The organism is Clostridium chrysemydis (assembly GCF_015234215.1).
Lineage (GTDB): Bacteria > Bacillota > Clostridia > Clostridiales > Clostridiaceae > Clostridium > Clostridium chrysemydis.
Window position 1 is genome coordinate 1 of the sequence record NZ_JADEKP010000010.1, and the last position, 57,671, is coordinate 57,671.

The 57,671-nt window shown below is 29.2% G+C and carries 48 protein-coding genes, 7 tRNA genes, 1 riboswitch and 1 other annotated feature; of the genes, 48 read left to right on the top strand and 7 right to left on the bottom strand.

What is annotated here, in order from left to right; all coding sequences use genetic code 11:
• From INR60_RS15395 to leuS, 3 genes are all read right to left on the bottom strand, one after another.
• The coding region (locus tag INR60_RS15395) for a methyl-accepting chemotaxis protein (RefSeq protein WP_194192391.1) at window positions 1-2,009 on the bottom strand (2,009 nt) is incomplete at its 3' end.
• A 355-nt stretch (window positions 2,010-2,364) separates the two neighbouring features.
• The gene (locus tag INR60_RS15400) at window positions 2,365-4,383 is read right to left on the bottom strand and encodes a methyl-accepting chemotaxis protein (RefSeq protein WP_194192392.1); all 2,019 of its coding nucleotides are present in this window, start codon (window positions 4,381-4,383) and stop codon (window positions 2,365-2,367) included.
• 252 nt (window positions 4,384-4,635) lie between these two features.
• Window positions 4,636-7,083: a leucine--tRNA ligase gene (gene leuS / locus INR60_RS15405; RefSeq protein ID WP_194192393.1), complete on the bottom strand. Its 2,448-nt coding sequence runs from the start codon at window positions 7,081-7,083 to the stop codon at window positions 4,636-4,638.
• Between the two features lie 97 nt (window positions 7,084-7,180).
• Window positions 7,181-7,385 (bottom strand) — a binding site (T-box leader).
• A gap of 305 nt (window positions 7,386-7,690) precedes the next feature.
• On the opposite strand from leuS, the gene INR60_RS15410 reads away from it, so the two are divergent.
• The 7 genes from INR60_RS15410 to INR60_RS15440 all read left to right on the top strand — a co-directional run bounded on the left by INR60_RS15410 (window position 7,691) and on the right by INR60_RS15440 (window position 15,486).
• The gene (locus tag INR60_RS15410) at window positions 7,691-8,347 is read left to right on the top strand and encodes a YitT family protein (protein WP_194192394.1); all 657 of its coding nucleotides are present in this window, start codon (window positions 7,691-7,693) and stop codon (window positions 8,345-8,347) included.
• Between the two features lie 226 nt (window positions 8,348-8,573).
• The gene (locus tag INR60_RS15415; RefSeq protein WP_194192395.1) at window positions 8,574-8,948 is read left to right on the top strand and encodes a hypothetical protein; all 375 of its coding nucleotides are present in this window, start codon (window positions 8,574-8,576) and stop codon (window positions 8,946-8,948) included.
• 172 nt (window positions 8,949-9,120) lie between these two features.
• Window positions 9,121-9,510 carry a hypothetical protein gene (locus tag INR60_RS15420; protein WP_194192452.1) on the top strand — a complete coding sequence of 130 codons (390 nt, stop codon included), beginning with the start codon at window positions 9,121-9,123 and terminating at the stop codon, window positions 9,508-9,510.
• A 182-nt stretch (window positions 9,511-9,692) separates the two neighbouring features.
• Window positions 9,693-11,102, top strand: coding sequence for a MotA/TolQ/ExbB proton channel family protein (locus INR60_RS15425; protein WP_194192396.1), 1,410 nt, complete (start codon window positions 9,693-9,695; stop codon window positions 11,100-11,102).
• 133 nt (window positions 11,103-11,235) lie between these two features.
• Window positions 11,236-11,943 carry an OmpA/MotB family protein gene (locus INR60_RS15430; RefSeq protein ID WP_194192397.1) on the top strand — a complete coding sequence of 236 codons (708 nt, stop codon included), beginning with the start codon at window positions 11,236-11,238 and terminating at the stop codon, window positions 11,941-11,943.
• Window positions 11,944-11,945: 2 nt separating this feature from the next.
• Window positions 11,946-14,930: a hypothetical protein gene (locus tag INR60_RS15435; RefSeq protein WP_194192398.1), complete on the top strand. Its 2,985-nt coding sequence runs from the start codon at window positions 11,946-11,948 to the stop codon at window positions 14,928-14,930.
• Entirely contained in the window at window positions 14,911-15,486 is a 576-nt protein-coding gene (locus INR60_RS15440) for a hypothetical protein (protein WP_194192399.1), read from the top strand. Before INR60_RS15435 ends, INR60_RS15440 begins: the two co-directional genes overlap by 20 nt.
• 33 nt (window positions 15,487-15,519) lie before the next feature.
• Here INR60_RS15440 and INR60_RS15445 read toward each other — a convergent pair whose 3' ends face one another.
• Entirely contained in the window at window positions 15,520-16,014 is a 495-nt protein-coding gene (locus INR60_RS15445) for a deoxycytidylate deaminase (protein WP_194192400.1), read from the bottom strand.
• 376 nt (window positions 16,015-16,390) lie between these two features.
• On the opposite strand from INR60_RS15445, the gene INR60_RS15450 reads away from it, so the two are divergent.
• From INR60_RS15450 to mreB, 16 genes are all read left to right on the top strand, one after another.
• Window positions 16,391-17,569, top strand: coding sequence for an acetyl-CoA C-acetyltransferase (locus INR60_RS15450; RefSeq protein ID WP_194192401.1), 1,179 nt, complete (start codon window positions 16,391-16,393; stop codon window positions 17,567-17,569).
• A 554-nt stretch (window positions 17,570-18,123) separates the two neighbouring features.
• On the top strand, window positions 18,124-18,489 hold the full coding sequence (locus INR60_RS15455) for a hypothetical protein (protein ID WP_194192402.1): 366 nt from the start codon (window positions 18,124-18,126) through the stop codon (window positions 18,487-18,489).
• 16 nt (window positions 18,490-18,505) lie between these two features.
• Window positions 18,506-19,165 (top strand): F0F1 ATP synthase subunit A, encoded by a 660-nt coding sequence (locus INR60_RS15460; protein ID WP_194192403.1) that lies wholly within the window; start codon window positions 18,506-18,508, stop codon window positions 19,163-19,165.
• Between the two features lie 32 nt (window positions 19,166-19,197).
• Window positions 19,198-19,443 (top strand): ATP synthase F0 subunit C, encoded by a 246-nt coding sequence (gene atpE / locus INR60_RS15465; RefSeq protein ID WP_194192404.1) that lies wholly within the window; start codon window positions 19,198-19,200, stop codon window positions 19,441-19,443.
• A gap of 52 nt (window positions 19,444-19,495) precedes the next feature.
• Window positions 19,496-19,987 carry a F0F1 ATP synthase subunit B gene (locus INR60_RS15470; protein WP_194192405.1) on the top strand — a complete coding sequence of 164 codons (492 nt, stop codon included), beginning with the start codon at window positions 19,496-19,498 and terminating at the stop codon, window positions 19,985-19,987.
• A 1-nt stretch (window position 19,988) separates the two neighbouring features.
• Window positions 19,989-20,528 carry a F0F1 ATP synthase subunit delta gene (locus INR60_RS15475; RefSeq protein ID WP_194192406.1) on the top strand — a complete coding sequence of 180 codons (540 nt, stop codon included), beginning with the start codon at window positions 19,989-19,991 and terminating at the stop codon, window positions 20,526-20,528.
• A gap of 10 nt (window positions 20,529-20,538) precedes the next feature.
• Window positions 20,539-22,056 (top strand): F0F1 ATP synthase subunit alpha, encoded by a 1,518-nt coding sequence (atpA, locus tag INR60_RS15480; protein ID WP_194192407.1) that lies wholly within the window; start codon window positions 20,539-20,541, stop codon window positions 22,054-22,056.
• A gap of 30 nt (window positions 22,057-22,086) precedes the next feature.
• Window positions 22,087-22,938, top strand: coding sequence for an ATP synthase F1 subunit gamma (gene atpG / locus INR60_RS15485; protein WP_194192408.1), 852 nt, complete (start codon window positions 22,087-22,089; stop codon window positions 22,936-22,938).
• A gap of 15 nt (window positions 22,939-22,953) precedes the next feature.
• The gene (atpD, locus tag INR60_RS15490; RefSeq protein WP_194192409.1) at window positions 22,954-24,351 is read left to right on the top strand and encodes a F0F1 ATP synthase subunit beta; all 1,398 of its coding nucleotides are present in this window, start codon (window positions 22,954-22,956) and stop codon (window positions 24,349-24,351) included.
• A gap of 14 nt (window positions 24,352-24,365) precedes the next feature.
• On the top strand, window positions 24,366-24,764 hold the full coding sequence (gene atpC, locus INR60_RS15495; protein WP_194192410.1) for an ATP synthase F1 subunit epsilon: 399 nt from the start codon (window positions 24,366-24,368) through the stop codon (window positions 24,762-24,764).
• A 148-nt stretch (window positions 24,765-24,912) separates the two neighbouring features.
• Window positions 24,913-25,533 carry a hypothetical protein gene (locus INR60_RS15500; protein ID WP_194192411.1) on the top strand — a complete coding sequence of 207 codons (621 nt, stop codon included), beginning with the start codon at window positions 24,913-24,915 and terminating at the stop codon, window positions 25,531-25,533.
• 20 nt (window positions 25,534-25,553) lie between these two features.
• Entirely contained in the window at window positions 25,554-26,813 is a 1,260-nt protein-coding gene (gene murA, locus INR60_RS15505; RefSeq protein WP_194192412.1) for a UDP-N-acetylglucosamine 1-carboxyvinyltransferase, read from the top strand.
• Between the two features lie 140 nt (window positions 26,814-26,953).
• Complete coding sequence (gene spoIID, locus INR60_RS15510; RefSeq protein WP_194192413.1) at window positions 26,954-27,991, top strand: stage II sporulation protein D; 1,038 nt, start codon at window positions 26,954-26,956, stop codon at window positions 27,989-27,991.
• A 121-nt stretch (window positions 27,992-28,112) separates the two neighbouring features.
• Window positions 28,113-28,868, top strand: a complete 756-nt coding sequence (locus INR60_RS15515) for a M23 family metallopeptidase (protein ID WP_194192414.1) — start codon at window positions 28,113-28,115, stop codon at window positions 28,866-28,868.
• A gap of 51 nt (window positions 28,869-28,919) precedes the next feature.
• On the top strand, window positions 28,920-29,171 hold the full coding sequence (spoIIID, locus tag INR60_RS15520) for a sporulation transcriptional regulator SpoIIID (RefSeq protein WP_194192415.1): 252 nt from the start codon (window positions 28,920-28,922) through the stop codon (window positions 29,169-29,171).
• Window positions 29,172-29,287: 116 nt separating this feature from the next.
• Window positions 29,288-30,322, top strand: coding sequence for a rod shape-determining protein MreB (mreB, locus tag INR60_RS15525; RefSeq protein WP_194192416.1), 1,035 nt, complete (start codon window positions 29,288-29,290; stop codon window positions 30,320-30,322).
• A gap of 38 nt (window positions 30,323-30,360) precedes the next feature.
• Here mreB and yyaC read toward each other — a convergent pair whose 3' ends face one another.
• On the bottom strand, window positions 30,361-30,897 hold the full coding sequence (yyaC, locus tag INR60_RS15530; RefSeq protein ID WP_194192417.1) for a spore protease YyaC: 537 nt from the start codon (window positions 30,895-30,897) through the stop codon (window positions 30,361-30,363).
• Window positions 30,898-30,989: 92 nt separating this feature from the next.
• Between yyaC and INR60_RS15535 the strand changes: the two genes are divergently transcribed.
• From INR60_RS15535 to INR60_RS15590, 12 genes are all read left to right on the top strand, one after another.
• The gene (locus INR60_RS15535; protein ID WP_194192418.1) at window positions 30,990-31,385 is read left to right on the top strand and encodes a hypothetical protein; all 396 of its coding nucleotides are present in this window, start codon (window positions 30,990-30,992) and stop codon (window positions 31,383-31,385) included.
• A gap of 178 nt (window positions 31,386-31,563) precedes the next feature.
• Window positions 31,564-31,648 (top strand) — tRNA-Tyr (locus tag INR60_RS15540).
• A gap of 8 nt (window positions 31,649-31,656) precedes the next feature.
• A tRNA-Val gene (locus INR60_RS15545) sits at window positions 31,657-31,732 on the top strand.
• A 30-nt stretch (window positions 31,733-31,762) separates the two neighbouring features.
• Window positions 31,763-31,838: transfer RNA gene (locus tag INR60_RS15550), tRNA-Thr, on the top strand.
• Between the two features lie 3 nt (window positions 31,839-31,841).
• A tRNA-Tyr gene (locus tag INR60_RS15555) sits at window positions 31,842-31,926 on the top strand.
• A 9-nt stretch (window positions 31,927-31,935) separates the two neighbouring features.
• Window positions 31,936-32,011 (top strand) — tRNA-Val (locus INR60_RS15560).
• A gap of 31 nt (window positions 32,012-32,042) precedes the next feature.
• A tRNA-Thr gene (locus INR60_RS15565) sits at window positions 32,043-32,118 on the top strand.
• Between the two features lie 3 nt (window positions 32,119-32,121).
• Window positions 32,122-32,206 (top strand) — tRNA-Tyr (locus tag INR60_RS15570).
• A 181-nt stretch (window positions 32,207-32,387) separates the two neighbouring features.
• Window positions 32,388-32,498, top strand: a riboswitch (SAM riboswitch).
• Between the two features lie 144 nt (window positions 32,499-32,642).
• Window positions 32,643-33,818 (top strand): methionine adenosyltransferase, encoded by a 1,176-nt coding sequence (gene metK / locus INR60_RS15575; protein WP_194192419.1) that lies wholly within the window; start codon window positions 32,643-32,645, stop codon window positions 33,816-33,818.
• 282 nt (window positions 33,819-34,100) lie between these two features.
• Window positions 34,101-35,606 (top strand): YfcC family protein, encoded by a 1,506-nt coding sequence (locus INR60_RS15580; RefSeq protein ID WP_194192420.1) that lies wholly within the window; start codon window positions 34,101-34,103, stop codon window positions 35,604-35,606.
• A gap of 118 nt (window positions 35,607-35,724) precedes the next feature.
• Complete coding sequence (locus INR60_RS15585; protein ID WP_194192421.1) at window positions 35,725-36,195, top strand: methylated-DNA--[protein]-cysteine S-methyltransferase; 471 nt, start codon at window positions 35,725-35,727, stop codon at window positions 36,193-36,195.
• Window positions 36,188-37,207 (top strand): PTS sugar transporter subunit IIC, encoded by a 1,020-nt coding sequence (locus tag INR60_RS15590; protein ID WP_194192422.1) that lies wholly within the window; start codon window positions 36,188-36,190, stop codon window positions 37,205-37,207. Before INR60_RS15585 ends, INR60_RS15590 begins: the two co-directional genes overlap by 8 nt.
• Before the next feature lie 38 nt (window positions 37,208-37,245).
• Here the strand turns inward: INR60_RS15590 and INR60_RS15595 are convergent, their stop codons facing one another.
• Window positions 37,246-37,656: a VOC family protein gene (locus INR60_RS15595; RefSeq protein WP_194192423.1), complete on the bottom strand. Its 411-nt coding sequence runs from the start codon at window positions 37,654-37,656 to the stop codon at window positions 37,246-37,248.
• Window positions 37,657-37,789: 133 nt separating this feature from the next.
• On the opposite strand from INR60_RS15595, the gene INR60_RS15600 reads away from it, so the two are divergent.
• Together INR60_RS15600 and INR60_RS15605 are read left to right on the top strand one after the other, a co-directional pair.
• Entirely contained in the window at window positions 37,790-38,503 is a 714-nt protein-coding gene (locus INR60_RS15600; RefSeq protein WP_194192424.1) for an ATP-binding cassette domain-containing protein, read from the top strand.
• The gene (locus INR60_RS15605; RefSeq protein ID WP_194192425.1) at window positions 38,496-40,085 is read left to right on the top strand and encodes a permease-like membrane multi-spanning protein; all 1,590 of its coding nucleotides are present in this window, start codon (window positions 38,496-38,498) and stop codon (window positions 40,083-40,085) included. The genes INR60_RS15600 and INR60_RS15605 overlap by 8 nt, the downstream gene beginning before the upstream one ends.
• Before the next feature lie 49 nt (window positions 40,086-40,134).
• On the opposite strand, the gene nagA is transcribed toward INR60_RS15605, so the two are convergent.
• Window positions 40,135-41,271: an N-acetylglucosamine-6-phosphate deacetylase gene (gene nagA, locus INR60_RS15610; protein WP_194192426.1), complete on the bottom strand. Its 1,137-nt coding sequence runs from the start codon at window positions 41,269-41,271 to the stop codon at window positions 40,135-40,137.
• 125 nt (window positions 41,272-41,396) lie between these two features.
• Between nagA and recD2 the strand changes: the two genes are divergently transcribed.
• The 11 genes from recD2 (at window position 41,397) to INR60_RS15665 (ending at window position 57,652) form a co-directional block, all read left to right on the top strand.
• Window positions 41,397-43,631, top strand: coding sequence for an SF1B family DNA helicase RecD2 (gene recD2, locus INR60_RS15615; RefSeq protein WP_194192427.1), 2,235 nt, complete (start codon window positions 41,397-41,399; stop codon window positions 43,629-43,631).
• Window positions 43,632-43,646: 15 nt separating this feature from the next.
• Window positions 43,647-44,612, top strand: coding sequence for a hypothetical protein (locus INR60_RS15620; RefSeq protein ID WP_194192428.1), 966 nt, complete (start codon window positions 43,647-43,649; stop codon window positions 44,610-44,612).
• Window positions 44,613-45,212: 600 nt separating this feature from the next.
• The gene (locus INR60_RS15625; protein ID WP_194192429.1) at window positions 45,213-45,929 is read left to right on the top strand and encodes a LytR/AlgR family response regulator transcription factor; all 717 of its coding nucleotides are present in this window, start codon (window positions 45,213-45,215) and stop codon (window positions 45,927-45,929) included.
• A complete protein-coding gene (locus tag INR60_RS15630) occupies window positions 45,929-47,227 on the top strand; it encodes a sensor histidine kinase (RefSeq protein WP_194192430.1) in 1,299 nt (432 codons plus the stop codon). The genes INR60_RS15625 and INR60_RS15630 overlap by 1 nt, the downstream gene beginning before the upstream one ends.
• 233 nt (window positions 47,228-47,460) lie before the next feature.
• Window positions 47,461-50,400, top strand: coding sequence for a type 2 lanthipeptide synthetase LanM (gene lanM / locus INR60_RS15635; RefSeq protein ID WP_194192431.1), 2,940 nt, complete (start codon window positions 47,461-47,463; stop codon window positions 50,398-50,400).
• Window positions 50,394-51,209: an ABC transporter ATP-binding protein gene (locus INR60_RS15640; protein WP_194192432.1), complete on the top strand. Its 816-nt coding sequence runs from the start codon at window positions 50,394-50,396 to the stop codon at window positions 51,207-51,209. The genes lanM and INR60_RS15640 overlap by 7 nt, the downstream gene beginning before the upstream one ends.
• Window positions 51,202-51,915: a hypothetical protein gene (locus INR60_RS15645; RefSeq protein WP_194192433.1), complete on the top strand. Its 714-nt coding sequence runs from the start codon at window positions 51,202-51,204 to the stop codon at window positions 51,913-51,915. The genes INR60_RS15640 and INR60_RS15645 overlap by 8 nt, the downstream gene beginning before the upstream one ends.
• Window positions 51,915-54,551, top strand: a complete 2,637-nt coding sequence (locus tag INR60_RS15650; RefSeq protein WP_194192434.1) for a DUF4135 domain-containing protein — start codon at window positions 51,915-51,917, stop codon at window positions 54,549-54,551. The genes INR60_RS15645 and INR60_RS15650 overlap by 1 nt, the downstream gene beginning before the upstream one ends.
• 20 nt (window positions 54,552-54,571) lie before the next feature.
• Window positions 54,572-56,731, top strand: a complete 2,160-nt coding sequence (locus INR60_RS15655) for a peptidase domain-containing ABC transporter (RefSeq protein WP_194192435.1) — start codon at window positions 54,572-54,574, stop codon at window positions 56,729-56,731.
• On the top strand, window positions 56,703-57,407 hold the full coding sequence (locus INR60_RS15660; protein WP_194192436.1) for a flavodoxin family protein: 705 nt from the start codon (window positions 56,703-56,705) through the stop codon (window positions 57,405-57,407). Before INR60_RS15655 ends, INR60_RS15660 begins: the two co-directional genes overlap by 29 nt.
• A gap of 68 nt (window positions 57,408-57,475) precedes the next feature.
• Window positions 57,476-57,652 (top strand): hypothetical protein, encoded by a 177-nt coding sequence (locus INR60_RS15665; protein ID WP_194192437.1) that lies wholly within the window; start codon window positions 57,476-57,478, stop codon window positions 57,650-57,652.
• Window positions 57,653-57,671: the final 19 nt, after the last annotated feature.

Genomic DNA, 57,671 nt, shown 5'->3' on the forward strand with positions numbered 1-57,671 from the left:
TTATCTAAGTTATCTTTCATTTCAGAAGTTAAAGTATTAAGCGTTTCAGATGAACCGTAAACTTTATCTGAGGCACTATTTAATTCTTCAGCTGATGCTGAAATTTCTTCTGTTGTAGCTGAAATTTCTTCTGATATAGCTGAGATACTATCTATATCTTCAACTATTTCATTTTTACTTGAGTTTATCGAATTAAATTCTTTAGTAATCTTCTCAATTAGAGGTATAACATCATCTACAGAATTTAAAATATTTTCAAAAGCACTTATAGCTTCATCTACAACATGACTTTGACTATTTAAATCTTCAGTCATTGATTTAGAACCTTTAACTAAGTTGTTTGTGTTAGAAACTATTTCAGAAACTGTTCCAAATATCTCTTCAGCTGAATTTTTACTCATTTCAGCAAGCTTTCTTATTTCTTCTGCAACTACAGCAAAGCCTTTTCCAGCTTCACCAGCTCTTGCAGCTTCTATTGCAGCATTTAAAGCTAAAAGGTTAGTTTGCTCTGAGATGCTTGTAATTAAGTTTGTCATATCATTTACTTTTTGAATCATTTTTGTTGTATGAGTTAATGAATCGTTAAATGTTATGAAGTTCGTATTAAATGTTTCTATGTTTTTAGTTAGTTTTTCTATTTCAGTGTTACCAGCTTGAGCCTTTGTTTTTATATCTTCACTTTTTCCATTTATATGGACGAAGTCAGTAGACATGTTATCAATATCATCACCAAAGTCAGCCATTTTTGAAGCTATATTAGTTAAAGTTTCAGCTTGGTTACTAGTACCTTCTGCAACATCATTAATAGCTTGAGATATACCACTTGTAATATTAGCTAAATCTCTTGATACATTTTCAAGATCGTAAGATTTATCTCCTATAACAGAAGCGTTATCTTGAATATTATTTATTATATCTGATATATCTTCAGATGTTTTAACTAAAGCTTTTCCCATAGCACCAACTTCTGTAGAATCTTTTAAAGTTTTTTCACTTACAGAAACTTTAAATATTCCTTTTGAGAAGCTAATTAATCCGTTATTTATTTCTTTAATTGATTTAGAAATTTTGTTTGAATTAATTAATATTAATATTATAAGTACAATTAAAGTTATTAAAGTAACTAGGACTGTTCCGATAATCATTAGATCTAGCTCTGAAAGTACATCCTCTGTATCTGCATAAACACAAAGAGTCCAATCAGTCCCTTTAATTGGCGTGAATGCTACAGTTCTGTTTTGTCCATCTAGAGTATAATCTAATATTCCTTCCTTTTTAGAAACAATTTCTTTATGGGCTTCAACTGCTGATTCAGAATTATCAGGAAGGTTTTTACCCTGAATAAAGTTAACATCATTTTTGACAAGTGTTTCATCTTTATGTGCAATTAGTGTATCATTTGAATTTATTATAAATACACCACCATTATTTAATACCGTAGTTTTAGAAGCCATATTAGAAAAATCATCAACTGTATCAGAAGCAATTAGGACTCCTTTGATAGAGCCATTATCTGATTTTATTGGAACAGATGTATATAAAACTCTCTTATCACCGATTTTACTTATTACAGGAGTTGAGGACATGTAACTTTTTCCATTTAGAGATTCCTTAAAAGCCTCTAAGTCTCCTAATGACACATCTACGTTATTCATATCAAAACTATTACCAGATGTATCTGCAATAGCGATATTGTTAAGACCATTAACTTCTGCATAAGCTTTTATTGTTTTAACTTGCTCGTTTCTATCATTACCTTTGAGCGTTGGTATTGCAGCAAGTGAAGCAAGCGATTCTTTGAAATCTGCTACTACAGTATTTGCATCAGAGGCTGCAACTTTTGCGATTTCTTTGAGCAATCCACTAGTTGTATTTCTAAGACCTTTGTTTGCAAAATATGAAGTACAAAGACCGCCTAGAATTGAAATTATAGTTAAAAGAGGTATAAAGTCTTTCAACAGTTTTACTTTTATAGATTTTGATTTAAAAATATTTTTCTTTTGTTTCATTTTATCCCACCTTAAATTAATAGATATTTGATTAATAAAATTATTATCGGATAGTAAATATATAACTTAAATCAAAAAATCAAAAAAAAGGCTAAAATTTTATAAAATAAATAAAATTTTAGCTAAAAACAGTTAATTTAATATGGATTTAACAATTGTGTTAATGAATATACAATTATTATTTTCATTTATTTAAAAATAACTACAATAATTTTAGGTCAGGTATACTTAAAGTTGGTTATAAAATTAAAAAAATTGATAAATAAGAGAGATATATATTAAAAAAATGACTTTTCTAAACTAGAAAAGTCATTTTAATATAGATTGTGATATACACAAATATTATATAGTTTTCTTATATTTCAAATTTATCTAAGTTATCTTTCATTTCAGAAGTTAAAGTATTAAGCGTTTCAGATGAACCGTAAACTTTATCTGAGGCACTATTTAATTCTTCAGCTGATGCTGAAATTTCTTCTGTTGTAGCTGAAATTTCTTCTGATATAGCTGAGATACTATCTATATCTTCAACTATTTCATTTTTACTTGAGTTTATCGAATTAAATTCTTTAGTAATCTTCTCAATTAGAGGCATAACATCATCTACAGAATTTAAAATATTTTCAAAAGCACTTATAGCTTCATCTACAACATGACTTTGACTATTTAAATCTTCAGTCATTGATTTAGAACCTTTAACTAAGTTGTTTGTATTAGAAACTATTTCAGAAACTGTTCCAAATATCTCTTCAGCTGAATTTTTACTCATTTCAGCAAGCTTTCTTATTTCTTCTGCAACTACAGCAAAGCCTTTTCCAGCTTCACCAGCTCTTGCAGCTTCTATTGCAGCATTTAAAGCTAAAAGGTTAGTTTGCTCTGAGATGCTTGTAATTAAGTTTGTCATATCATTTACTTTTTGAATCATTTTTGTTGTATGAGTTAATGAATCGTTAAATGTTATGAAGTTCGTATTAAATGTTTCTATGTTTTTAGTTAGTTTTTCTATTTCAGTGTTACCAGCTTGAGCCTTTGTTTTTATATCTTCACTTTTTCCATTTATATGGATGAAGTCAGTAGACATGTTATCAATATCATCACCGAAGTCAGCCATTTTTGAAGCTATATTAGTTAAAGTTTCAGCTTGGTTACTAGTTCCTTCTGCAACATCAGTGATAGCTTGAGATATACCACCTGTAATATTAGCTAAATCTCTTGATACATTTTCAAGATCGTAAGATTTATCTCCTATAACAGAAGCATTATCTTGAATATTATTTATTATATCTGATATATCTTCAGATGTTTTAACTAAAGCTTTTCCCATAGCACCAACTTCAGTAGAATCTTTTAAAGTTTTTTCACTTACAGAAACTTTAAATATTCCTTTTGAAAAATTCATTAATCCATTATTTATTTCTTTAATTGATTCAGATAGTTTGTTTGAATTAATAAATATTAATACTGCTAATATAACTAAAGTTAATAAACTTATTAAAATAGTTGCAATTTGCATTGAGTTTAATTGAGATAACACTTCGTCTGTATCTGCATAAACACAAGTTATCCAAGTAGTTCCAGCAACTGGAGTAAAGGCTAAAGTTCTGTTTTGGCCTTTGTATGTATAATTTAAAATACCTTGTTTTTTGGAAACAATTTCTTTATGGGCCTCAACTGCTGTTCCAGAGTTATCAGGAACATTTTTACCTTGCACGAAGTTAGCTTCACTTTCAACTAATTGAGTATCTTTATGTGCAATTAATGTATCATCTGAATTTATTATAAATATACCACCATCATTTAAAATCTTAGTTTTAGTAGCTAAATTAGAAAAATCAGTAGCCGTGTAAGATGCTGTTAATACACCTTTTATTGAACCGTTAGCTGATTTTATTGGAACTGATGTAAATACGACCATACTACCATCTAATTTGCTTTTTGTAGGAACTGAAATGTAATTTTTTCCAGAAATTCCTTCAGTAAAATATTCACGGTCTTTTACTGATACACTTTCGTTATTCATATCAAAGGCATTACCTTCTGTATCTGAAATAGTTATACGTTTAAGTCCATTAACTTCAGCATAAGCTTTTAAAGCTGCAACTTGGGCTTTCCTATCGTTACCTTGTATTGTTGGGTTTGCAGCTAGTGATGCAAGAGATTGTTTAGTATCTTCTACTATACTTGATACATCACTTGATGCAACATTTGCTAATTGTTCTAGCAATGTGTTTGTAGTGTTTCTAAGTCCTTTGCTTGCAAAATGTGAAGTAGCAAGCCCCCCTATAATTAAAATCACCGTTAAAAGAGGTAAAAAATCTCTTAACATTTTACCTTTTAAAGATTTTGCTTTAAAAAGATCTTTCTTTTTTTTCATTTTATCCCACCTTAAATTTAATATATATCTTTAATCAATAAAATTATTATCGTACAGTAAATATAGAACTTAAATTTAAAATGAATATATTTTGTAAAAATACATAAAAATTTGTCGAATGAGCACAGTGAATCATCTATCCTAGAGGGCTTAGCGTATTTATAAACTTTATATTTCTAAATTTTGAATAGTAGTTTTTATTTATAAAAAAATACAAAAAAGGAATCTCTTTAGAGATTCCTTTAAATAAACTTACTTTACAACTATATTAACAAGTCTTCCTTTAATTACGATTACTTTTACTATAGTTTTTCCTTCAGTAGTTTTAATTACGTTTTCATTTTCTAATGCAGTTTCTTTAATAACCTCATCAGATGAGTTTGACGGAACTGTTATTTTTGCTTTAACTTTACCGTTTATTTGAATAGCTATTTCGATTTCATCTTTAACTAAAGCAGAAGGATCGAATTCAGGCCATTTTTGGTTAAATACTGAACCTTCCATTCCCATAAGGCTCCATTGTTCTTCAGCGAAGTGAGGTGCAAATGGTGCAAGGATTTTTATGAAATCTAATAAAGTTTCTTTTAAGAATTCAGTATTTTTAACTTCTTCTTTATCATATTTAGAAAGAGCGTTAACAAATTCCATCATTCTTGCAATAGCAGTATTAAATTGCATTTTTTCAGTATCGTCTGTTGTACCTTTTATAGCAGTGTGAAGCCAAAGTCTAAGTTCTTTTTCTTCTTTGTCTATAGTAGTTTTTGAATTTCCAGATTTTATAGCTTCTCTTGAAGAATCTAGGTATCTTTCGATTCTATCTACGAATTTACCTATAGATTTTATTCCGTCATCGCTCCAAGCGCCACCTTCAATATAAGCAAATCCAAACATTAAATACATTCTAAATACGTCAGAACCATATTCTTCTATATAATCGTTTGGTGAGATTGTATTACCTTTTGATTTACTCATTTTTAAACCGTCTGGTCCTAGGATTAATCCTTGGTGAACTAGTGATTTGAAAGGTTCATCAAAGTTTAAGTATCCCATATCTCTTAAAGCTTTAGTGATAAATCTAGCATAAAGTAAGTGCATACAAGCGTGCTCAGGACCACCTACGTATTTATCTACTGGAAGCATTTTATCTATTATATCTTTATTGAAAGCTTCTTTTTCGTCTTTACTATCTGGATATCTTAAGTAGTACCAAGATGAGCAAACGAAAGTATCTAAAGTATCAACTTCTCTTTTTGCAGGTTTTCCGCAGCAAGGACAAGTTGTATTAACGAATTCTTCGCATTTTGCAAGAGGTGACTTTCCATCTGGAGTAAACTCTACGTTGTATGGAAGTTTTACTGGAAGATCTTTTTCAGGTACAGGAACTGTTCCGCACTCTTCGCAATAAATCATAGGGATTGGAGCTCCCCAGTATCTTTGTCTTGAAACTAACCAGTCTCTAAGTCTGTAGTTTACTTTTTGCTCACCTAAGCTTAAAGAATCTAATTTTTCTACTATCTTAACTTTAGCTTCTTTTGTAGTTAATCCGTCAAATTCACCTGAATTAACTAGTATACCGTGCTCACAGTAAGGAAGAGTAGTCTCTTTAGAATCCTTAGCTTCTATAACTCTTTCTATAGGTAAGTTATATTTAGTTGCGAAAGCAAAATCTCTTTCGTCGTGAGCTGGAACAGCCATAACAGCACCAGTTCCGTAAGTTGCAAGAACATAATCTGAAACCCAAATTGGAACTACTTTTCCGTTTATAGGGTTAACAGCATATGAACCTGTGAATACACCAGTTTTTTCTTTAGTGTTTGATTGTCTTTCTATTTCAGATTGCTTTAGAGCTTCTTCTTTGTAAGATTCAATAGCCTTTTTATTTTCTTCTGTAACAAGACTATCTACTAATTTGTTTTCAGGTGCTAAAACTACGTATGAAACACCGTTTAAAGTATCAACTCTTGTAGTAAATACATCAAATGATAAATCAGAATCTTTAACTTTAAATGTTACTTCTGCACCAGTAGATTTTCCAATCCAGTGCTTTTGCATAGCAACAGTTTTTTCAGGCCAATCTAAAGTATCTAATTTTTCTAGTAATTCATCTGCGTAATCTGTTATTTTTAAGAACCATTGAGTTAAGTCTTTTTTAGTAACTTCTGTTGAACATCTTTCACAAACTCCATCTACAACTTGCTCGTTAGCTAAAACTGTATTACATGAAGGGCACCAGTTAACAGGAGCATTTTTTCTGTATGCTAAGCCTTTTTCATATAATTTTAAGAATAGCCACTGAGTCCATTTGTAATAATCAGGTCTACAAGTAACAACTTCGTTTTCCCAGTTAAACATAGCCCCCATAGCTTTTAATTGAGCTTCCATAGTTTCTATATTTTTATCAGTTGAGTCTTGAGGGTGAACCCCTGTTTTTATAGCGTAGTTTTCAGCTGGAAGACCAAATGCATCAAACCCCATTGGTTGGAATACATTAAATCCATTCATTCTCTTAAATCTAGCCCAAGTATCTACAGGTCCGTAGTTAAACCAGTGACCAGCGTGTAATTGGCTACCTGATGGGTAAGAGAACATTTCTAAAACATAAAGTTTTTTATCTAGTTTAGTAGGGTCAAATTTATATAAATTTTCTTTTTCCCATTTTTCTTGCCATTTTTTATCTATGACAGTTCCGTAGTTTCCCATTTTTGTTCCTCCTCTAAATATATGATGAAATTTATTTTTTACAAAATAAAGGATATTAAATAAAAAGAAAATCCTTTCGTCTTTTATGCATTTTAGCATAAGAGACGAAAGGATTCCGTGGTACCACTCTTAATTAGGAAAATTTAATTTCCTCACTCTTTTACTTTAACGGGGTTAACCGTATCTGCTTCTAAACAGATAAACTCATAGACAAGTTCCTGAAGTTCAAACTCTGTTTTTCACCAAACAACAGCTCTCTTAACTTTGAAATATGCAGTACTACTTCTAATCATTGCTTTAATTTATTTAGTTTAAATCATTTGAATTTATTATATATATAAGGAAGTTTTTAGTCAAGTAATATTATAAAAAGTTATAGAGTTAGTTTAGTATAAGTAAGATTTTTATGAAAAATGGAGAAGGCTTTAGGAGATTGAAGGAGATAGGAGGACTAGAGAGGCTATATATAATGGGGTAGGTTAAAACGCAATAGAAGTAATAGAAGGTAGTTAATTAGGTTTGCTTTAGATATTTAGGAAAGGTAGAATAGAATGTAAGAAATATAACTAAATGGTAGTTGTATTTATAAATTTAGGAGAGTGATATTTTGTATTCGACGAAAGAGAATGCGAAAAGTATAGCTTTAGTAATACTAGGGGCATGTATTTTAGCATTCGGAACTTACAATTTTAATTTTCAAAACGAAATTACTGAAGGAGGAGTATTAGGATTAATATTATTAATAAAAAATATTATGAATATATCTCCATCAATAACTAGTTTGTTAGTAGATTTATCATTATTTGCTATAGGAGCTAGATTCTTTGGTAAAAGATTTATGGCACTTTCAGTTTTAGCAAGTTTATCTTTTTCAGCTTCATATAAAGTTTTTGAAAGTATTGGATTTATTATTCCAGATTTTAAAGATAATATGATAATTGCAAGTATTCTTGCAGGTATTGGAGTAGGTATTGGTGTTGGGCTAGTAATTAGAGGCGGTGGAGCTGCTGGAGGAGACGATGTTATAGCTCTTTTAGGTAACAAATTTACAAAGCTTAAGATAAATCACATATACCTTTTAACAGATGCTGTTATATTAATAGCATCAATAGTATATTTAGAACCAAAACAAATATTTTTCTCAATAATAGCTGTTACTATTAGTGGGAAGTTAATTGACATTTTATATAATGGACAAGAAGAAAAAGATGCCAAAGATGATAGCGTTGAAGACGTTAAAGATGGCATAACAATTAATGCATAAATAAGGTTAAAATAGCTTAGTTTTTACTAAGCTATTTTTTACTTTATTATCGAATAAAAGTTCCTTTTCTTATTAAAATTAAATAAATTAAACTTTATTATAAAATTATTAAATCTAATATAAATATAAAAAATGATTACTTTTATAGGTATAAGTAAATATATGTAAATGGTATAATTTTATAGAAAATAATTAATTAAATAGTAGGTTAGAGGAGGAAAGTAGGATGTTTAATTTTAGTACTGGGAGATTCTTTATAGGGGATGGGAATATCTTATATCCATCTATGAGAAAAGGAGAATTTTTTGAGACTAACTTTTTTAGAAAATTATTAGGTGAAGACGAGGCTAATAATAGAGACCTTGAGATATTTCACGTAAAGGAACATAATTTAGATAATTTAAAATTAGATTTAGATATATGTTTTGATACATTAAATGATTTTATAGAAAAGATAGTACTCCGTTCAGATGACACGGAGATTTTACTTAGCGAAGTAGGAATAGAGAAGGACAGTAGTATAGAGTATAGCTGGGGTAAAGTCGAAGAAATCGATGGCGAGGTATTTATAATATTTAATAATAGTAAATATATCAGATAGTTTTAAAACTACAATTTAAAGCAAAAGGAATATTAACTTTAGTTAATATTCCTTTTATTTTTATCTTGCACTAAAAGGCAAGGCTGCGGAATTTATATAATTTTCATCAAGAGTGTTACAAAGAATTATGCCTCATGATACAATTACTATAATATGGTAATTGGGAGGGTTTATGAGTAAAAAAAATAAAATCATAATAGGTGTATTAATATTGTTTCTATTAGGAGTTGTTGGTATTTTAAAATTTAGTTTTAGTAATGGATATAAAATATCTATTACTAATAATACTAATAAAACTATTAAAAAATTAGAACTAAAATATAAAGTTGATAGCATGATACAAAATATTTCGCAAATAGAATCTAAAACATCGTGGAAATATACTATTGATACTAATAGTATTCAAGGAGAAAATGCAATAATTTTAACATACAAAGATAACAAAGGTAATTCCTATGAAGAATATGTAGTAGGATACTTAGAAAAAGGTTATAGTGGGAAAGCTAATGTAGTTATTAATAACGTTGATGAAAATGGAAAATTGGAGATAACTATAAAATAAAATTGAATGAGAATTAGTAAAAAGTATGGATATGACATTCCATACTTTTTTTAAAGTTCTAAATCAACAATTTAATCTAATAGAGCTTTATTTTTATATAAAGAAAAAAATAAGAATATTATGTAGGGGTACTTAAGTATTATATATAAAAGGAATTTATTTAGAGGGGAGTTTAATTAAAAATGCTTAAGGATCTTTTTAGTTCATTTTTAGGACAAGGAATAATAGGATTTGGCGTTATAGCAATAATAATAGCCTTATCTATATATGGGATAGTTATTAGTTTAAGGATAAGAAATTCATATAAAGAACTTAACTATGGATTTGAAAGGGGTAGTATCTTAAATTATGAATCAAGAGAAAAAACTTTTGAAAGTAATGTTTTAAACGAAATAGTAAAGGATTTTAAAAGTAGTGCACAAAAAGGAACAGATAATATAAATACGGAGGTATTAATATTAAAACATTTAAGAAACAATTTTAATTTAAATGATAAGTTTATGAATATGATACCAGCAATATCAATTGCACTTGGGTTACTTGGAACATTTTTAGGGTTAACAGTTGCAATACATTCAACAAAAGGGGTACTAGTTTCTGGGGTTAGTTCAATGGAGCTTTTCTTAAGTGAAATGGGGCTTCCACTTCAAGGTATAGCAAGTGCATTTTGGACTAGTATCTTTGGTGTTTTTGTATCTATTATATTAAACTTTATTATTTCATTAGTTAAAAGAGAAAAGGATATGTTCTTTGATACTTTTGAGGATTATTTAGATAATTTAATATATGGAGAAAACTTTTATGGTTTCGCTAAGCAATTTGAAAAGTTTAATAATACTTTAGAAAATACTATGAAAGATTTAACTAAAGAAATGCGAGCTTTATTTAGAGAAGGTGTAGAAGAACTTGTTGAAAAGATAAATAAAAATACTATAGATATGACAGAGACAGCAAAAGAGATGAGTAATTATACAGTCGAACTTAGCCGAGTTATTAAAAGTTTAGATAATACTGTGGATAGTTTTAGCATGCCTGTTGAAATATTTAAAAAATCTATAGATAATTTTGAAATTAATACAGATAAATTTAAAAATATAATGGATGATGCAACTAGTAATTTATCATTAAAGATAGATTCACTAGGAGATAAAATAATAATTTTAGAAAAGAGTATAGGTGATGAAAATGTAATAATGACAAAATCACTTCAAACTCTTTCAGAAATTAAAGGAGATTTAGAAATTTCATATAACAGACTTGTAGAGAGCACGGAGTATATTAAAGACTCTATAGATATAAGTTCTAACAAGTTAGAAGTTCAATTATCTAATCTTCAAGAAGGTTACGATGGATTTGAAAGAGGTCTTTTCGAATTTTTAGAAACTGTAGATTCACTAAAGTCTGGAATAACAGAAAGTGTAACTAGTATTTTAAAACTTGAAATGGAGGATCTATCTAAAGACATAATAAGAGGATTAGATGAGTCTATAACAGGAATAACAGAAGCTACTCAAAGTTTAAGTAAAAATACAAATACTATAGCAAAACTTGTTAAGGCAACAAACGATTGGGCTTTTGCATCTAGAGGATAAAAATGATTTTAAAGTCACTTCTAAAATTTAAGAAGTGGCTTTTAATTTACATTAGAATATTTAAAGTTTAGTGATAATAAATTTAATTAAGAGAAAAGATTTATTTAGTTAGGGAAGAATGGAGGTTTTAAAGATGAAATTTAGAAGCAGAAGATATAAAAGAGAAAAAGAAGAGATGTCTTACTGGCCATCTTTTGTAGATATTATGACTACAGTCACTTTAGTTTTCTTTTTTATTATGCTTATATCAATGGCGTTATCAAGTTTATTTGTAGATAATATATCTAAGAAAAGAGATGCTATTTATAAAGAGATTCAAAGCAAATTAGATAGTAATAATGTTAACCCTGATGTTATGTATTTTAATAAAGAAGAAGGGAAGATAGAGATTAAAACAGAGACTTTATTTGATACTGGGAAGTGGGATTTAAAAAAAGACGGTAAAAATTTAGCTAAAGAATTAAATGAAGTTTTTTATAAGATACTCAAAGATGAAAAACTTAATAAAGAGATAGATTATATTGAAGTTGTAGGACACACTGATTATGCAGGAACAACTATAGATAATAGGAAATTATCAACAGAAAGAGCTATGAGTTTTTTAAATTCTATGGTTCCGATTAATAGTGATTTAGAAAATGGGTTTGGAGGTAAGTTTAAAGCCTCCGGTATGTCAGAGTTTGAGACAAACCCTAAAAAGGAAGATAGAGATAGAGAAGAATATTCAAAAAAAGATATGAAAGAAGTTAAAGATCAAAGAAAAATAGAAATAAAGATGGTATTTTCAAATAGGGATTTAGAAGAGGCTATAAAAAGTAGAAATTTAAAGAGGGAAAAATAGTTATGGGTAAGACGTTAGAGAAATATTTTAAACTTTATAAAGTACGAGATGATTTAAGGCTAAACTGTGTAATAGAATATGAAAAATTAGAAAGTGAAATTGAAAAATTTAGTCTTAACTTAAAAGGTTTAAAAGAAAACTATATAAAAAAACTTGTATTACCTTGGATAGTATCAGATAAAGGATTTAATTATTCTAGCAAAATAATAGAGAGAGAATTAGAAAGTAATGATTCAAAAAAATATATAAAGATAGCAAATGTTTTAGAAGATATAGGTCTAATTGATAAACCTAAAATTACAGAGATAAACCCCTTAAGTGATAAAAAAGAATTAATTTTTGTAAAAGAAAATGGTTTTTTTGAGGAATTTTCTATAACTTATAGCTCAGATTCGGTTCCTTTAAATTTAGAGATAATATCAAATAGGTTAAAAAAGTATATTAAATTGGAAGTTATAAATGGTTTAAAAGAAAGTAAGTTAAAAATAGTTTTTAAAATACCAAGGTATGAGGACATAAACAACTTAGAAGATATTATTATATTTACTGGAATAGACCTTAGACATATTAGTTTTATAGTAAAAAGTGAGAGCAATTATTTATTAGAAGGAAAATCTTTAGATGGAAACTATATTAAAGAAAGCATAGTAGAAAAGATTAAAAATTTAAATAATGCAAGTTCTATCTTAGAAGTAATAAAGGTTATGGAAAATGAAATAAAAAGAGAATTACCTGTAGATATATATATTGAAGCTTTTAATAGGGCTTTAGATTTAAAAGAATTTGATATAGGATTTTCTATGTTTTTAGAAGAGTACTTTTTAAAAAATCCTATAGTTTTAAAAAGTAATATAGATTATTTAAAAGAGATGTATAAAAGAAAAATCATAACAAGCAAATCTAAAGAATTAATAAGCTATTTAAATTTAGTTTTAGAAGAGGATTTAGAAGGTAGGAAGGCTTTAATAAATTTAAAAGAATATAGTAGAGAGTTTGACTATAATTTTATAAAAGAAGTCAAGGATATTTATAAAAATTCTTCAAATAAAGAGGGGTTAAATAATGTAATAAACAAAATAATAAATTCTAAAGATATAAAGTTAGATAATGATATGGTTGATATTATTTATTCCTTTTATAAAAAAACATTAGATATAAAGGCCTTAGAAAAACTTATTCAAAATGAGGCTATTGTAAAAAAGTTAGACTTCAAATCAAAAGATAGGATTTTAATTTTGGATTTCTATAGAAAAACAGGAGTGGGAAACCTAAAAGATATATTAAGATTTTGCTGCACTAGCATAGATGAAAGTGATTATATAAAAAAGACTATGATAAAAGTAACAGAAGAAATAATAGAGGAAAATGACACTAAGAAGAAAGAGCAATTATTTAGAGATAACTATAAAATTATATTTAAACTGAGTAAATTCAGTAAAAAGCTATATGAAGAATTTATAGTTTATAAGCTTTATACTGAAAAAGATGGTCTAGATATATTTATATATGAAGAAGCTTTATTAAAAATAAAAGGTAGAGATTTAAAGAAAAGATTATTAGAGCGGGTTATTGATTACTTTATTTTAGAAAGTGATGAATCAAAGTATGTGTCATATTTAAATACCTATTTAGAAGAATATCCTCTAGAAGAAGATTATGCGTATGATTTAATAAATAAATTTAGTTTTGATTTTATATTTTTAGGTGTGTTTATAAATAGGATAAGATTTAAAGATAGAGAGTTGAAAAGAAGGGCTATAAATAAAGTAACTAACGCTTTTATAACTTCTAAAAGGTATGAGCTTTTACCTTTAGTTATAAAAGAATATAAAAATATAAAAGCTTATGATAAAGGAAAGGAAGTTCTTATAAAATTTATTAAAAACTCTAGTTTTATAACTGAAAATATTTATGTAAGCACGATAAAAGGAATGATTGAGGTTTTAGATGAAGATAGAAAAAAAGAAGTTTATAGTGAACTTATTAAAAGATGCGATTTGCCTTTAGATATAAGAGTTAGATATTCTAATTTGATTAAAGATGAATCTAACGAAAAAATTATAATTGATGGGTTTGAAAAGGGAAATACGGTTAGTAAAAAAGCTAAGCTTTTAGCTCTTAAAAATTATTATGAAGATGATTTGAAATTTTTAAGTTTAGTGAGATTTGGAGAAAATAGCGAAGAAATTAGAAGGCTTGTCTTAAAAAAAGCAGAAGATAAATTTAAAGATAATAAAGCATATGTAAAAGAAATTATAGTTAATTTAGATGAAAAATCTAAAGAATCTTTAATTTTAAATAGATCTTTAGAAGATTATTATAAATATAAAGATAACTTAAATTTAGCATATATATTTGGAAATTATAAAGTGGTTTCAAGATATAGAGGGGATTTAAGTGATAGAGTAAAGGTTAAATCTTTATTTTGTGATGAAACTAATTCTGGAATAATATTTAGAAAAGGTGATTTTAAAGAAACGGTATTAAAAATTTTAAGGGAAAACTTTATAAAATACGAAACCTTTGATAAAGAATTATATATATTAGAAGAAAGTATAAAAGATAATTCGCTTAAAGGTATTATAAGGAAAGGATTAGATATCATAAAATTACAAAAGGAATTAATTAATTCTAATTTTACCCTAACAGATTTTAGAGAAGATGCATTTATAAAAACTTCTAAATTTATCTTTCCAAGGAGAATAGAAGGGGTAATAAAATATAAAGAAAATTTATCCTTAAAGGTAGGGGAAAGGTTTAAAGATAGAATATTATTAAATGAACCAAATATAACAAATTTAATCAAAGGATATATATATAATGATATTTTAAACCTTCAAAATAAAGTAGAGATAGAAAAGTTAGGTTATTTAAAGAGTATTATTAAAAGAGAAGATTTAAATAGCTACGATAGATTATATGAAGAATTAGACTTAGTATTTAAAAATAATTTCAAAGAGGGAAGGTATGAAACAGAAGAATCGTGATGAAAAAATTAAAGACATATCAAAATTATATAATAATATAACCTCAGAAGATGAGATAACTTATAATAGATTCTACAATATATACAATTGCTTTTTTAAAAATATAAAAAAGCTTCTTGCAGTTATAATAATAATTGTAATATTTTTTATAGGTTATGGAGCATATAAAGATTTTAAAATAAACTTAAAAGATCCTAAAAATGTTATAGAAAAGTTTTATGAGTATTCTATTAATGGGGATATAGAAAAAGCATTAGATTATGCATATGTGGATGTGAGGTTAAAAAAGAGTGAAGAAGAAGACTTTTTTAAATTAGTAAAATCATATGTATCATCAGATATATATTTTGATGTTTCTGTTTTAGATTTAAAAGAGATAGAGAATTCAAATAACTATATAACATACGAAGTAACTTATAACTTCATAGTAGATAATAAAAAATCTAAAGAACTAAAAGATAAAATAACATTAATAAAAGAAGAAGAACTTTATAGAGTGTCGCTTTTAGATTCTTTAAAAGATAAAGGGATAGATTTAAATAGTATAGTTAAATAAAAAAATGCCTTATTTTTAAGGCATTTTTTTTATTTAAACTTCAAAAGCATTAAATGATAATTCTATTTTATCAACAGATGGTGTAAGTTTAGTTAACTTTACATTAGAAGCTAAGAACATTCTTTTTGATGCTTTAACTTCATCAGACTCTGCATATTTATCACTAAGATAAATAACTTCCTTAATTCCACTTTGTATAATAGCCTTTGCACATTCGTTGCAAGGAAAAAGAGCAACGTAAAGTTTTGCATTTTCTAAAGAAACACCTCTATTATTTAAAATAGCATTAAGTTCTGCATGAACTACATAAGGATACTTTGTTTCTAAAAATTCGCCATCTCTACTCCACGAAAATTCATCATCTGAACAACCAAATGCGAATCCATTATAACCAACAGATAGAACTCTATTAGTTGGACTTACAATGCAGGCCCCAACTTGTGTACTAGGATCTTTGCTTCTCTTTGCAGATAATAAAGCAAGTCCCATAAAATATTCATCCCAAGATATAAAATCTTTTCTTTTCATATTTAGACCTCCTAAATCAAGGTATAATAATTAATTACATAATTATTATACTATTATATATAACCCAAAAACAAATTAAAATGAGATTAAGCTCTGTATAAGAAAATGAAGGGATTTAAAGATAAAAATGTATGTAGAAAAATAGTCAAACAAGTTAACTTTAAAAGGATTAAATGTTTTTTATTATATAAAATACTAGGTGTTAAATAAGGAAAATTAAGAAAAAAACAGTGAAAAGGTATAAAAGTTTGTTTAAAAATTAACAAAAAAGTATTGAATAATAAAATAAAGGTGGTATAATAAGAGTGTGTTAAGAGTTTAACAATAATAAAATGTTAATAAAAATGTTAATTATATATTTGGGAGGTTTTACAATATGAGAGAAGTTGTAATAGTAAGTGCTGTAAGAACAGCATTAGGAACATACGGTGGAGCACTTAAAGATGTTCCAGCAGTAGACTTAGGAGCTACAGTAATAAAAGAAGCAGTTAAAAAAGCAGGAATCAAACCAGAAATGGTTGACGAAGTTTTAATGGGTAACGTAATTCAAGCAGGTCTTGGACAAAACGTTGCTAGACAAGCAACTTTAAAAGCTGGATTACCAAACGAAGTATCAGCAATGACTTTAAACAAAGTTTGTGGTTCAGGATTAAGAGCTGTAAGTTTAGCTGCTCAAATGATTAAAGCTGGAGATTGCGATGTAGTAGTTGCAGGTGGTATGGAAAACATGTCAAGAGCACCTTATGCTTTACCAACAGCTAGATGGGGACAAAGAATGGGAGACGGAAAAATGGTTGATACTATGATCAACGACGCTCTTTGGGATGCATTTAATAACTACCACATGGGAATCACTGCAGAAAACATAGCAGAGCAATGGAACCTAACTAGAGAAATGCAAGATACTTTCTCAGCAGAATCACAACAAAAGGCAGAAGCTGCAATAAAAGCTGGAAAATTCAAAGATGAAATAGTACCAGTTGTTATTCCTCAAAGAAAAGGAGATCCAAAAGTATTTGATACTGACGAATTCCCAAGATTCGGAACAACTGCTGAAAGCTTAGGAAAATTAAGACCAGCATTTAAAAAAGATGGTACAGTTACAGCAGGTAACGCTTCAGGAATCAACGACGGAGCTGCAGCTTTAGTAGTAATGAGCGCTGAAAAGGCTGAAGAATTAGGAATTAAACCAATGGCTAAAATCCTTTCATACGGATCAAAAGGATTAGATCCATCAATAATGGGATACGGACCATTCTATGCAACTAAGAGAGCATTAGAAGGAACTGGATTAGAAGTTAAGGATATCGATTTAGTAGAAGCTAACGAAGCATTCGCTGCGCAAAGTTTAGCTGTAGCTAAAGATTTAGGATTCGATATGTCAAAAGTTAACGTTAATGGTGGTGCAATAGCTTTAGGACACCCAGTAGGGGCTTCAGGAGCTAGAATCCTAGTTACTTTACTTCACGAAATGGAAAAAAGAGATGCTAAAACTGGTTTAGCAACACTTTGTATCGGTGGAGGAATGGGAACTGCATTAATCGTAGAGAGATAGTAGAACCTTTCAAATAAAATAATATAAATAGAGACCACATAGCATATCATGCTATGTGGTTTTTTTTAGCTTTTTTAGTAGGTATTAATAATTATATTAAATGGTATATTTTCTAAATCGTAAAAGGAATAGACGTTTACTTTTAAAATTATTAAAAAAAATAGGAATAAAATAATAAAAGAATAATAAAACTACATATATGATGACAATAAACAAATGATAATAAAAACGAAATTATATGAATAAATTATTAACAAAAGGTTATAAAATCGATTTTTGTGCAACTTGTCTATAATGTTAATTCAATTGTGTCTCACAAAAAACGGAAAATATACCTTTTTTTATTGATAACATGACTGAATTTTCTGACAATTGAAATTTAATTTAAAAATAGTTGTAAGGTGAAGAGAAAAAGAGTAAAGTGGTTAAAAAGGGTTAAAACATAGTAAAAACACTTCAAAAAGGAATTTTATTGCCTAAAATAGACAAAAATTGAATTTCAATTAGGAAATTATCTACACTATAATGATTTAGAAAGACATAAGGAGGCGAATATGGTTATAGATTTAAAAAGCTTACTTAGGAACACAGCAAAGTCTAGTTTACTTGTAGTCGGCCTTGGAGTTATCGCATTACTTATAATAAATCCAAAATACGTAGAACCTTTTGTGATAGGATTTTTAATAAGTCTTGCAAATTTCATAATAGGCGGATTGCTATCAGAAAAAAGTATCAATTCAAAAGCTGATCTTAAGGGATTATTATTGATGGTTAGTTTTGGAATAAGAATAATCCTTGTTGCCGGTATCGGTATCTTGTTATTATTGCAAAACCAATACAACATAATTCTTTACGTTATAGGCTATATGTCTAATTTCATTTCCCTTTTTATGGCTATTAAATATGAAGAAAGGAAGTGATTGAGTGAACAGTCTAATGGATAAGGTTAGTAGCTTTATAAATAGTCTAGGAAGTGTAATAATCCAACAATGGGTTATCATAGTTTTAATCGCTATAGTTTTATGGCTACTTACTAGAAATTTAAAAGTTATTCCAGAAAGCAAAAAGCAAAACATTGTTGAGATGGGTATAGAAGGATTTAGCAACTGGGTAAAATCAACTATGGGTGACAGTTATATAGGCTATGCACCATTTGTAGGTTCTCTTGCGATTTTCGTATTTGTTATGAACGTAACAGACCTTTTAGGGTTCAAGCCACCAACATCAGATTTCAGTGTTGCTTTAGCTTTATCATTACTTACATTCCTTATAGTTCAAATTAATTCAATAAGAGAAAATGGATTTTTTGGTTACTTAAAAGGATATGGACATCCAACTGCAGCTCTTTTACCTATAAACATACTTGAAAGAGTAATGTTACCTGTAACATTAAGTTTCAGACTTTTCGGTAACATAACAGTTGCGGTAGTAATAATGGAATTAGTTTATCAAGCATTAGGAAATGTAGCATGGATTGCTCAATTAGCTATCCCAGTACCACTTATGGGTTACTTTGACCTATTTGATGGAGTGCTTCAAAGTTTTATATTTACAATATTAACTATGATAAATATAAAAATGATAGCAGAAGAATAAAAAAAACAATTTATTTTTAGGAGGAAATATTTATGTCAGGACAAGAATTTATCATTGGAATGCGTGCAATCGGAGCAGGATTAGCAATTATATCAGCATTAGGAGCAGGAGTAGGTATCGGTAACGCGACAGCGAGTCTTCTAAAAAGTATAGCAAGACAACCAGAAGCTAAAGGTAGCTTAATGTCAACTTACTTCATAGGTTGTGCTTTAGCAGAAACTACAGCAATATATGGATTACTAGTATCATTCATACTATTATTCGTTGGAATAAAATAATTAAATTTGCTATAAAAAAATAGGTTTTTAAGCCTGGAAGGGAGGCTTTGATTTGGATATTAATATGTCTATAGATATTCCAAAGATTATTGTCACTTTAGTAAACTTAGGGATATTAATTTGGTTAGTTAAGAAAATAGCATTTGATAAAGTTAATGCTATCATTAAACAAAGAAAAGATCGTATAGAAGATACAATATCTAAAGCTGATGGAGATTTAGAAAAAGCAAGGATATTAAAAATACAAAACGAAAGAGAAATAACTACTTCAAAGAAAAAAGGTAAAGAAATAGTTGATGAATATAAGGTTAAAGCTGATGATCTTAAAAAAGAAATAATCAACGACGCTAAAGTTGAAGCTGAGAGATTATTAGAAAGATCTAGAGATGAAATCACAAGAGAAAAAGAAAAAGCAGAACATGAAATGAGAAATAATATATTAAACATTTCAATGCTAATTTCAGAAAAGGCTCTAGGTGAGAGTATAAGTGAAGAAAAGCATAAAGAACTTATAGATGACTATATTAGCAAGGTAGGTATGTAATATGTACGAATACCTAGATAGGAGATATGCTAAAGCCTTATATGAAGTAGCGGAAGAAAAAGGTAAGGTAGATGAATATTTAAGAGATCTTAGAGAAATTTGTGACCTTATAGATAGCAATGAGGAACTAAAAAAATTAGTTGATTATCCTCAAGTTAGTACAAAAAAGAAAAAGAAAATAATGATAAAGCTTCTTAAAGGACAAATAGATGAAGAGTTATTATCTTTTATACTTATCCTTATAGAAAAAGGAAGAATTCATTACATTAGAGAAAAGCTTAATCAAATGGAATTAATACATTTAGAAAAGCAAAACGTAGTTACAGCTTTAGTAAAGAGTGTTATTCCTTTAAGTGAAGAGCAATCATCTAAATTAAAAACTAATTTAGAAAAGAAGTTTAACAAGAATGTTATATTAGAATATGAAATTGATAAGAGTATTTTAGGTGGATTATACGTAAGAGTCGGTAATGAAGTAATTGATGGATCAGTTAAATCAAAACTTGAAGAAATGAAATCCCTAATACTTAAAAGCGAATAGAGGTGAAGCTATGAATATCAAACCAGAAGAAATTACTTCTATAATCAAAAGTGAAATAGAAAGATACGACAAAGAAATTAAAACTATAAACTCAGGTACAATAATCCAAATCGGAGACGGAGTTGCTAGGGTATTTGGATTAGATGATTGTATGGAAGGTGAGCTTTTAGAGTTCCCTAATGGTGTTTATGGAATGGCTTTAAACCTTGAGCAAGATAACGTAGGTTGCGTTCTTTTAGGACCAGAAGAAGGTATAAAAGAAGGAGACGTTGTTAAAAGAACTGAGAAAATAGTTGAAGTTGGAGTTGGAGAAAACTTAATAGGTAGAGTTGTTAACGCACTTGCAGAACCTATTGATGGAAAAGGTCCAATAAAAGCAGAAACTACAAGACCAATTGAAGTTCAAGCTCCAGGAATACTTGAAAGAAGTTCGGTTAATGAACCATTACAAACAGGTATAAAAGCGATAGACTCAATGATTCCAATTGGTAAAGGACAAAGAGAACTTATCATAGGAGATAGACAAATAGGTAAGACTGCTATAGGAATAGATACAATAATCAACCAAAGAGGCAAAGATGTTATATGTATTTATGTAGCAATCGGACAAAAGCAATCTACAGTGGCTTATATAGTTAATACTTTACAAGAAATGGGAGCTATGGATTATACAACAGTAGTAGCTGCAACTGCATCAGAAACAGCACCACTACAATACTTAGCACCATACGTAGGATGTACTATAGGTGAGCACTTCATGCATCAAGGTAAAGATGTATTAGTAATTTATGATGACTTATCTAAGCACGCTGTTGCTTACAGAACAATGTCACTATTACTTAAAAGACCACCAGGAAGAGAAGCTTATCCAGGGGATGTTTTCTACATCCACTCAAGATTACTTGAAAGAGCAGCTAAACTTTCAGAAGAGTTAGGAAGCGGTTCTTTAACAGCACTTCCAATAATCGAAACATTAGCAGGAGACGTTACTGCATATATTCCAACTAACGTTATTTCAATTACAGATGGTCAAATATTCCTTGAAGGAGATTTATTCTACTCAGGACAAAGACCAGCTGTTAATGCAGGTATTTCTGTATCAAGGGTTGGAGGTAACGCTCAAATTAAAGCTATGAAACAAGTTTCAAGTACTTTAAGATTAGAGCTTGCTCAATACAGAGAATTAGCAGCGTTTGCTCAATTCGGTTCAGACCTTGATAGAGATACAACAATGAGACTTGAAAAAGGTAAGAGATTAGTAGAAATCTTAAAACAAGATCAGTACAGCCCAATGAACGTAGAAGATCAAATAATGATCCTTTATGCAGCTGTTAATAATTTCTTATCAGATATAGAAGTAACAAGTATCAAAAAATTTGAAAAAGAATTCTTAGAATACATGAACGTACATCACAGAGAAGTAGGAAAAGCAATTGTTGAAGGTAAAGTTTTAACTGATGAAGTTAAAGGAATGCTTGAAAGCGGAATAGTAGAATTTAAGAAAAAATTCTTAAATGATGGCGTTTAATATTTGGTAGAAAATTAAGGAGTTGACGATATGGCAGGAGCAGGACTTATTGAAATAAAGAGAAGAATTAAGTCAGTTCAAAGTACTAGAAAAATCACAAAAGCCATGGGACTTGTTTCTACCTCAAAGTTAAGAAGAGCTAGAGCAAACTTAAACCTAAATGAAACTTTCTTTGATACTACTTTAGATATAACTAAAGATGTATTCAATGAAATAGATGGATTTATGGATTCAGTTTACTTAAAAGGTAATGGCTCTAAAAGAAAACTATATATAGTTCTTGCATCTGATACAGGATTATGCGGAGGATACAATGTCAGCTTAGCTCTTAGATTAAGAGAACAAGTTAAAACAAACGGAGAAGAAGCTGAAGTAATCTGTGTAGGTAAAAAAGGTGTTTCATACGTTAAAAGATATGGATTTAATTGTGTAGGAGAATATTTAGATATACAAGATCATCCTAATTTTAAAGAGATGCTTCCTATATATAATCACGCATTAAGATTATATAAAGATAGTGAATATGGTGAAGTAAATGTAGTTTATACTAAATTTAATTCGCCTGTATCACAGGAAGTTAAAATTGAAAGATTATTGCCTGTTAAATTAGAAAAGGAAAATGTAGGAGACTATACAATAGAACCGAGAGACGAGAGTGCGGTAGAAGAAGTTTTTGACTTTTATATAGTATCTAAATTATTAAATTCAATGCTTCACGCAAGAACTAGTGAGCAATCTTTAAGAATGACAGCAATGGACGGGGCAACTAAGAATGCAAATGATCTATTAGATAGACTTGAAAGTAAATATAATAGAATCAGACAAAGTGCAATTACTCAAGAAATTGCTGAAATAGTTGGTGGAGCAGAAGCACAAAAATAGTGAGGAGGTATCTAGATGCCTAAAAATGTAGGAAAAGTGGTTCAAGTAGTAGGACCAGTTGTAGATATAAAATTTGATACTGAGTCACTTCCAAACATATATAACGCTATTGAAATCGACATGGGTGATCACATGCTTATCACTGAGGTTGAGCAACATATCGGAGACGATATAGTAAGAACAATAGCTATGGAAGCGACTGAAGGATTAAAAAGAGGAATTAAAGCAGTTGACACAGGACATCCAATATCAGTACCAGTTGGAAAATGTGTTTTAGGAAGATTATTTAATGTACTTGGTAAAGAAATAGATGGTGAAATTGCAGGGGATGTAGATGCTACAGAATTCTACCCTATACACAGATCAGCACCATCATTTGAAGATCAATCAGTTCAACCAGAAATGTTTGAAACTGGTATTAAAGTAGTTGACCTTTTAGCACCATACCAAAAGGGTGGTAAGATAGGTCTATTTGGAGGAGCTGGAGTTGGTAAAACAGTTCTAATCCAAGAGCTTATAAATAACATTTCTAAAGAACATAGTGGATTATCAGTATTCACAGGTGTTGGAGAAAGATCAAGAGAAGGTAATGACCTTTACTATGAAATGAAAGAATCAGGAGTTCTTAAAAATACTGCATTAGTATTTGGACAAATGAATGAGCCACCTGGAGCTAGAATGAGAGTTGCACTTACAGGGTTAACTATGGCTGAATATTTCAGAGATAAAGGCCAAGACGTGTTACTTTTCATAGATAATATATTCAGATTCTCACAAGCAGGTTCTGAAGTTTCAGCCTTACTAGGAAGAATACCATCAGCAGTTGGTTACCAACCAACACTAGCTACTGAGATGGGTGCATTACAAGAAAGAATCACATCAACTAAGAGTGGTTCAATCACATCAGTTCAAGCGGTATACGTACCTGCTGATGACTTAACAGACCCAGCACCAGCTACAACATTCTCTCACCTTGATGCAACAACAGTTTTATCAAGAGGAATAGCTGAAAAAGGTATTTATCCTGCAGTTGACCCAATAGAGTCAACTTCAAGAATTCTTGACCCTAGAATAGTTGGTGAAGATCACTACAAAGTATCTTCACAAGTTAAACATATGCTTGAAAGATATAAAGAACTTCAAGATATCATAGCTATCTTAGGTGTTGATGAATTATCAGATGAAGATAAAGTAACTGTTGCAAGAGCAAGAAGAGTTCAAAACTTCTTATCACAACCATTCTCAGTTGCAGAACAATTCATCGGAATTCCAGGTAAATACGTACCGATAGAAGAGACTATAAGAGGGTTCAAAGAAATAATAGAAGGTAAGCATGATGATGTTCCAGAATCAGCATTCTTATTTGTAGGAACTATAGAAGAAGTTTTAGAAAAAGCTAAAATAAAAGCATAAGAAGGTGTTATCGTATGAGTAGTACTTTTAAAATGCAAATAATAACTCCAGAAAAGACTGCATTTGATGGAGATATACAAAGCATAACAGTACAAACTGGAGAAGGATATATTGAACTTATGGCTCGCCATGAGTCTATCCTACTAAAAACTCTACCTACTATAGCGAAAGTTGTTTTAGGAGATGGTACTAAAGCTGAGTATTTTATATCTAGCGGAATTGCAAAATTTGAGGGAAATGAGCTTAAACTTTGCGTAGGTGCTTTAGAAACTAAAGAAGATATTGATTTAGGAAGAGCAAAAGAAGCTAAAGATAGAGCAGAAAAAAGATTAAAAGAATCTAATTGGAATGAAAAAAGAGCGCAAGCTGCGCTCCAAAGATCAATCCTTAGAATTAGATTAAAAGAGCAATAGTAAAAAGACCATACTTTTTAAAGTATGGTCTTTTTTTTGAGTGTTTTTTATTAGCACAAAAAATTAATAACAATAATAATATATATAGAGGAAAACTGTATAAACTTTTAAAATGTGGACAATACTTAAAACGAAAGGTAGGGGTATTATGGGAATAAAGAGAGTTATTATTTTTATTTGTACTATTTTTGTTTTAGGGATTTCGAATTCTGAAAGTTTAAATACAAAAAATTATTATTATTTTGAAGAAGATGTTATTAAAAAAACAGAGTTTGCTAATAATGCTGTAAAAATTCAATACGAAACTAATTTAAGTATAGAGGATGAATATAAGAGAGTTTGCGATATTTTAAAAAAAGATTATGAAATAAAGACTTCAGATAAATTAAAATTAGAGGGGAAATATTCCCTAGAATTTAGTGCTTGGAGAGAAGGAAATAGAACTTTTGTTGAAGGTATTATTTCAAATAAGGATACAAAAACAAATTCAAGAAATCTTAAGAAAGAATTGAAAAAAATACAAGATGATAAAATCCAAAATATAAATTATTTTAACTATTATAAGGGTAAAATAAAAGTGAAAAACAACAACATAGACAAACTTGATATAAATTCTCTTAACTTAAATGGAGAATTTGTTAAAATTCAAAATGGATACACAGGAAAACTTACATTAGGAGATGGAAGCAGATTAAATTATTCCGTTATGAGTTATGATACTGGAATTTATTTAATTATAGGAACTCCTATTATTTTCAAAACGTATTAACAATTTTTTTGGAGGAAAATATGGAAAAAATCATAGTAAAGGGAGTTAAGGAACTAAAGGGAGAAGTTAATATAAGTTCAGCTAAAAATGCAATATTACCTATAATAGCTGCAACTATATTGTGTGATGAAAAAGTTATAATAAAAAATACTCCAATGCTTGAAGATGTAAGTGTTCTTATAGAATTGCTTAGAGAATTAGGGGCAGAGATTAAATATTCAAATATAACAGATGAACTAATTATAGATAATTCTAATTTAAAGTTAGTAGATACTATAGATAGCTTAGTTAAGAAAATGAGAGCATCATTTTTAATAATGGGGCCAATTCTTTCAAGATTTGGTTACTGTAAGCTTTCGCTTCCAGGTGGATGTAATATAGGAAGTAGACCTATAGATCTACATTTAAAAGGCTTTAAATTATTAGGAGCTGATATAAATAAACAATATGGTTATGTTGAAACAATGGCTACTAAATTAAAAGGTAACAGAATATATTTGGATTTTCCATCAGTTGGAGCAACAGAAAATATAATTATGGCTTCAGTCCTTGCTAAAGGAGAAACTATAATTGAAAATGCAGCAGAAGAACCAGAAATTTATGATTTAGCTAATTTTTTAAATAAAATGGGCGCAAAAATTTATGGCGCAGGTAGAGGTAAAATAACTATTATAGGTGTAGATAAGCTTAAAGGAACAACACACACTCCAATTTACGATAGGATAGAAGCTGGTACATTTATGGTAGCTGCTGCTATTTCAAAAAGTGTTATTGATATTAAAGGCATTGATGATGATAATTTAAGACCTATAATAGAAAAGTTAAAAGAATGTGGAGTGAAATTTATAAATTATAAAGATGGAATTATTGTAGATGGTAGAGGAAACAAATACCCTATAGATATAAAAACATTGCCACACCCTGGTTTTCCAACAGATATGCAACCTCAAATGATGGCATTACTTTCAACTATTGAAGGAGGAAGCGTTATAACTGAAACTGTTTTTGAAAATAGATTTATGCATGTAGCAGAACTTACAAGAATGGGTGCAGATATAAAAATAGACGGGAAAACAGCATTAGTTAACGGTGTATCAAAACTTACAGGATGCGAAGTTAAATCAACAGATTTAAGAGCAGGTGCAGCTATGATTTTAGCAGGACTTGTAGCAGAAGGCGAAACTATAGTAGGTGATGTTTATCATATAGATAGAGGATATTTAAATATAGAAGAAAAGTTTAAAAAATTAGGTGCAAATATTTATAGAGAAGATAGGTGAAAAACCAGTAGTATTAGCTACTGGTTTTTTATTGTTTGAATAATGTGATTTAGTAACATAAAGAAAAATCTGTAAGTAATATTTCTTTTTAGTAGTTAATATAAATAGAAGAGGTGCAAAGGGTGAAAAGGAGGTTTTTTATGAGAAGAGACGAGCTTTTTGAAAATATAAAAAGTTTACTTAGTTTAACTCTTATAATAGTAATATTTATAGGTGTTATACCACATATACTTTTAGGGAATGGAATTGATAACTTTTTAAAAGAGAATTTTAGTGAGAAAACCACTGATTATAAATCAAAAAATGTAATTCAAATTAGCGGAAGTGATAAAGCTAAAGTTTATAGAACTAAAAGTAAAAAGGTTGAAGAGATGCCTGTTGAAGAATATATTATGGGCGTTTTATGGAGTGAGATGCCTGTTGATTTTAATGAGGAGGCGCTAAAGGCTCAAGCTATAGCAGCTAGGACATATTATTATAGTAAAAGAGCTGAGAAATGTAATGAAGGAAATGGAGCTGAAATTTGTGATAGTGTCCATTGCCAAGCATATATAGATAAGAATGCAAGGTTAGAAAATTGGGATGAAAAAGCTCGAGATAAAAATTATAAAAAGATAAAAGAAGTTATAGATGATACTAAAGGGATGGTTTTAACTTATAATGGAGAACTTGCATTATATCCACAGTACTTTTCAACTAGTAGTGGAAAAACAGAAAACGCAGAGGATGTATTTTCATCAAAAGTTCCATATTTAGAATCGGTTGATAGTCCAGGAGAAGAGGTTTCTCCAAAATTTGAAAGTGAAAAGAAACTAAAAAATAAAGAGTTTGTTGAAATATTTAAAAAAGAATATAAAGACACTGATATAAAAGAAAAGAATCTAAAAAAATATATAGAAATTAAATCAAGAACAGATGGTGGTTCGGTAAAGAGTATCAAAATAGGAAATAAAACAATTGAAGGAACTAAATTTAGAAAGCTATTTGATTTAAAATCAGCAAATTTCGAATTAGAGTTTTCTAAAGATGCAGTAACTATAAAAACTAAAGGATATGGGCATGGTGTTGGAATGAGTCAATGGGGTGCAAATGTTATGGGGAAAGCAGGCAAGACATTTGATTATATTTTGAAGCATTATTATAAAGGAACTGAGATTTCAAAAATTTTTTATAAGTAGAAGAATAAAAGGGTGATATTTGGACATAATCCAAATATCACCCTTTAAATTTAAGAAAATTAATCCAAAATTGTATTAATTTATTAAAAGGGGGACAGAATATACACGGGAGGTGTTTAAATTGAAAAAACACAACAAAATAGCCGAAGGATTTAAAAATTTTAAAGAAAAATTACCAAAAGTATTTAAAAAAGACGGAGTTTTATTATCTTTATTTATTATTTTATGCGCTGTAACTATAGTAGGGACTGTTGCGATTAAAAAATCAAAGATAACAGAACAAGTAAAGAAAAATCCAAATACTGAATTAACTTTAAACGTTGATGATAAAAATAAAGATGAACAAAAAGAAACTATGGATAATTCACAAAGAGTAGAAAACGAAGAAAAAGGTAATACTAAAGAAGATAAAAAAGAAGCAAAAGCTGCTTCAGCAAAAGTTAAAAACGAATTCGTAGCACCTGTTATGGGAAAAGTAGTAAGAGACTTTAAAAGCCCTCTTAAAGACGGTGCTGGTAGAAGAATATTACCTGGAGTGACTATAGCTTCAGAAAAAGGAACTGATATAAAATCAGCTGAAGCTGGTGTTATTGAAGAGTGTAGAGACGACGCTTTTTATGGAACTACTGTAACTGTTAAGCATGCAAACGGTGTTAAAACTGTTTATTCAAATTTAGATAAAAAATTATCAGTTAAAAAAGGCGATAAAGTTACTAAGGGCCAAGTTATAGGTAAAGTTGGAGCTACAGCTAAAGGGTTAGATATTTTACTTGAAGAAAACAAGATAAAAGATAGTTTCTGTAATATCGAGATGACAGAAACTAAAGATAACAAAACTAAAAGTGTAGATCCAACTAAATTCTTAGAATTCAAATAAAAGATATAGTCGGCATAAATTGCCGGCTATTAAAATTAAGGAGGGATTATCTTGAAAGATTATATTGAAGAAAGAGTATTAGAAGTAGCACAATATATAATTGATTCGAAAGCTACTATTAGGAAAACGGCGAAAGTTTTTGGGGTTAGTAAAAGCACAATTCATAAAGATATGACAGAGCGATTACCAAAGATAAACCCAGAGATAGCGGAGCAAACTCACTCTATTCTTGAGATTAATAAAGCTGAAAGACACATAAGAGGCGGAAAAGCTACGAAAATGAAGTACAAAACTGCAAAATAACAAATAAAAAAGTCACTATTGAACGAAAACTACATTCAATATATAATCAATATTAGAAATAATTTCAAAAAGTTTTATTATCATTAATAAAATATTAATAATGGGAGTGAAAAATAATGTGGTTTTGGAGAAAAGGAACAGAACTTGGAATTGACCTTGGTACTGCTACGGTATTAGTTTATATGAAGGGCAAAGGAATAGTTCTAAAAGAACCTTCAGTAGTGGCTATTAATAAGAACACAGGAAAGGTACTTGCTGTAGGGGATGAAGCAAGACTTATGATAGGTAGAACACCTGGAAATATTGTAGCTGTAAAGCCGCTTAGAGAAGGTGTAATCTCTGATTATGATGTAACAGAAAAAATGTTAAAAGAATTTATAAAAAAAGCATATGGAAATAAAAAAATCAGAGCGCCTAGAGTTATGGTTTGCGTTCCATCTCAATCTACAGAAGTTGAAAAGAGAGCTGTTATGGAGGCTGCTAGAAATTCAGGAGCAAAAGAGGTACATCTTATAGAAGAACCTTTAGCTGCGGCTATCGGGTCAGGACTTGATATAACTAAGCCTGACGGACATATGGTAGTGGATATTGGCGGAGGTACATCAGATATAGCTGTTATCTCTCTTGGAGGAATAGTAGTAAGAGAATCAATCAAAATAGCAGGAAATAATTTTGATGAATCGATTATAAGATATGTTAGAAATAAATATAAAATGATGATCGGTGAAAAAACAGCAGAAGAAGTTAAGATTACTACAGGTTCAGTATTTAAAGATTCAAATGATAGCAAAGCATCTATTAAAGGTAGAAACCTAGTTACAGGCTTACCAGATCAAATAGAACTTTCATCAGAAGAACTTAGAGAAGCATTACTTGAACCGGTAAATATTATAGTTGAAGCGGTAAAGAATGTCCTAGAAAAGACACCACCAGAACTTTCAGCAGATATTATAGAAAAAGGAATATTAATGACCGGCGGAGGGTCTCTTTTATACGGCTTAGATAAGCTTATTCAAAAAGAAACAGGAGTAGACGTTAATATATCAAGTAATTCTATAGAAGCTGTTGTAGAGGGTACTGGAGAAGTTTTAGGATACATAGACAAATTAGATTCATCTATAAATGGAAGAGAAATAGTTTTAGTAGATTAATAAATAAGGATGTTACAAGTTTTTGTAACATCCTTTTATTAATGGAAATTTAAATGATAAGCGTGTATGAATCCATATGAAATAGTTTTAGCTATATTATATATAAGAGATAATCTGATGGAGCGTGAAGAGAAAAAATCAGTATTGTCATTAGAATCAACAATTCCAACTAAAGATATGTCACCAACAGACTGCAGAGTCTTTCCAACACCTTTTCCAGGCCTTATAGGGTAGTCTCTTATATGAATTTCACCTATAGATTCTCTAAGGCCTAAGCAAGCATCTATTCCTATAATTAATGAATCTTTGTGAGAATCCTTTATTTCTTTTATTTTACTATCTATATTTAAGGCATGGATAGGATTATCTATAGTTCCGTAAACCGGAAGAGGGAAATTATTTTCTTTAAGAATACTCCCAACTAGAGGTCCTAAAGAGTCTCCTATAAATTTATCAGTTCCTATGCATACTATTACAGTATTTTCACATATATAATCTTTTAAGTTAGTTGCTAGTGCGTAATATGCTAAAGGGATTTTATGATTTATTTTTATATCCAAAAGCTTCACCTCCATGAAAATATATATGAATTTAATTTTTGAAATAGTAGTAAATGAATAAAAAATATATTAGATGGAGATTAATTATAAAAAGGAGGTGAGTTTTTTTGAAAAAGAAATATGTAATTGCATCTATTATTTTTTTAGCTTTAGTATCCTTTTGCGCTATAGTAATTTTTAAACCTTCATTAGAAAGCGCAGAAGTAAGCGGTAAAAATATTGAATCTAAGGAAGAAAAAAATATAGAAAAAGAAATATATAAAGTAAATAAAGAGGACCTTTTAAAAAAGCTTAGCAAATCAGAAAAAGAGGAATTAGATAAAATACTTAAAAATATATCATCTGTCGATATAGGTAAGATTGAACAATATATGAGTAATAATGATTCGAAAAAGGATGTGAAAGATGCCTTAAGTTTACTTAACAAAAGACTTGGAAAAGCTGATTATAACAAGGTTATCGAGATACTTTCACCCTACGTTGACTTAAGGGTTTTTAATTAAAATGCATAAAATATATAAATAGGTGTAAACGTAAGAAAAAGAGAGAAAGTGTGAGAAAATATAGAATAATATCGTTTAAATGGGTAAATTTAGATTTGAAATAAGTTTGGTATGAATATATACTAACTATTGTCGGTTGGCGGTTCTCGCTGATCTGGCGAAAGAAAATTTCAAATTTGGTGGAGTTCCCGAGTGGCCAAAGGGGGCAGACTGTAAATCTGTTGCAAGTTGCTTCGAAGGTTCGAATCCTTCCTCCACCACCATTTTAAATGGGCGCATAGCTCAGCTGGGAGAGCACCTGCCTTACAAGCAGGGGGTCACAGGTTCGATCCCTGTTGTGCCCACCATTTAAATTTTAAATATTTGAAATACTATAAGCTGATGTGGCTCAATTGGCAGAGCAGCTGACTTGTAATCAGCAGGTTATCGGTTCAAGTCCGATCATCAGCTCCATAAGGTGGAGTTCCCGAGTGGCCAAAGGGGGCAGACTGTAAATCTGTTGCAAGTTGCTTCGAAGGTTCGAATCCTTCCTCCACCACCATTTTAAAATGGGCGCATAGCTCAGCTGGGAGAGCACCTGCCTTACAAGCAGGGGGTCACAGGTTCGATCCCTGTTGTGCCCACCATTTAAAATTTATTTATCTTACAATTATATAAGCTGATGTGGCTCAATTGGCAGAGCAGCTGACTTGTAATCAGCAGGTTATCGGTTCAAGTCCGATCATCAGCTCCATAGGGTGGAGTTCCCGAGTGGCCAAAGGGGGCAGACTGTAAATCTGTTGCAAGTTGCTTCGAAGGTTCGAATCCTTCCTCCACCACCATTTAAACACTAAGTTTTTGCTTAGTGTTTTTTATTTGTTTTTTTAAATATTATATTAATTAAATACAAATTAAAAAAATCTCAAAAATTACAAGGAATATTTACGAAAAATGTTATTGACTATAATATATTTATTATGTTAGAATACAAAAAGATACAAATTGAAAATATAAATTAATTATTGCTTATCAAGAGAGGTGGAGGGATACGGCCCTGCGAAACCCAGCAACCTACAAAGTGTGTGGTGCTAATTCCTGCAGAGAGAAAAAGATTTTTAGCTGCAAAGATAAGAGAGATTAGTACGTAAGCTACTCTTCCTTATCGAAGAGTTTTTTTTACGTAAAAAAACAAAGTAAATAAGTTAATATTTAATTTTAGGATGGATACAATTCCATATTCATTTTGTAAAAATTTTTTTATAAAAAGGAGAACATGAAATGAGAAGATTATTTACTTCAGAATCAGTTACAGAAGGACATCCAGATAAAATATGTGACCAAATATCAGATGCGGTTTTAGATGCTATATTAGATAAAGACCCTATGGCAAGAGTTGCTTGCGAGACTTGTACAACTACAGGTATGGTTATGGTTATGGGAGAAATCAGTACAAACTGTTACGTTGATATCCCTAAAGTAGTTAGAGAAACGGTTAGAGAAATCGGTTATGATAGAGCAAAATACGGATTTGACTGTGATACTTGTGCAGTAATGACAACTATAGACGAGCAATCAAGAGATATCGCTATGGGAGTTGATGAAGCTTTAGAATCAAGAGAAGGTCAAAAAGATGAGGTTGAAGCAGTAGGTGCTGGAGACCAAGGAATGATGTTTGGTTACGCAACTAACGAAACTGAAGAGTTTATGCCAACACCAATAGCTATGGCACACAGATTATCAAGAAGACTTACAGAAGTAAGAAAAAATGGTACTTTAAAATACCTTAGACCAGATGGAAAAACTCAAGTTACTGTTGAGTATGAAAATGATATGCCAAAGAGAATAGATACTATAGTTATATCAACTCAACACGATGAAGATGCTACTTTAGAGCAAATTCAAACAGATTTAAGAGAGCACGTAATAAACGCTGTTATACCATCAGAATTATTAGATTCAGAAACTAAATACTTTATAAACCCAACTGGAAGATTCGTTGTTGGTGGGCCACAAGGAGATAGTGGTTTAACAGGAAGAAAAATAATAGTTGATACTTACGGTGGAATGGGAAGACACGGTGGTGGAGCTTTCTCAGGAAAAGACTCAACTAAAGTTGATAGATCAGCTGCTTACGCTGCAAGATGGGTTGCTAAAAACTTAGTAGCAGCTGGAATAGCAGACAAATTAGAAATCCAATTAGCTTACGCTATAGGTGTAGCTAAACCTGTATCAATCCAAGTTGATACTTTCGGAACAGGTAAAAAATCAGAAGAAGAAATAATTAAAATAGTAGAAAGAGTATTTGATTTAAGACCAGGTGCTATAATAAAAGAACTTGACTTAAGAAGACCTATCTACAGACAAACAGCAGCTTACGGACATTTCGGAAGAACTGATGTTAGCTTACCTTGGGAAGAGTTAAACAAAGTAGAAGAAATAAAAGAATTAATGTAATAAATATTAGCCATCCTAATTTAGGATGGCTTTTTATTTTAATTTGATAATTTAAATACCATTTATGAATAAAAAAGTTAAAATTATAAAGTGTTTTTTACGAAGAATAAAGCATTTTTAAATAAAGAGAAGCTTAGCTGAATAAAAGGTTAAAAGTATGTATAATTATTCAGAGGAATATACAAAATTTACAGATAATACACAAACACTAGCAAATGATTTGGTACAATAAAAGCAAACACAAAATGTAAAAAGTAAACAAAAGCAGAGGAGGGTATTGAGATGAAAAAGAAAAAGAAATTTAGTTTTCCTACAGCGTTTACAGTTTTGTTCATTGTGTTAATTTTAGCAGCAATTTTAACTTACATTATTCCGGCAGGTTCTTATTCTAAGTTAAGTTATGACAAAGACAACGGGAAATTTGTTATAACTAATCCACAAGGAGAAGAAAGCACGGAAGAAGCAACACAGGCTACTTTAGATAAGTTAAATATCAAAATTGATATTTCAAAATTTAAAGATGAAAGTATAAATAAACCAGTTGCTATTCCAGATACTTATGAGCAAGTAAAATCTCATCCACAAGGATTCAAAGAGATTGTAGAGGCACCTATCCAAGGGGTATATGATACAGTAGATATAATTCTATTTGTACTTATAATTGGAGGAGTTATAGGAGTTTTAGATGCTACAGGAGCATTTAATGCAGGTATAGCAAGCCTTTCAAAAGCGACTAAAGGTAGGGAATACTTATTAATAGTTATCCTTGGAATCTTAGTAGCTTTAGGAGGAACTACTTTCGGTATGGCAGAAGAAACTATAGCGCTATATCCGATATTAATACCTATATTTATTTTCTCAGGTTATGATGCACTAGTTTGTATCGCAACTATTTATATGGCATCTTCTATAGGTACGATGTTCTCGACTGTAAACCCATTTTCTTCTGTAATTGCATCAAATGCAGCAGGAATTAACTTTACAGAAGGGTTAACATTTAGGTCTGTAGGACTTGTAATAGCTTTAGTAATAACTTTAGTATACATAATTAAGTATGCAAATAAAGTTAAAAAAGATCCTACAAAATCACTAATTTACGATCAAAAAGAAGAGATAGAAAATAAATACAGAAGTGAGGAAACAGAAGTCCCAGTATTTACTTTAAGATTAAAGATAATGCTTATAATATTTGCATTAACATTTGTAGTAATGATTTGGGGTGTTTCAACTCAAGGTTGGTGGTTTACTGAAATGACAGCATTATTCCTAGTATCAGGAATAATATTAGGTGTTATTTCAACTTTAAACGAAAAAGAATTTGTTAATAAGTTTATAAGCGGGGCAGCAGATTTAGTAGGTGTTGCACTTACAATCGGTATAGCTCGTTCAATTAACTTAGTTTTAGAAAACGGACAAATATCAGATTCGATTTTATACTACTTATCAAATGCTGTAAAAGGAATGAATGGTTCAATATTCATAGTTTTAATGCTATTTATCTTTATGATTTTAGGATTCTTTATCCCATCATCATCAGGACTTGCAGTATTATCAATTCCAATTATGGCACCACTTGCAGATACAGTAGGACTTCCAAGAGATGTTATAGTAAGTGCATACCAATTCGGTCAAGGACTTATTTCGTTTATAACACCGACTGGATTAATACTTGCAACTCTAGCAATGGTAGATGTTACTTATAATAAGTGGTTAAAATTTGTTATGAAATTAATGGTAATAATAGCTGTCCTTTCAGCAATCTTACTTTTAATCCAAATACATTTATAATAAGAGTAAAAAAAGCTACTACTTTAGAAATTTCTAAAGTAGTAGCTTTTTTTATTTTAGGATAGAAAAGTTATTAACTTTAATTTATAATCTTTATAATAGATTGGGGTGAAATATTATGAAAAAATATATAGGTTATTTAGATACGGACTTTGGAATAATAGAAATTAAGGGAACTAAAGATTATATAACTCATATATCTTTTGTAGAAGAAATAAAAGAAGAACTAGAAAACGAAAATATAAAACTATGTAAAAGAGAACTAAAAGAATATTTAAATGGAAAAAGAAAAAAATTCACAGTTAAGATTGAATTTTTAGAAGGAACAGAATTTAGAAAAAAAGTATGGGAAGAAGTTTACAAAATACCATACGGAGAAACTAAAACTTACAAAGATATAGCAAAAGCTATAGGAAACGAAAAGGCATCAAGGGCTGTTGGTGGCGCTATAAACAAAAATCCTATTTGCATAATCGTAGGGTGTCATAGAGTTTTAGGAAGTAATAATAAATTAATAGGATATGCATACGGATTAAATTTAAAAAAAGAATTACTTAATATTGAAAATAAAGGGGCATTATATGAGTAAAAAAGAATACATAAAAGAAACGATTTTTAAAGGGTCTAGCGGACTCGCTTTTGGAATTTTAGTAACTTTAGGTATAGGGCTATTATTAGAAACTATAGGTAAGATGACTGGACTTTCAGATTTAGTTACTATAGGGACTATAACAAAGACGCTTATGGCACCTGCAATTGGTGCTGGAATTGCTTTTTCTTTAGGAGGGAATTCTTTAATAATATTTTCATCTATGGCAGCTTCAACTATCGGAGCTTCAGCGATTAAAATAGGAGAAAATGCATTAACTATAAGTGGAGGAGAGCCTATCGGGGCTTTGTTATCTTCTGCATTTTGTATATACATAGGTAAAAAAGTTTTAGGGAAAACAAACTTAGATATGATGATAGTTCCCCTTCTTTCAGTTTTAGGAGGAGGACTTTTTGGGATTTATATATCAAAAATAATAAATCCTATTTTAAATTTTTTTGGAGGATTTATAACATCTAGCGTAGAGTCAAACCTTTTATTGTCATCTATAGTTATAGCTGTTATTTGGGGAGCTTTAATAATTTCTCCAGCATCATCAGTTGCACTTGCAATAGCATTAAATTTAAATGGTGAAGCATCAGCTGCAGCCTTAGTAGGTTGTACAGCTATGTTTGTTGGAATTACAGTTATGTCTTATAAAGAAAATGATTTAGGGGGAGTTTTAGCTTTATTTATCTGTACTCCTAAATTACAACTACCAAACCTAACTAGAAACTTAAAGCTTATAATTCCGCCTCTCTTAGGAGCAATTATAGCATCACCTATAGTTGTTATACTATTTTCTTTAAAAGCTGATGTATCTATAGCAGGAATGGGGCTTTGTGCTTTTGTTGCACCTATAAATATTTTAGCAAATTACGGCTTAAGTACACTTTTGATTAGTTATGTGTTTGGGTGCATAATTATTCCGGGAGTAGTGAGTTATGTTGTATATTTATTCATGATTAAAAATAATTTAATAAATAAAGGTGACTTAGTTTTACCAAAATAAAAATATGCCTTGTAATAAAGATATTACAAGGCATATTTTTATATATAGATATCATTTAAAAACACGTCTATAAGGCTTTTTTGATAAACTTTTACAAGTAAATCATCAGGTCCTTTAAAATAAGTGAAGTTCTTTTTAGTAAGAGGGTCCTCTTTTATATCGTAAGTTTCTATTCCTTTAGATTTTAGTTCTGAAATAGTAGAATTTAAACTTTTAACTTCTAATTGTAATTTAGATAGAGCTAAACCATCTAATTCGTTATTCTCATCGTCGTAGCTTATTAATTCTAAAAAGTTATCATTATATTTAAGTTTTAAAATATATTTATTATTAGCCTTATCGAAAGATTCATTAAATACCTTAAAACCTAATATATTAGTATAAAAATCTTTTGTTTCTTTGTAATTTGAGTTTTTAATGTAGAAATGATTCACAATTTTAAAATCCATAAATTCATCACCTTCCCCTTATGTTAAATTTTACATTTACTTAAATAAAGAGTCAATTAACTATAAAAAATAGTTGTAATTATATGGTCTTTGTTATATATTATATATAACAAATAGAAAAGGGGGTAATTAAGTGTTAAGTATAAAGAATTTTACGAAATGTTATAAAGGGGATAAACCTGCTGTAGAGAATGTAAATATAGAGGTTAAAGAAGGCGATATATTTGGATTTATAGGTCATAATGGAGCGGGGAAAACAACTACAATTAAAGCTGTTGTAGGTATATTAAACTTTGATTGTGGTGAGATATTAATAGATGGTATGTCTATTAAAGATGAACCGATAGAATGTAAAAAACTAATTGCATATATTCCTGATAATCCTGAACTTTATGATTCTTTAACAGGAATTCAGTATCTAAACTTTTATGCAGATATTTATAAAGTACCTAAAGAAGATAGAGAAAAGTTAATAACTCTTTACGGGGACAAGTTTGAAATAACTAAATCATTAGGCGATTTAATATCATCTTACTCTCACGGTATGAAGCAAAAACTTGCAATTATATCTGCTTTAATCCATAATCCTAAGCTTTTAATATTAGATGAACCTTTTGTAGGATTAGACCCAAAGGCTGCGCACACTTTAAAAGAGATAATGAAAGAGATCTGTGAAGGCGGCGGCGCTATATTTTTCTCAACACATGTATTAGAAGTTGCAGAAAAACTTTGTAATAAGGTGGCTATAATAAAATCTGGTAAGATTGTTGCAAATGGAAAAGTAAATGAGGTTATTGGAGATAACTCTCTTGAAGAAATATTTATGGAGCTTATTAAAGATGAGTAATTTAAAGACATTAGTTAAATATGATTTTATAAATTCATATGGATTAAATAAATTAAAAGACAAAGATAATAGACTTAAAAATATAGGGCTTTTAGGAGTTATAATATTTTCTATTTGTGTAATCACATTTAGTATTTATGAATACTTTAACTTAATGGTAGAACCTTTAAAAGCTATGAATATGCTAGAATATATTTTAATTCAAGGGATTGTTTTAATTTTCCTTTTAACATTTGTAACTACAATATACAAAGCGCCAGGGATGATTTTTGGACTTAAAGATTATAATACACTTATTTCTATGCCAGTAAAACCAAGCGAAATACTTATAAGTAAGCTTGTAAATTTAGTTATTCCATCATATTTATTTATGCTTATAGTTTATATTCCTATATTAACTATTTACTTCAAAAACGTAGATTTTAGCATTTTAAATATACTTTTTGCAGTTATTTTATACTTTTTTATACCGATAGTTCCAATTTCAATAGGTAGTTTAATTGCATTTTTAATATCATATTCTATGTCAAAAATGAAAAGCAAAAACATTTTTTCTATAATAATGTTAAGCTTTTTTACCATTGCAATTCTTGTTTTATCTATGCAAATGGAAGGTATAATGAAATACTTAACTATAAACGCTTCAAATATTACAGAAGCATTAGGAAGAGTTTATCCTCCTATAGTTTTCTTTTTAGATGCAGTTGCATTTAAAAGTGTAGGAAGTTTAATTAAATTTGTTTTATTTTCTACTATAATATTTGTTTGCTTTGTATTTATTTTTAGTAAGGTATTTCAAACTATAAGTTCAAGTCTTTTAGAAAATTCTAAAAAAGATGAGTTTAAAATGGTAGAACTTAAAGATTCTAAGGTAAGTATAGCTTTATTTAAAAAAGAGTTATCAGCATACTTATCAAAACCTTTAGTAGTTTTAAATACAGCAATAGGACCTATAATGATGATTATAATGCCAGTTGTAGTCTTGATAGGTGGAAACTCTATGATTGAAAAAATGTTTAAATTAGAGTCTTTAGAAGGGATAATACAGGGAATTGCTATAGCTTCTATATTAATTATGATAGGGCTTAGTAATATATCTGCATCGCTTATATCACTTGAAGGAAACAAGATTTGGATAGTTAGATCTCTTCCTATAAGCGAGATGGAAATATTTAAAGGGAAAATACTTTTATCTTTAGCTACGTCTTTAGTTCCTTTTATTATTTCATTACCTTTTTATATATTAGCTTTTAAGCTTAGTTTAGAAAATATTATTATTATAACTATAGGAGCTTTAGTTATAAGCGTTTATGTGGCTATTTTAGGGCTTTTATTAAATTTAAAGTTTCCTATGATGAATTGGACTTCTGAAACTGTAGTAGTTAAGCAAAGTGCATCCTCATTTCTTTCACTTATACTTGGAGGAGGACCTTTAGCACTTGCAGTATTTCTTTATATAAAATTAAATATAACTAATATGACTTTATATTTAGTTTTTGGTATAGGATTATTTTTAGTTTTAGATATAATTTTATTTATACTATTAAAGAATTATGGAGTAAAAAGACTTAGGGAAATATAAAAATAAAAGGCTGAATTTAGAAATTTCTAAATTCAGCCTTTAATTATTTTTAAGCTTCGTGAACTAATTTTCCGTTTACTATAACTTTTTTAACGTTTATATCTTCATCGAAAATAATTAAATCAGCATCAAAGCCTTCTTTAATCATTCCTTTTCTATCTTCTACTTTGCAGTGTCTAGCTCCGTTGTATGAAGCCATTTTTACTACGTCGTATAAAGGATATTCTGAGTTTGTATAAACATTTTTAACTGCTCTATCTAAAGTTAAAATAGAACCAGCTAAAGTTCCAGATTCAAGTCTTGCAGCTCCGTCTTCTACGAAAACATCTTGACCGCCTAAACCGTATTTTCCGTTTGGCATACCGCAAGCCATCATAGCATCAGTTACTAAAAGAACTTTATCTGTTCCTTTTTGTTTGTATGCAACTCTAAGGCTTGGGAAAGCTATGTGGATACCATCTGAAATAGTTTCAGTAGTTATGTCAGAATCAAATACTGCTCCTACAACTCCAGGTGCTCTGTGAGTAAATGGAGTCATAGCGTTAAATAGATGAGTTGAATGTGAACATCCACATTTAATTCCATCCATAGCTTCTTCGTAAGTAGCTTTAGTATGTCCAATTGAGCATACTATTCCTTTTTTGCTTAAATATTCTATAAGCTCTTTAGCTCCATCTACTTCAGGTGCTACTGTTATTGATGTAACAGCATCATCGCAGTCTCCAACCATCTTTTTATAAGTTTCTATTGAAGGAACTTGTAAAAATCCTGGGTTTTGAGCCCCTATAGCACTAGGACTTATAAATGGCCCTTCTAAGTGTGCGCCAAGTACGTTTGCTCCATCAGTTCCATTTAGTTTAGCAGCTTTTATAGCATGCATTGATTTGTTTATAGCATCTACTGAAACTGTCATAGTAGTTGGTGTAAATGATGTAGTACCAAATTTTACTATAGTTTTTGCAATCTCGTTTATAGCTTCGAAAGTTCCATCCATAGTATCGTGTCCGCCAGCTCCGTGGATATGTACATCTATAAATCCAGGTGAAAGATACATTCCATTTGCATCTATAACTTCTGTTTCGGTATTATCCTTTGGGTTTATTTCTTTGATTTTTCCATCTTTTACTAGAACTGAACCTTTTTCAATTCTGTCTAAAAATATGATGTTACAATTTTTTATTAACATAAAAACACCTCCATATTATGTTCAAAATAATAGACATATGAACTAAATTTTTAATCACTATGTTATAATTATATAATATATAAATAGAAATAAAAACAACTAAGGCGTAGTTTTGGAGAAAAGATATGGAAAGTATTATAGGATTTGTTGAAAAAATCGTATTTAAAAGCGATGATACGGGATACGTTGTAGCAAAGGTTCACCACAATGGAAGTGCTATAACAGCTGTTGGAAATATTCCACTTATAAAAGAAAATCAAAATGTAAAACTTATAGGTGAGTGGATAGTTCACAAACAATTTGGGAAACAATTTAAAATAGTAGAATTTGAAGAGGTTTTACCGACTTCAAAAGATGCTATAGAAAAATATTTAGCATCTGGGATAATATATGGAATTGGTCCTGTAACTGCAAAAAAGATAGTATCTTATTTTGGAGAAGAAACTTTAGATATATTAGAGAATAATATAGAAAGACTTAAAGAAGTCGAAGGGATAGGAGAAAAGAAGTATCAAATTATTCTTGAATCTTATATAGAACAAAGAGAATTAAAAGATATAATAATATTCTTTCAATCGCACGGAATTTCTAATAATCAATGCATAAAAATATATAAAAAGTTTGGGGCGGGGTCTAAAGAAATAGTTAAAAATAACCCTTATATCCTTTGTAAAGAGATATCTGGTATAGGGTTTAAAACAGCAGATAAAATAGCTATGAGCCTTGGTATAGAAAAAGATTCAGAGTTTAGAGTAAAAAGTGGAATAGAGTATGTTATAAATAATTTTTGTGCATCAGGAAATACATATATGCCAAAAGAAAAGCTTATAAAAGATACAGCGGAAACTTTAGTTATATCTAGAGAAATAGTAGAAGAAAATATTTATAATTCAGTTCTTGAAAAAAATATAATAATAGAAAAAATTGATGAAGAGGAAGCAGTTTTTACATTACCTTATTATTATTGCGAATTAGGTATAACTAAAAAAATGATAGAACTTGGAATAGAAAATTTTCAAACTATAAATACAGACGTAGAACATGAAATAAATCTTTTTGAAAATAAAAGTGATATAAAACTTGCACCTTCTCAAAAGGAAGCTATAATAAATGCTTTTACAGAAGGGATTGAGATTATTACAGGAGGACCTGGAACAGGTAAGACTACAATAATCAAAGCGATACTTGAAATATACGAAAAATGCGGGATGAAAGTTTTACTTGGAGCGCCAACTGGAAGGGCTGCAAAAAGAATGACAGAATCTACAGGAAGAGAAGCTAAAACTATTCATAGACTTCTAGAGATGGGAGTTTCAGGAGATGAAGAAGATAAATCTTTCTTTAATAAAGGTGAAGGTGAACCTTTAGAAGCAGATGTTGTTATTATAGACGAAGCATCTATGATAGATATAATGCTTATGAATAGTTTACTTAAAGCAATAAAGCTTGGGACTAGACTAATAATAGTTGGAGACGTAGACCAACTTCCATCAGTTGGCCCTGGAAATGTTTTAAGCGATCTTATAAATAGCGGTCTTATTAAAGTAGTTAGACTAAAAGAGATATTTAGGCAAGGATTTGAGAGTTTAATTACTACTAATGCGCATAGAATAAATAATGGAGAAATGCCTTACTTAAATAAAAAGGGAAATGATTTTTATTTCCAAGAAACCTTAAGTGCAGAGGATACTTTAAGGACTATCGTTGATTTAATAAATACTAGATTACCAAAGTTTAATAAATCTTTAGATAAACTTCGTGATATTCAAGTTTTAACTCCTATGAAAAAAGGAGTTTTAGGGGTATTAAATATGAATGAAAAGATTCAAGAAGTATTAAACCCTAAAGAAAACTACAAAAAAGAAAAGAAAATCAAAGAAGTTGTCTTTAGAGAAGGGGATAAAGTTATGCAAACTAAAAATAACTACTCCCTTAAATGGACTAGAGTTTCTGGTGTTGGAGACGAAGAAGGTGTTGGCGTATTTAACGGAGATATGGGATTTATCCAAAGTATAGACGAGGAATCAAAAGAAGTAGTTGTAATTTTTGATGATGAGAGAAGAGTAAGATATGAGTATGTATATCTTGATGAATTAGAACTTGCCTACTCTATAACTATTCACAAAAGTCAGGGAAGTGAATTTAAAGTTATAATAATTCCAGCCTTTATGGGCTCGCCACTTTTAATGAATAGAAACCTTTTATATACAGGAATAACTAGAGCTAAAACCTTAGTTGTTGTTGTTGGTTCTAAAAAGGCCCTTCAATATATGGTATCAAACACTAGAAGTACCGAAAGGTATTCAGCTTTAGAATATAAAATTAAAGATATTATAAATAATGATATTTTAGGAGAATAGAGGTGCAGTAGGGTTTTGAGTAAAGTAGAGGATAAAATGTTATCTATCATAAATAAAAAGATTAGTAATTGGTTTTTAAAAGATGAGAAAATATTAACTGTATGTGCAAGGCCCCTTCAAAGTAATATTATATTTTATGATTTAATAAATGATATCTTAAAGAAAAATGGGAAAATTCTTTATATATCTGGTAATTCAAACGTAGATTACGAATTAGTAGATTTTTTAGAAGTATCTAATAAAAAGTATTGCTATTCAAGAGAAGGAATAGAAAAATGCAATTTGCAATTTATGAATGCAAAATATATCTACAACATAAACAAAGAATACGATCTTATAATAATAGACGAAGTTTCAACTTACACTAGATTAACAGATGAAGAATATAAAGGAGTATATTTAAAGCTTAGAACGTACTCTAAAAAAATAATATTTTATTCTTTAACTGAAATAAGTAACACTGAAAATTTTGATATAAGAAATATAGAAGGTAAAAAAGTTTTCCTTCAACCTAGAGTTATTCAAACTAGGATAAACTTAAAATCAGATATACCTTATAGTCTTTATGATTATATATTATGGTATAAAGATAACAGAAAAAATATAGCTATCTATGTTCCTTGCAGTGAGGATTTAGAAAATACAGTAGAATACTACGATCAAAAGCTAAATTTAGGTAATGTTAGAGTTATAAAAAATTCTAAAAAAAATAAGCCTATCTATAGAACTCGTGATAAATCAACTATACTTGTAACATCAAAGATAAAAGATATTTTAGATGAAAGAAATATAGATGGAATCGTAGTTTTAAAGGCTGATGATAAGAGAGTAGACTATAAAAAGATATTATTTTTATGTGGGAAGCTTGGAAAATTCCCTAATGGATTTTCAGAGGTCTTATTAGTTTGTAAGGAAGAAAACTACGAAATAGAAAAAGCTTTAGATATAATAAGAGGCTTTAATAAAAAGCTTTGGGACTAAATAAAAAGTAAGCGTCAAAAAATCGACGCATAGCAACTAAAAATATAAAATGATAAAATAAAATCCAAGTAGAGCATTATTGATTTCTACTTGGATTTAAAATTTAATATTATTTGCGTTGGGATGCTTTTAATTCTTGTGGAAGGTCTCTTGACCAAGGCATAGTGCCTAACATCATTTCTTTATTATCTACATCTATTTTAGATAGACTATCAAAACATATTAAACTATATAAACTTAAAAGATCCTCACATTGTATCTAAATTGTAATGAAGTGCTAATACCATTAAGATACTAATAATTATTAGTAGTTCTAAATTTGAGTCTCTCTTTTTCATATGTTTCATATACCCTCATTTCTAATTAAATTAATTTAATATGGTCATAATGTTAACTTACAACTTGTAATAATGGGTATAGTAGTAAAAATAAATTTCTGTAATATTGCCTGGGAAATTGCGAAAAATGTATAAAAATAAGCTTATATGATGAAGAAAATACGAATGTGGAATGCTGTAGTATGGTCTGTAAATCATTGTAAAAAAAGGTTGATATGATATAATTGTAAGTATATTTACAGTATGGATTATAGGAGGAAATATGATAAGGGTTGGGATATGTGATGATGTAGAAGCTGAAAAAAATAGGATTATGGAATTCTGTAATAGATATTTTGAAAAATTATCTATTACCTGTGAATTTATAACATTTTCTTCTGGAGAAGAAGTATTAGAATATAAGGGCGAGTTACTTTATTTGCTTTTTTTAGATATAGAAATGGGCGATGTAGATGGAATACAGGTTATGAAGCAATTAGAGGAAAGAGATAATGTCTGGAGAATTGTATTTGTAACAAGTCATGAAGAGGCTGTATGGGAAACTTTTGGTATAAAGACCTTATCTTTTGAGAGAAAGCCTATTAGCTATGAAAGTGTAGCTAGATACTTAGACATTGCACGAAAAGAATGTAGAGAAAATGTCACAGTGTTATTTAATAAAGATGATGCAAGCTCCTGTGTAAAATTAGATTCTATCTTATACATAGGAGGTGATGCAAATTATATTCGAGTTCATACAAGAGAAAGAAATTTTATTGCTTTAGGAAATTTGAAAAAATGGGAGAATGAATTGAAATATACTTCAATGGTGAGAGTGCACAAGTCATATTTAGTGAATATGTACAACATATCTAAAATAGAACAAGAAATAAAGTTTAGAAATTGTGATTTAAAGATTCCTATTGGAAGAAAATATAAAGCAGAAATGAAGGAAATATATCAAAGCTATCTTATGACAGTATTAAGAGGTAGAACATAATGAAACAATATGCTTGTGTAGTTGTATATACATTATTAGAACAATTGAAATATATATTATGTTACAAAGTTATTTTTAATAGAAGTATACAAATTAGAAAAAAAGTAATGATGGCTGCATTTGTAGGTATAATACTACTACAGGTAGTGGTAATGCATTATGAAGATTCATCTTGGGTTGATATTATTAACCTTTTAGTGGGAATTCTGATACCAGTTATAATAATAGATAAATTTGATTTTAAAAAGTTACTTATATATCCTATAATTTTTTTTGGAACAAGCTTAGTTGATTCTGGAATAGCGATTTTATTTGCATCAATACTTGATTTACCGGAATCTAGGGTAGTTGGTTCATATGATATAGCGATACTATGTATATTAGTGACTATAAGCATTCTTGCACTATATTATAAGCTTGTGGTTAAAGGAAAAGAGAATTATAATTCTCTAATTTATTCTAGAACACAATATATTGTAATCATGTTTGGAATTATAAGTAGTGCCATAATTATAGGCTGCTCTCAGTGGCTTATGAAAGAGGGGGACATTCCTTATAGTGTTAGAATAGTTTGTAGACTTGCGATTTCAGTAGTTAGTATAGTATTAGTAATAATAAGTGTTTGGCAAGGCCGAGTATTGGTAAAAGAGTCGGAATTTAAGCAAAAGCAACTTACCTATGAAAATTATTTAAAGCTGCAAGAAGAGAGAATATATAGATTAAATTCTATGGATGAAAGCATGAGGCGGTTTCGCCATGACTTACATGGGCATATTATAGCTCTGAAATTTTTAGCGGAGAAAACACAGGATAGTAATTTAATTACATACATTAATGATATGGAAGAAAATTCAGAAGAATATCGTGTAAAAAAGTACACTGGGCATAATGCAGTAGATGCTGTGCTAAATGAAAGATTTGAAGTAGCACAATCAAAGGAAATAGATATTCAATGGAAGGGTACTTTAATTCCACAAGGAAATATATCAATATTTGATTTGTGTACAATATTTTCTAACATTCTTACTAATGCAATAGAAGCTTGTGAGAAGGTAGAAGAGAAAAAGATTATAGTAGTTAAAATTTCTACGTATGAAGACAAGCTTTATATACAGATATTAAATACCTGTGCAAATCGAGAAAACCAAAGAGAAATACAGGAATTAGAGACAACAAAAGGAGATAATATAAATCATGGATTAGGCATAAAAAGTGTACGAGAAACTATAAAAAAATATGATGGAAGACTTAAGTTTTCAGTGGAAAATAACTGGTTTGAAACTGAAATTATGTTATAAAAATAGAAAAGTGAGATTGTTAATGTCGTTGATACAATAAAAACGACGTTTATACAATCTCACTTTTTTTTGTTAAAAATAGGTAATACAATAAGATCACAGGGAGGGGATAACATGTACGCAATTGTAAATCTTGGAGCATTATTACAAAAAATATTAGGATATTAAGAAAATAAACTTTCCATAATATTCTTAAAGAAATGGAAGTAAAAAATTAATATTAGGAGGATATTATGGAAAGAAGAGAAAAAATGTTAAAACGACTAAGTAGAAAAGAAAATATTCTAGAATTAATAAATGAATATGGAAAAAATCCAAGCAAAGAAGAGCTTAGAGTGTATGAAAATAAGATTAATGCAGTGTGCTTAAATTTAAGGTATTCACAATCTTGTAAGGATAATAAGATTAGATCATTATATTATGCTATGGTAATTCCATATTTAGATAGAATAAGAGATTGTATTAAAAAAATAGATACAGTACAAATAAATGAAGAACAAGTTTTAAATAGTATAACAAATTATTATGGAATTCAAATAGGAATATTAAGTGATTCGGTGATTCAGTGTAGTATAAGTAAGTTTTTAAAAATGAGTTATAAAGAATTAGATAAGGAAGCAGATGAAGCATTTATTAATGCACTTCGTGAAGATGAAGTAATGCTTAAATCTATTTTTATGAATTTTGGTTATTGGACAATTAGTTTGTTTAGTTTTTTAGAAAATACAACAAAGTATCTAGAAGAAACATTACACAATTTAAATAAGGATAGTAAAGAAATTGCGGATAGGGTATTTAAAAGTATTTTTGCAATAAAGGATATAGCTCTTGAAGTTGGAGATCGTCACAATAACACATTTGTTTTGAAGTTTATAACTACAGAAACTAATTTGTATTATAAGCCAAGAAGTAATGAAATAGAAGATTGTTTAGAAAAGATAGTAAAAACAATTTGGAAATATAACAATAAGATATTAGAAATTAAATTCCCAGAAATGTATGCTACTAAAGAGTATCAATGGGTAAAGTCAAATGATTATATACCTCTTAAAAATGAAGAGGAAGAAAAAAGATATTACTATAGGTTAGGTGAAATATTAGCGTTATATTACATTTTAGATGGAAATGATTTGCACTTTGAAAATGTAATTTCATCAGGAGAACATCCTATTCTTATTGATACAGAAACAATATTTACTAATCGAATGATGTTAAAAAGAAAAGATGAATCTGACTATATAGTAAAAGACGAAAATAGTTATGGAATTGTATCTGTAAAAGATATAGGAATAGTACCTAACTACATTAAAGTTGGTGAAAAATCTATTGATATAAGTTCAATAAATTTTAACTCAAGTAAAGATGATATTGAAAATAATGAAAATTTTAATATAGATAAATCTAAACTGCATGTTGCATGTCAGTTTATTACATGGAAAGAAACAGAAGCAAGTTTATTAGAAGGATTTACAGTAATATATAATGCTTTTGTAGAATTTAAAGAGCCATTATTAAAGGATATAAGTTGTCTGGTAGAGGGAATTACGGTTAGGTATTTAAAGCATCCTACAAATGATTATGCAAAAATAAAACATGCTGTAATGAAACCAATTTGCTATTTTGATTATGCTTATGCATTTGCTGCATCTGCAAGAGTATATGGAGATGGAAAAGTACCAGAAAAAATTGAATTATGTGAACAACGTGACTTACTTGCACTAAATATTCCTAGATTCGAATTGAATGTAAATGAAAAGTATATTTTATGGAATCAAGAAGAAAAAATAGAAGACTATTTTTGTGAAAGTGCATGGAAAGTAGTTTGTGATAAGATAAATTATTTAGGCAAAGAAGATTTGGAGAATCAATCTAAAATAATCGAGATGATGTTTGCTTCAAAGAAGGGGTTAGATTTAAAGGAGCCTAAAGAGTATTTAGCAGATGTTGAAAGAAATGAACAAATGTTAGATGAATATAGGTCAATTATAAAAGAAATAGTGCAACAGATGCAATATAACCCTATTAGTAGAGAGCCATTTTTTATTGGTTATCAATTACTAGGTGAGCAATATCAAGTACTTCCATTTCCAAATAATTATTATAGTGGAATCATTGGTCTTTTAAGTATATTACTTAATGATCCAGATTATAAGGAGATGGATTATGTAAAGAACATTGTAGGTGAATTTGTTAATTTAATTGATAAAAAGATAAAAACAATGGGAAGAGATGTTTTAACTGGTGCTTATGATGGATTGGGAATGTATATAAAGATAATACAACAAGTATATAATTCTAATTTGATGAAGTCTTCTCAATATAAAGAAAGCATGAAAGCAATTTTAGATAAATGTAAGAATGCTGTTTGGAATGATACTAAACACGACATCTTAAATGGAAATGCTGGTCTTTTATTGACATTAGTAGATGCAATAGAAGAAGAAAGAGAAGATGATGTTAAAACATTATTAAGTGAAATAATGAAAACAACTGTAATTGCAATGAAAGAAAAGGTTACAAGATATGAAGGAAAGACTTTTTATGCAGCTGACAATGTCTCAAAACTATTTTTTACAGGATACGGACATGGTTCTGCAGGAATAATTGTAGCTTTATATAAGGCAATGAAAAAAATGGATGATATAGATGAAAGTTTACTTCAATCATTAATTGAAACAGAGAGAAAATTCTATAACCCTAAAGAAGGTATTTGGTATAAAGATAATAAATGTAATTCATCCTCTTGGGGATGGTGTCATGGAATCCCAGGTATATTGTTAAGCAGAATTGAGTTATGGCTAGAAGGATATCGAGACAATAGAATTATTGATGAAATCAATGAGCTTATAGACTTATCTATAGAAAAAGCATTGGGATATAATACCACATATTGTCATGGTGATATTGGAATTTTAACTATTCTTCAATATGCTTATGAAGTTATCGAAGAAGATAAACGATTGGAGTATGTACAATATTATAAAGAAAAATTGATACAAGAAGTATTACTAAGACGAAAAGATAGAATCGTCAGAGGTATGGAAAGCGTAGGGTTGATGGATGGTATTTTAGGAATTGCACATTTTCTAAGGTGTGAAGCAAATGAACAACTGGCAATTGATGTTTTGACGGTAAAAAATATGGAAAAGTTAGGTGAAGAAGTATTATGTTAAAGTTGGAAAAGGTATGTTTTAGATACAAAGAGCATGAAGTCTTACAAGATGTTACATTTTCAATAAAAAAAGGTGAGATTTTAGGATTGATAGGTGATAACGGAGCAGGAAAATCAACTCTCATGAAAGTAATATGTGGTATTCGTAATGCTGAGAGTGGAACTATTAGTATAGAAGGAAATAGGGTTGGAGCTTTGATAGAAGAACCGTCCTTTTATCCTAAAATGAAGGTAAAAGAGAATATGGAGTTTTTTAGAGTATTGTATGGTGCAACAGTTGAAAGCTTAGAAGAGATAATGGAGCTTACAGGTTTAAATAAATTTAAAAATGAAAAATCTAATCGTTTGTCTGTTGGTATGAAGAAACGTTTAGGATTAGGAATTGCATTATTATCATCAGATAAGCTTGTGCTATTAGATGAGCCAACAAGTGGCTTGGATCCATCTGGAATTAGAGATATATTGAATCTAATAAAGAAATTAGCAGATGAAAAAGCTATTTCATTTATAATATCTAGTCATATTTTTCAGGATTTAGAATCAATATGTGATGCTTATTATAAATTAAAGGATAAAGTTCTGTTTGATGTATATAATCGAGAAGATGTATATGGATATTATGTAGAAAAGGATGGAATGGCATCAGAAGAAATAGCAGCCTATATCAAAGAAAAACAATGTCAGTGTAATGTTAAGAATAATACTGTATATGTAAAGTGTGAAGTTCTTTCTCAAGCTTTACAAAAACAATTTCATGAAAAGGGCATTGAAATAAAAAGAAGAAAGTTAGAAGAGGTGTATTATGAGTAATAATTATGTAAAGTCTTTTATAAAAAAAGATTTTAATGTTTCAATACTTGGTTTATTTGTTATATTATCAGCGTTGTCTGGAGGAACGATAATTTTTTCTTTGTTACAAATGGATGGTAATTTTCGTGTAGATAATATTTATGCAATGTATGCGTATTTATCTAGATTATTTGTAATGTTTTTCCCAGTATTAGTATGGGGAAGTGAATTTAGAAATGGAACAATCAATTTAATTAGAATTAGTGGTAAATGTGTTGAGGGAATATATGCATCTAAGTATCTAACATATTTATTTTCTATAGTTATATTAATGATAGTATCATTTGCGGAAGTAGTATGTTATGGAAAAATTACAGATGTTTCAGTAAACAGTATGCAGTTGTTAGGAAATATGAGTATTGCTTATTTTGTATATGGATTGTTCTTTTTTGGACTAGGTAGTGTGATTACAGTTTTATGTAAAGATACAACAAAGTCAATGATTACTTTATTTTTAGTTGAATTCTGTGGATCTTTAGTATGTAGTATCTTAGGTCAAGGAAATGATGGCGTAAGAGCTATTCTTGAATTTTGTCCATTTTCTTATGCAGAAAGTGCATTTAGTTTTGCAAACTTCTCTGTAGGACAAATTGCTAATATTAGTATTATTGCTGTTGTACTTAATATAGTAGCTATAGTGTTACTAAAAAGGAGAGGAGTTGTGTAATGCATCAAAAAAAGATACTATTTTCGCAATATTATGAAAAATTTATTGAAAGAAATACGTATTATAATAAGCTATTAAAAATACAACATAATGAATGCTTTAGTGATGGATGTATTGAAAAGTGCAAGCTAGCTTTAGTTAAAAAGCTAAATGAAATAGGCAAGTATGCACTGACAGATTATTATAATACAGCATGTGAGGAAGATAATGTAACTTCATATGATGAATTTATAAAAGCTTTAAATAAAGAAGAATTTATTGATAAATTTGAAAGTAAATATCCAGTTTTAGTTGAATTATTAAATAAGAAAATGTCATATGAATTAGATGGATTAGAAGTAATTGTTGAAAATATAATAACTTATTTTGATAGCATAAGAGCATCTTTTGGTTTAAATAGTGAGACTAAGATACAAGAAATAGATACGACAATGGGAGATTGTCATAAAGAAAAAGTAGTGGCAAAGTTAGTATTTGATAATAGCTTTTGCTTAATGTATAAAATGAGAGAAACCGTTGGAGAAAAGATAATTTGGGGATTATCTAAGGTATTGGATATTGGTTTTTCTATACCTTCAATGGTTAAGTTTGATAATTTTTATTTACAAGAATTTATAGAAAGTACTCTTTTTGATGATACAAATCAAGTTAAAGAGTACTATAGAAAATTTGGAAGAATGGCAGCTGTTTTTGCTAGTTTAGGAACAACTGATTTACATTCTGAAAATGTAATTGCAACTAAGGAAGGACCTAAATTTATTGATTTAGAAACTATTATAACAATTTCAGAAGAAGAGAAGTGTTTTAATGGATCTGCAATTCGAAATACAATGTTATTTCGAGGCTCTACAGATAAAATAGTATATACAGGTATGGACTTGTCTGCATTTTCAGGGGGCAGGATGCAGGGAGAATATGTTATAACGGACGTTATAAGGGAAGATGATAAATTATTCATTGGAGAAAAAACTATTAAGATGCCCAATAATAATAATGTACCAATATTAAAAAATGGTGGATATATTAACCCTAATGATTATAGACAAGAAGTACTAGAGGGATTTGATGATGGATATAGAGAAATTCTATATAACAAGGATGAGTTTATAAAACTTATTGAAGAAAACTTAGTTGGAACTATAAGAAAAGTAATAAGAAACACAGCTTTTTATTCAACATTTTTACAAACATCTTATATGCCAACATATTTAGAATCATACACAAAGTGGAATAAATTTTTTGATTTATTATCTATTCACAGTAAAATGGATAGCCATATTATTCAGCAGGAAAAAAGTGAGCTACGTGAATTACTAATACCTCTTTTTGAATGCAATTTAAATGAAGATGGGGAAATGAAAGAACATAAGAAACTTTTCATAAAACGCTTACATACCTTAGATTATCGTTTTTTTGAACAAGAAAGAAATGTAATTTTACTATCCTTTGAATTAGATAATATGAAAACTGCTAACAATAAGAGAATTGTAAATTTATCACAAGGTAAAAAAACAAGAATTGATTATGAATGTATGAGATTTATTAATTATACATGTAAGAGAAATGAGTTCTCTTATGTAACAATGGATAAAGCAATTTCAGGAAATTTACTAGAATACACTAATGATATATTCACTTTTGGAGGAGCATTAATTACTCTTGCATTAATTGATCATATAAAACAAGAAGTAGCGTATAAAGAGTTAATTAAAAATACAGTTTCAGGAGACTATCGTATAAATGGTGGTATATCTGGATTAACTGGAAGTGATGCACAAAATTTTTTATTAACAATACTAAGTAAAATTTATAATGATAAAGAATTTCTTGATATAAAAGAAAAGAAAAATAGTAATTTATCAAGAAAGAATAAAGAGTATGATAATGTATATGATTTTTCTGCAATAGGAAGTGCAATATTAGCACGAGTGTTTCAAAATAAATTTCAGAATAAAGAATTATTAGATGATATTACAGCAAATTATATTGGAGAATATAATGCTAATTTTTTAGAAAGAGAAGCTATTACAGGATTATTTCATGGGTATTCAGGTGATATTATTGTATTTTCAATTTTAGGTACTTTACTAAAAAATACAGATGTAAATAAATTACTGGATTTTGCAAAATTAGAAAATCAATATTATGAAAAATCTATTTCTAATTGGAATGATATTAGAGGTGAAGGAATTCACGATATGGTAGCCGTTAGTTATGGAGCACCAGGAATTTTACTTGCTAGGATATGTTTACTGCTATCTCCTCAGGAGAAATTGACTAAACAGCAGCGTCTAGGAATTGAAGTAGATATAAGAAATGCTACAAATAAAATTCTAACAATGAAGCGTACTGATTATTATGATGATACTCTAATTAATGGATTTGCAGGTGGATTATTAGGACTTAAATGTGCCATGGAATTAGAAAAAGAAATGTACACAGAAAAAGAAGCTTTAGCTATAGAAGAGTATATTTTATTAGGAAAAGAATATCTTGAATCTACAACTTGGAGAATACAGGAAGCAAAGCAGGCGTATTTACCAAATTTTATGAATGGAAATATGGGAATAATATTTGTTTTAGTACTAATTGATAATTTTAGTACAATAAAAAACTCTATAGAAGTCTTTATATAAAGTAAAAGGAGATGAGTACGTTGAAGAAGATAAAAATGGTCATGCAAATGAAGCAAACAGAGTGTGGATTGTGTGTTGCTCAGATGATACTTAACTATTATGGAGTAATGGTAAGTTTATCAGAATTGAATCATAAGCTAGAAGTTGGACGTGATGGAATATCATTAAAAAGAATTAAGGTAATGCTTGAAGAGTATGGTATGAGCACCAATCTATATAGAATTACAAAAGAACAAATGAAGGAATTTAATAGTTTAGTTCCATTTATTGCTCTTAGTAAAGATGGCCATTACGTTGTCATAGAGAAAATTTACAAATCAGAGGTAAGAATTGTTGATCCTGCAGTAGGAAAACGAAGTATAAGCTATGATGAGTTTTTTGATAAATTTCTAGATAAGATATTTTATGCAAGACCAAGTGAAGATTTTCAGAAAATCAAAAAGACAAAAAGAAAAAGTATTTTTATTGGCTGCATAAAAGATAATAAAAAATCATTTTCAGCTATGGTTTTAATTACTAGTTTTGTTTATGTGCTAATGTTTGCAGTACCACTTTTGTCTAGAGAAGTTTTAAATATAGTTTTACAAAATCAAAATGGAAGTATGGAACTAGAAAAGTGGATTGGGATTACAGTAGTTACCTTCATAGCTTATTTGGGAATTTTATTTCTTAAATCAGAAGCAGACGTTAAGTTGTCTATAGTACTTGATAAGTATTTATCTACTGCTGTTATTAATAAGTTGTTTAAAAATGACATAAAATTCTTTTTGCAGCGAACTAGTGCAGATTTACAGTATCGTTTTAGCTTACTAAGAGGTGTAAAATCTTTGCTAAATCAGATAATTGTAAGTTTAGTTTTAGATGCAGGTGCATTGGTTGTTATTTTACTATATGTATCAATTGTAGCTCCAGCATATCTTTCCGTTTTATTTGGATGTAGCGCAGTTATTATTGGAATGAAATTTTTACTTCGTGAAAGAATTATTCTATATAAGAATGAAGAGACTACTGCAGATTCTAAATTGCAGGTATTACAAAATGATATATTCAGATCTATTGGAGATATAAAAGTATTAGGATTACAAAGTGAAAAGAAGGAGCAATGGAGCAATACATTTGAAAGATATATTGAAAAGCACGGAAAGTATGAACGCTTAATGGCAAGATATCGAAGTATTTTATCAACAATGAACTTATTTGTTCCAATTTTTACAATTGTACTAGGTGCATGGTTTATAAGTAGAAGTGGTGATATTGGAGAAATTGCAGTTATCATATCTTTACAAACTATATTAGGTCAATATTTATCAAGCTTACTATCAATCTCAGATATTGTTGATAATCTTTATTTAATACGTTCTTATATGACTCGTATTGAAGACATTATGGAGCAAGAGGATGAGAAAAATGGTAAAAGCAAAATTTCTTTTGAGGGAAATATTAAGGTAGAAGATTTATCATACAGATATCCAGGAGATGAAGCTTATGCATTAAAAAATATTAACATTGAAATAAAACAAGGAGAAAAAATCGCATTTACAGGGTGTACAGGCTCAGGAAAATCTACTTTATTAAATATTTTGGTGGGATTATATAAAGATTATAGTGGTGATATTTTCTTAGAGGATGTAAATGTAAATGAAATTGATGAAAATTCTTTTCGTAGCCAAATTAGTGTAGTGCCACAAAATACTTTACTTTTTAATGGTTCTTTAAAAGAAAATTTAGATATTACAGGTAAACATTCTGAAGAGGAAATCTATAAGGCACTTGATACAGTTGCATTAGGTGAATTTGTAAGAAAGCTGCCTATGAAGTTAAATACCATAATTGCTGAAAATGGCTTCAATTTCTCTGGTGGACAAAGACAACGTATAGCATTAGCAAGAGCAATTATTAATTGTGGAAGAGTGATATGTCTAGATGAAGCTACTAGTTCATTAGATAACTTGACGGAAGATCGAATAGTTACATTTTTAAAAGAAAGTAAATCAACTCAGATAATTGTTGCTCATCGTTTATCTACAATTAAAGATGCAGATAGAATATATGTATTAAAAGATGGTGAGATTGTGGAGTTTGGTTCTCATGATGAATTACTTAAATTAGGAAAAGAATATAAAGAGCTTTATAGAAAGGAGGGAGGAATTTATGACGAAGTTTTTGATTGTGTTGGGTAGTCCAAATGCCAATGGATTTGGAGCTGAGATAATTAATAATATTAAAGAGAAATTCAATGAATTTGATAAAGCTTTGGAATTTGATGTTCTTAAGGTTAGTGAGACAGATTATAAATTGTGTAAAGGCTGTGGTCAGTGCTTTATTACAGGGCAATGTGGATTGGTGAAGGAAGATAACTATAATTTCTATGATTCATTGATAAGATACAAAGGAATAATATTTCTTGTTCCATCATATATTCATCAAATGCCAGCAATCCTCAAGAACTGTTTTGATAGAATGGCTTCGAGAATGCATGAATTTCCTTTGTTAGGAAAGAAGACAATAGTAGTTGCATATTCACTTTCAAATGGTGAAGTAGATTTAAAAAATTATGTAACAGGTATTTTAGGATCATTAGGCTGCGAAATTATTCAATCATTTTCTTTTAATAAATGCAGAGATGACTATGATAAGTTAACGGAAGGATTGGTACAAGCTATTGTTAAGATGAAGCAAAAAGTAGAAGAAAGAAAATTCGCAGTAACAAAATCGCAAGAACAATTATTTTTATATATAAAACAAATTGTCCAGATGGAGCTTGATAATAAAGTAAAGTCTTATAAACAAATTAGATGGGGACAATTGCTAGAATATGAATCTTTGGTGGAATATCTAAAGACTGCAAGATTGTAGACAAATTAATTATGTATTTTAAATTAAATTTTAAGATAAAAAAATAAAAAAAGAGAGAGGTAAAAGAAATGAAAGATTTAAAAGTAAAAGAGGAATTATTAGAAAACAACATTGTAACATTAATCGAGGATGAAGATTATGATGGAGCAGGTAGCCCAGCTATAGTTAGTGCTGTAACAGCAGTAACAGCATTAATAGGAATAACAACTGCTTGTACAAGAGATTGTTGGCATCCAGGTAGATAGTTAAAAAGGCTTAGATTGC

Excerpts from the sequence above, each read along its gene's own strand:
- INR60_RS15400 (WP_194192392.1), bottom strand. The coding sequence starts at position 4,383 with ATGAAAAAAAAGAAAGATCTTTTTAAAGCAAAATCTTTAAAAGGTAAA.
- INR60_RS15500 (WP_194192411.1), top strand. The coding sequence starts at position 24,913 with ATGGGAATAAAGAGAGTTATTATTTTTATTTGTACTATTTTTGTTTTA.
- INR60_RS15435 (WP_194192398.1), top strand. The coding sequence starts at position 11,946 with ATGGGTAAGACGTTAGAGAAATATTTTAAACTTTATAAAGTACGAGAT.
- atpD (WP_194192409.1), top strand. The coding sequence starts at position 22,954 with ATGCCTAAAAATGTAGGAAAAGTGGTTCAAGTAGTAGGACCAGTTGTA.
- INR60_RS15445 (WP_194192400.1), bottom strand. The coding sequence starts at position 16,014 with ATGAAAAGAAAAGATTTTATATCTTGGGATGAATATTTTATGGGACTT.
- INR60_RS15440 (WP_194192399.1), top strand. The coding sequence starts at position 14,911 with ATGAAACAGAAGAATCGTGATGAAAAAATTAAAGACATATCAAAATTA.
- mreB (WP_194192416.1), top strand. The coding sequence starts at position 29,288 with ATGTGGTTTTGGAGAAAAGGAACAGAACTTGGAATTGACCTTGGTACT.
- INR60_RS15455 (WP_194192402.1), top strand. The coding sequence starts at position 18,124 with ATGGTTATAGATTTAAAAAGCTTACTTAGGAACACAGCAAAGTCTAGT.
- INR60_RS15605 (WP_194192425.1), top strand. The coding sequence starts at position 38,496 with ATGAGTAATTTAAAGACATTAGTTAAATATGATTTTATAAATTCATAT.
- recD2 (WP_194192427.1), top strand. The coding sequence starts at position 41,397 with ATGGAAAGTATTATAGGATTTGTTGAAAAAATCGTATTTAAAAGCGAT.
- yyaC (WP_194192417.1), bottom strand. The coding sequence starts at position 30,897 with ATGGAGGTGAAGCTTTTGGATATAAAAATAAATCATAAAATCCCTTTA.
- INR60_RS15625 (WP_194192429.1), top strand. The coding sequence starts at position 45,213 with ATGATAAGGGTTGGGATATGTGATGATGTAGAAGCTGAAAAAAATAGG.
- nagA (WP_194192426.1), bottom strand. The coding sequence starts at position 41,271 with ATGTTAATAAAAAATTGTAACATCATATTTTTAGACAGAATTGAAAAA.
- INR60_RS15650 (WP_194192434.1), top strand. The coding sequence starts at position 51,915 with ATGCATCAAAAAAAGATACTATTTTCGCAATATTATGAAAAATTTATT.
- INR60_RS15595 (WP_194192423.1), bottom strand. The coding sequence starts at position 37,656 with ATGGATTTTAAAATTGTGAATCATTTCTACATTAAAAACTCAAATTAC.
- INR60_RS15450 (WP_194192401.1), top strand. The coding sequence starts at position 16,391 with ATGAGAGAAGTTGTAATAGTAAGTGCTGTAAGAACAGCATTAGGAACA.
- lanM (WP_194192431.1), top strand. The coding sequence starts at position 47,461 with ATGGAAAGAAGAGAAAAAATGTTAAAACGACTAAGTAGAAAAGAAAAT.
- INR60_RS15420 (WP_194192452.1), top strand. The coding sequence starts at position 9,121 with ATGAGTAAAAAAAATAAAATCATAATAGGTGTATTAATATTGTTTCTA.
- INR60_RS15415 (WP_194192395.1), top strand. The coding sequence starts at position 8,574 with ATGTTTAATTTTAGTACTGGGAGATTCTTTATAGGGGATGGGAATATC.
- INR60_RS15585 (WP_194192421.1), top strand. The coding sequence starts at position 35,725 with ATGAAAAAATATATAGGTTATTTAGATACGGACTTTGGAATAATAGAA.
- INR60_RS15640 (WP_194192432.1), top strand. The coding sequence starts at position 50,394 with ATGTTAAAGTTGGAAAAGGTATGTTTTAGATACAAAGAGCATGAAGTC.
- INR60_RS15590 (WP_194192422.1), top strand. The coding sequence starts at position 36,188 with ATGAGTAAAAAAGAATACATAAAAGAAACGATTTTTAAAGGGTCTAGC.
- INR60_RS15425 (WP_194192396.1), top strand. The coding sequence starts at position 9,693 with ATGCTTAAGGATCTTTTTAGTTCATTTTTAGGACAAGGAATAATAGGA.
- spoIID (WP_194192413.1), top strand. The coding sequence starts at position 26,954 with ATGAGAAGAGACGAGCTTTTTGAAAATATAAAAAGTTTACTTAGTTTA.
- INR60_RS15665 (WP_194192437.1), top strand. The coding sequence starts at position 57,476 with ATGAAAGATTTAAAAGTAAAAGAGGAATTATTAGAAAACAACATTGTA.
- murA (WP_194192412.1), top strand. The coding sequence starts at position 25,554 with ATGGAAAAAATCATAGTAAAGGGAGTTAAGGAACTAAAGGGAGAAGTT.
- INR60_RS15660 (WP_194192436.1), top strand. The coding sequence starts at position 56,703 with ATGACGAAGTTTTTGATTGTGTTGGGTAGTCCAAATGCCAATGGATTT.
- INR60_RS15430 (WP_194192397.1), top strand. The coding sequence starts at position 11,236 with ATGAAATTTAGAAGCAGAAGATATAAAAGAGAAAAAGAAGAGATGTCT.
- atpC (WP_194192410.1), top strand. The coding sequence starts at position 24,366 with ATGAGTAGTACTTTTAAAATGCAAATAATAACTCCAGAAAAGACTGCA.
- atpG (WP_194192408.1), top strand. The coding sequence starts at position 22,087 with ATGGCAGGAGCAGGACTTATTGAAATAAAGAGAAGAATTAAGTCAGTT.
- INR60_RS15630 (WP_194192430.1), top strand. The coding sequence starts at position 45,929 with ATGAAACAATATGCTTGTGTAGTTGTATATACATTATTAGAACAATTG.
- atpA (WP_194192407.1), top strand. The coding sequence starts at position 20,539 with ATGAATATCAAACCAGAAGAAATTACTTCTATAATCAAAAGTGAAATA.
- INR60_RS15580 (WP_194192420.1), top strand. The coding sequence starts at position 34,101 with ATGAAAAAGAAAAAGAAATTTAGTTTTCCTACAGCGTTTACAGTTTTG.
- INR60_RS15475 (WP_194192406.1), top strand. The coding sequence starts at position 19,989 with ATGTACGAATACCTAGATAGGAGATATGCTAAAGCCTTATATGAAGTA.
- leuS (WP_194192393.1), bottom strand. The coding sequence starts at position 7,083 with ATGGGAAACTACGGAACTGTCATAGATAAAAAATGGCAAGAAAAATGG.
- metK (WP_194192419.1), top strand. The coding sequence starts at position 32,643 with ATGAGAAGATTATTTACTTCAGAATCAGTTACAGAAGGACATCCAGAT.
- INR60_RS15460 (WP_194192403.1), top strand. The coding sequence starts at position 18,506 with ATGGATAAGGTTAGTAGCTTTATAAATAGTCTAGGAAGTGTAATAATC.
- INR60_RS15645 (WP_194192433.1), top strand. The coding sequence starts at position 51,202 with ATGAGTAATAATTATGTAAAGTCTTTTATAAAAAAAGATTTTAATGTT.
- atpE (WP_194192404.1), top strand. The coding sequence starts at position 19,198 with ATGTCAGGACAAGAATTTATCATTGGAATGCGTGCAATCGGAGCAGGA.